This window comes from Martelella mediterranea DSM 17316, assembly GCF_002043005.1.
In the GTDB taxonomy this organism is placed as follows: Bacteria; Pseudomonadota; Alphaproteobacteria; order Rhizobiales; family Rhizobiaceae; genus Martelella; species Martelella mediterranea.
Window position 1 is genome coordinate 170,728 of sequence record NZ_CP020330.1, and the last position, 57,671, is coordinate 228,398.

General features: G+C 63.4%; 51 protein-coding genes and 1 pseudogene (2 of these 52 only partly in view). 35 read left to right on the plus strand and 17 right to left on the minus strand.

The features are described from left to right. The 10 genes from Mame_RS00840 to Mame_RS00885 form a co-directional block, all read left to right on the plus strand. On the plus strand, window positions 1-583 hold the 3' portion of the coding sequence (locus Mame_RS00840) for an ABC transporter substrate-binding protein (protein WP_033409550.1). Its footprint begins 473 nt before the window's first position; the window shows 583 of its 1,056 coding nt (coding positions 474-1,056); the start codon falls outside the window, past its left edge; its stop codon occupies window positions 581-583. 1 nt (window position 584) lies between these two features. Continuing rightward, a complete protein-coding gene (locus Mame_RS00845) occupies window positions 585-1,415 on the plus strand; it encodes an ABC transporter permease (protein WP_018063397.1) in 831 nt (276 codons plus the stop codon). A gap of 15 nt (window positions 1,416-1,430) precedes the next feature. Continuing rightward, a complete protein-coding gene (locus Mame_RS00850) occupies window positions 1,431-3,863 on the plus strand; it encodes a beta-glucosidase H (protein WP_155121996.1) in 2,433 nt (810 codons plus the stop codon). Window positions 3,864-4,251: 388 nt separating this feature from the next. Then, complete coding sequence (locus Mame_RS00855) at window positions 4,252-5,682, plus strand: M24 family metallopeptidase (protein ID WP_018063395.1); 1,431 nt, start codon at window positions 4,252-4,254, stop codon at window positions 5,680-5,682. 51 nt (window positions 5,683-5,733) lie between these two features. Next, entirely contained in the window at window positions 5,734-6,990 is a 1,257-nt protein-coding gene (locus Mame_RS00860; protein WP_018063394.1) for an ABC transporter substrate-binding protein, read from the plus strand. 19 nt (window positions 6,991-7,009) lie between these two features. Beyond that, on the plus strand, window positions 7,010-7,912 hold the full coding sequence (locus Mame_RS00865; RefSeq protein ID WP_018063393.1) for a carbohydrate ABC transporter permease: 903 nt from the start codon (window positions 7,010-7,012) through the stop codon (window positions 7,910-7,912). Further along, window positions 7,912-8,745, plus strand: coding sequence for a carbohydrate ABC transporter permease (locus tag Mame_RS00870; protein WP_026173236.1), 834 nt, complete (start codon window positions 7,912-7,914; stop codon window positions 8,743-8,745). Before Mame_RS00865 ends, Mame_RS00870 begins: the two co-directional genes overlap by 1 nt. Window positions 8,746-8,749: 4 nt before the next feature. After that, window positions 8,750-9,895 (plus strand): ABC transporter ATP-binding protein, encoded by a 1,146-nt coding sequence (locus tag Mame_RS00875; protein ID WP_018063391.1) that lies wholly within the window; start codon window positions 8,750-8,752, stop codon window positions 9,893-9,895. 23 nt (window positions 9,896-9,918) lie between these two features. Further along, window positions 9,919-10,812 (plus strand): ABC transporter substrate-binding protein, encoded by an 894-nt coding sequence (locus Mame_RS00880; RefSeq protein WP_018063390.1) that lies wholly within the window; start codon window positions 9,919-9,921, stop codon window positions 10,810-10,812. Window positions 10,813-10,836: 24 nt separating this feature from the next. Further along, on the plus strand, window positions 10,837-11,550 hold the full coding sequence (locus Mame_RS00885) for an aspartate/glutamate racemase family protein (RefSeq protein ID WP_018063389.1): 714 nt from the start codon (window positions 10,837-10,839) through the stop codon (window positions 11,548-11,550). Window positions 11,551-11,565: 15 nt separating this feature from the next. Here the strand turns inward: Mame_RS00885 and Mame_RS00890 are convergent, their stop codons facing one another. Further along, window positions 11,566-12,474, minus strand: coding sequence for a MurR/RpiR family transcriptional regulator (locus tag Mame_RS00890; protein ID WP_018063388.1), 909 nt, complete (start codon window positions 12,472-12,474; stop codon window positions 11,566-11,568). 472 nt (window positions 12,475-12,946) lie between these two features. Between Mame_RS00890 and Mame_RS00895 the strand changes: the two genes are divergently transcribed. After that, window positions 12,947-13,999 (plus strand): AI-2E family transporter, encoded by a 1,053-nt coding sequence (locus tag Mame_RS00895; protein ID WP_018063387.1) that lies wholly within the window; start codon window positions 12,947-12,949, stop codon window positions 13,997-13,999. Window positions 14,000-14,018: 19 nt separating this feature from the next. Here Mame_RS00895 and Mame_RS27190 read toward each other — a convergent pair. Further along, window positions 14,019-14,135: pseudogene (locus tag Mame_RS27190) on the minus strand (universal stress protein); the annotation flags it as partial. 256 nt (window positions 14,136-14,391) lie between these two features. On the opposite strand from Mame_RS27190, the gene Mame_RS00900 reads away from it, so the two are divergent. Both Mame_RS00900 and Mame_RS00910 read left to right on the plus strand, forming a co-directional pair. Then, entirely contained in the window at window positions 14,392-15,450 is a 1,059-nt protein-coding gene (locus tag Mame_RS00900; protein WP_018063386.1) for an enoyl-CoA hydratase/isomerase family protein, read from the plus strand. A gap of 588 nt (window positions 15,451-16,038) precedes the next feature. Then, window positions 16,039-16,470: a hypothetical protein gene (locus Mame_RS00910; RefSeq protein WP_018063384.1), complete on the plus strand. Its 432-nt coding sequence runs from the start codon at window positions 16,039-16,041 to the stop codon at window positions 16,468-16,470. Between the two features lie 125 nt (window positions 16,471-16,595). On the opposite strand, the gene Mame_RS00915 is transcribed toward Mame_RS00910, so the two are convergent. The 11 genes from Mame_RS00915 to Mame_RS00965 form a co-directional block, all read right to left on the minus strand. Continuing rightward, entirely contained in the window at window positions 16,596-18,224 is a 1,629-nt protein-coding gene (locus tag Mame_RS00915; RefSeq protein WP_018063383.1) for an AMP-binding protein, read from the minus strand. Further along, the gene (locus tag Mame_RS00920; protein ID WP_210190847.1) at window positions 18,221-18,985 is read right to left on the minus strand and encodes an enoyl-CoA hydratase/isomerase family protein; all 765 of its coding nucleotides are present in this window, start codon (window positions 18,983-18,985) and stop codon (window positions 18,221-18,223) included. The genes Mame_RS00915 and Mame_RS00920 overlap by 4 nt, the downstream gene beginning before the upstream one ends. A 14-nt stretch (window positions 18,986-18,999) precedes the next feature. Next, window positions 19,000-20,190, minus strand: a complete 1,191-nt coding sequence (locus Mame_RS00925) for a CaiB/BaiF CoA transferase family protein (RefSeq protein WP_018063381.1) — start codon at window positions 20,188-20,190, stop codon at window positions 19,000-19,002. Beyond that, window positions 20,187-20,924: an enoyl-CoA hydratase/isomerase family protein gene (locus Mame_RS00930; RefSeq protein ID WP_018063380.1), complete on the minus strand. Its 738-nt coding sequence runs from the start codon at window positions 20,922-20,924 to the stop codon at window positions 20,187-20,189. Before Mame_RS00930 ends, Mame_RS00925 begins: the two co-directional genes overlap by 4 nt. Next, entirely contained in the window at window positions 20,925-21,872 is a 948-nt protein-coding gene (locus Mame_RS00935; RefSeq protein ID WP_026173235.1) for a hydroxymethylglutaryl-CoA lyase, read from the minus strand. It lies immediately after the preceding gene. A gap of 69 nt (window positions 21,873-21,941) precedes the next feature. Then, window positions 21,942-22,547 carry a flavin reductase family protein gene (locus Mame_RS00940; RefSeq protein WP_018063378.1) on the minus strand — a complete coding sequence of 202 codons (606 nt, stop codon included), beginning with the start codon at window positions 22,545-22,547 and terminating at the stop codon, window positions 21,942-21,944. A gap of 43 nt (window positions 22,548-22,590) precedes the next feature. After that, window positions 22,591-23,712 carry an ABC transporter ATP-binding protein gene (locus Mame_RS00945; protein ID WP_018063377.1) on the minus strand — a complete coding sequence of 374 codons (1,122 nt, stop codon included), beginning with the start codon at window positions 23,710-23,712 and terminating at the stop codon, window positions 22,591-22,593. After that, window positions 23,709-25,388, minus strand: a complete 1,680-nt coding sequence (locus Mame_RS00950; RefSeq protein ID WP_018063376.1) for an ABC transporter permease — start codon at window positions 25,386-25,388, stop codon at window positions 23,709-23,711. The genes Mame_RS00945 and Mame_RS00950 overlap by 4 nt, the downstream gene beginning before the upstream one ends. Before the next feature lie 107 nt (window positions 25,389-25,495). Then, window positions 25,496-26,533: an ABC transporter substrate-binding protein gene (locus Mame_RS00955; protein ID WP_018063375.1), complete on the minus strand. Its 1,038-nt coding sequence runs from the start codon at window positions 26,531-26,533 to the stop codon at window positions 25,496-25,498. A 45-nt stretch (window positions 26,534-26,578) separates the two neighbouring features. Then, window positions 26,579-26,917 (minus strand): NIPSNAP family protein, encoded by a 339-nt coding sequence (locus tag Mame_RS00960; RefSeq protein ID WP_018063374.1) that lies wholly within the window; start codon window positions 26,915-26,917, stop codon window positions 26,579-26,581. Next, window positions 26,914-27,690: an RraA family protein gene (locus Mame_RS00965; protein WP_018063373.1), complete on the minus strand. Its 777-nt coding sequence runs from the start codon at window positions 27,688-27,690 to the stop codon at window positions 26,914-26,916. Before Mame_RS00965 ends, Mame_RS00960 begins: the two co-directional genes overlap by 4 nt. 283 nt (window positions 27,691-27,973) lie before the next feature. On the opposite strand from Mame_RS00965, the gene Mame_RS00970 reads away from it, so the two are divergent. The 12 genes from Mame_RS00970 to Mame_RS01025 all read left to right on the plus strand — a co-directional run bounded on the left by Mame_RS00970 (window position 27,974) and on the right by Mame_RS01025 (window position 41,923). After that, the gene (locus Mame_RS00970) at window positions 27,974-28,939 is read left to right on the plus strand and encodes a LysR family transcriptional regulator (protein WP_018063372.1); all 966 of its coding nucleotides are present in this window, start codon (window positions 27,974-27,976) and stop codon (window positions 28,937-28,939) included. An 87-nt stretch (window positions 28,940-29,026) separates the two neighbouring features. Next, window positions 29,027-29,839 carry an SMP-30/gluconolactonase/LRE family protein gene (locus Mame_RS00975; protein ID WP_018063371.1) on the plus strand — a complete coding sequence of 271 codons (813 nt, stop codon included), beginning with the start codon at window positions 29,027-29,029 and terminating at the stop codon, window positions 29,837-29,839. After that, window positions 29,836-30,774 carry a 2-hydroxyacid dehydrogenase gene (locus Mame_RS00980; protein WP_018063370.1) on the plus strand — a complete coding sequence of 313 codons (939 nt, stop codon included), beginning with the start codon at window positions 29,836-29,838 and terminating at the stop codon, window positions 30,772-30,774. The genes Mame_RS00975 and Mame_RS00980 overlap by 4 nt, the downstream gene beginning before the upstream one ends. Window positions 30,775-31,258: 484 nt before the next feature. Continuing rightward, window positions 31,259-32,050: a response regulator transcription factor gene (locus Mame_RS00985; RefSeq protein ID WP_018063369.1), complete on the plus strand. Its 792-nt coding sequence runs from the start codon at window positions 31,259-31,261 to the stop codon at window positions 32,048-32,050. A 140-nt stretch (window positions 32,051-32,190) separates the two neighbouring features. After that, a complete protein-coding gene (locus tag Mame_RS00990; RefSeq protein WP_162141075.1) occupies window positions 32,191-33,993 on the plus strand; it encodes a ShlB/FhaC/HecB family hemolysin secretion/activation protein in 1,803 nt (600 codons plus the stop codon). Window positions 33,994-34,070: 77 nt separating this feature from the next. Next, window positions 34,071-35,645: a serine hydrolase domain-containing protein gene (locus tag Mame_RS00995; protein WP_033409580.1), complete on the plus strand. Its 1,575-nt coding sequence runs from the start codon at window positions 34,071-34,073 to the stop codon at window positions 35,643-35,645. Between the two features lie 404 nt (window positions 35,646-36,049). Further along, window positions 36,050-37,327, plus strand: a complete 1,278-nt coding sequence (locus Mame_RS01000) for a flavin-containing monooxygenase (protein WP_018063366.1) — start codon at window positions 36,050-36,052, stop codon at window positions 37,325-37,327. Between the two features lie 57 nt (window positions 37,328-37,384). Next, window positions 37,385-37,798 carry a RidA family protein gene (locus Mame_RS01005; protein WP_018063365.1) on the plus strand — a complete coding sequence of 138 codons (414 nt, stop codon included), beginning with the start codon at window positions 37,385-37,387 and terminating at the stop codon, window positions 37,796-37,798. A gap of 33 nt (window positions 37,799-37,831) precedes the next feature. Next, complete coding sequence (locus Mame_RS01010) at window positions 37,832-38,509, plus strand: DUF1028 domain-containing protein (protein WP_018063364.1); 678 nt, start codon at window positions 37,832-37,834, stop codon at window positions 38,507-38,509. 99 nt (window positions 38,510-38,608) lie between these two features. Further along, on the plus strand, window positions 38,609-39,538 hold the full coding sequence (locus Mame_RS01015) for a LysR substrate-binding domain-containing protein (protein WP_018063363.1): 930 nt from the start codon (window positions 38,609-38,611) through the stop codon (window positions 39,536-39,538). Window positions 39,539-39,572: 34 nt separating this feature from the next. Beyond that, window positions 39,573-40,670: an acetylornithine deacetylase gene (argE, locus tag Mame_RS01020; RefSeq protein ID WP_018063362.1), complete on the plus strand. Its 1,098-nt coding sequence runs from the start codon at window positions 39,573-39,575 to the stop codon at window positions 40,668-40,670. Between the two features lie 122 nt (window positions 40,671-40,792). Then, the gene (locus Mame_RS01025; RefSeq protein WP_018063361.1) at window positions 40,793-41,923 is read left to right on the plus strand and encodes an aromatic ring-hydroxylating oxygenase subunit alpha; all 1,131 of its coding nucleotides are present in this window, start codon (window positions 40,793-40,795) and stop codon (window positions 41,921-41,923) included. 92 nt (window positions 41,924-42,015) lie between these two features. Here the strand turns inward: Mame_RS01025 and Mame_RS01030 are convergent, their stop codons facing one another. The 3 genes from Mame_RS01030 to Mame_RS01035 are packed head-to-tail and all read right to left on the minus strand — an operon-like array spanning window position 42,016 to window position 43,219. After that, entirely contained in the window at window positions 42,016-42,789 is a 774-nt protein-coding gene (locus tag Mame_RS01030; RefSeq protein WP_026173231.1) for an ABC transporter permease, read from the minus strand. A 2-nt stretch (window positions 42,790-42,791) separates the two neighbouring features. After that, on the minus strand, window positions 42,792-42,953 hold the full coding sequence (locus tag Mame_RS26480) for a hypothetical protein (RefSeq protein WP_018063359.1): 162 nt from the start codon (window positions 42,951-42,953) through the stop codon (window positions 42,792-42,794). After that, the gene (locus tag Mame_RS01035) at window positions 42,953-43,219 is read right to left on the minus strand and encodes a substrate-binding domain-containing protein (protein ID WP_018063358.1); all 267 of its coding nucleotides are present in this window, start codon (window positions 43,217-43,219) and stop codon (window positions 42,953-42,955) included. The genes Mame_RS26480 and Mame_RS01035 overlap by 1 nt, the downstream gene beginning before the upstream one ends. 137 nt (window positions 43,220-43,356) lie before the next feature. Between Mame_RS01035 and Mame_RS01040 the strand changes: the two genes are divergently transcribed. From Mame_RS01040 to Mame_RS01060, 5 genes are all read left to right on the plus strand, one after another. Continuing rightward, the gene (locus Mame_RS01040; protein ID WP_018063357.1) at window positions 43,357-44,076 is read left to right on the plus strand and encodes a GntR family transcriptional regulator; all 720 of its coding nucleotides are present in this window, start codon (window positions 43,357-43,359) and stop codon (window positions 44,074-44,076) included. 38 nt (window positions 44,077-44,114) lie between these two features. Beyond that, on the plus strand, window positions 44,115-45,047 hold the full coding sequence (locus tag Mame_RS01045; RefSeq protein ID WP_018063356.1) for a LysR family transcriptional regulator: 933 nt from the start codon (window positions 44,115-44,117) through the stop codon (window positions 45,045-45,047). Between the two features lie 139 nt (window positions 45,048-45,186). Then, window positions 45,187-46,674: an ABC transporter substrate-binding protein gene (locus tag Mame_RS01050; protein WP_018063355.1), complete on the plus strand. Its 1,488-nt coding sequence runs from the start codon at window positions 45,187-45,189 to the stop codon at window positions 46,672-46,674. A gap of 63 nt (window positions 46,675-46,737) precedes the next feature. Beyond that, entirely contained in the window at window positions 46,738-48,513 is a 1,776-nt protein-coding gene (locus Mame_RS01055; RefSeq protein WP_033409545.1) for a sulfatase, read from the plus strand. A gap of 11 nt (window positions 48,514-48,524) precedes the next feature. Beyond that, on the plus strand, window positions 48,525-49,955 hold the full coding sequence (locus Mame_RS01060) for a sulfatase family protein (RefSeq protein ID WP_018063353.1): 1,431 nt from the start codon (window positions 48,525-48,527) through the stop codon (window positions 49,953-49,955). A gap of 90 nt (window positions 49,956-50,045) precedes the next feature. Here Mame_RS01060 and Mame_RS01065 read toward each other — a convergent pair whose 3' ends face one another. Further along, window positions 50,046-51,731 (minus strand): glycoside hydrolase family 3 protein, encoded by a 1,686-nt coding sequence (locus Mame_RS01065; RefSeq protein ID WP_018063352.1) that lies wholly within the window; start codon window positions 51,729-51,731, stop codon window positions 50,046-50,048. 408 nt (window positions 51,732-52,139) lie between these two features. Between Mame_RS01065 and Mame_RS01070 the strand changes: the two genes are divergently transcribed. The 5 genes in view from Mame_RS01070 to Mame_RS01090 are tightly spaced (at most 5 nt apart) and all read left to right on the plus strand, a layout consistent with a single transcriptional unit that may run on beyond the window. Next, window positions 52,140-53,669, plus strand: a complete 1,530-nt coding sequence (locus Mame_RS01070) for an ABC transporter substrate-binding protein (protein WP_018063351.1) — start codon at window positions 52,140-52,142, stop codon at window positions 53,667-53,669. Between the two features lie 5 nt (window positions 53,670-53,674). Beyond that, on the plus strand, window positions 53,675-54,622 hold the full coding sequence (locus Mame_RS01075) for an ABC transporter permease (protein WP_018063350.1): 948 nt from the start codon (window positions 53,675-53,677) through the stop codon (window positions 54,620-54,622). Between the two features lie 4 nt (window positions 54,623-54,626). Then, complete coding sequence (locus tag Mame_RS01080; protein ID WP_018063349.1) at window positions 54,627-55,514, plus strand: ABC transporter permease; 888 nt, start codon at window positions 54,627-54,629, stop codon at window positions 55,512-55,514. A gap of 3 nt (window positions 55,515-55,517) precedes the next feature. Beyond that, complete coding sequence (locus Mame_RS01085; RefSeq protein WP_018063348.1) at window positions 55,518-57,602, plus strand: dipeptide ABC transporter ATP-binding protein; 2,085 nt, start codon at window positions 55,518-55,520, stop codon at window positions 57,600-57,602. Then, window positions 57,599-57,671, plus strand: partial view of a TetR/AcrR family transcriptional regulator gene (locus Mame_RS01090; protein ID WP_018063347.1) — the start only. 548 nt of this gene lie beyond the right edge of the window; only the first 73 of its 621 coding nucleotides appear in the window; the start codon lies at window positions 57,599-57,601; its stop codon lies off the right edge, out of view. The genes Mame_RS01085 and Mame_RS01090 overlap by 4 nt, the downstream gene beginning before the upstream one ends.

Sequence of the window (57,671 nt, forward strand, 5' to 3'; positions counted from 1 at the left end):
TGCCGATCTGTGGAAGCCGGAATACAAGGGCAAGATCGGCGTTTCCGACAAGCTGCATGTGGCGACCTCGGCCGTGGCAGCGCTGGTCGGCGGCGGCTCGATGAGCGACTTCGCCCCCGGCCAGGCCAAGCTGCTCGAGCTCAAGGACAAGCAGGACGTCCAGATCCTGCCCTCGAACGAAGCGATCGCCGGGGCCTTCGAAAGCGGCGATATCTGGATCACGCTCAACTACGTCTCGAGGGGCTATTCCTGGCGTCGGAGCGGCCTCAACATCGAACGCGCCGTACCATCGGAGGGCGCGATCCCGATCGCATTCGAGATGGCCATGCCGAAGAACGCGCCGAACAAGGACGGCGGCTTCGCCTACCTCGATGCGGCGCTCGACCCCAAAGCTCAGATTGGCTTCGCCGCCAAGATGGGCTACCTGCCGACCGTGACCGACGCCGAACTGCCGGCGGAGCTCGAGGCGGCAATCGGCCTGCCCGCGGCGGACCAGGATCGCCTGATCCGGCTCGATGACGACTATCTGATGCAGCATCAGACGGAGATCCTCGATTTCTGGAACCGCGAGTTCAAGGGCTGAAATGGCACTCCTGGTTTTTCCCGCCGCGCTGCTGGTTTTCGTTCTGCTGGTCCTGCCGATGGCGGGTCTCTTCAGAATGTCGCTCAACCTCTACAGCCCGATGGAGATGATGACCGCGGCGTTCAGCGGGAAAAACTACATCGCCGCGCTGACCGATCCCTATTACCAGGAGATCATCCTGACGACGGTCGGCGTGGCATTCCTGTGCATGGCGCTCTGCCTCCTGCTCTCGCTCGCGCCGGCCTATTGGCTGGCGCGCATGCAGAGCCGGTGGAAATCGATGCTGATCATCCTGACGCTGTTTCCGCTGCTGGTCGGCAATGTGGTCCGGGCGGCGGGATGGATGGCGCTGCTCAGCACCCATGGCGCGATCAACGCCTTCCTCGGCATGTTCGGCATCGGCCCGCTCACGCTGATGTACACCCCGCTCGCCGTGGTGGTGGGCACGACGGCGGTGGTGCTGCCCTACATGATCCTCACGCTTTCCTCCGTCGTGGAAACCGTGCCGCGCGACACCGAGGAGGCCGCCGCCAATCTCGGCGCGACACCGCTGAAGGTGTTCTTCCGGATCCTGTTGCCGCAGGCAGCCCCCGGGGTTCTCGCGGGTAGCATGCTGGTGTTCATCCTCTCGATGAACGCCTATGCGACCCCGGTCCTGCTGGGCGGTCCCGGCTTCACCATGCTGGCCCCTGCCGTCTACGACCAGTTCATGACCGCCGGAAACTGGCCCTTCGGCGCGGCGCTCGCCTTCGTCCTCCTGGCCACGACCCTCATTCTCACAATGGCTGTGAGCTACGGACTCTCCCGGTCCCTCAAGCGCCGCGCCGGCTGAAACAGATATTTGGACATGACCGACATGACCCTCGACGAAAAGCTCGACGCGATGACGCTTGCCGAGCAGGTCAGCCTGCTCTCCGGCGCGTCCTTCTGGCGCACGGCGGCGATCGATCGCCTCGGGATTCCAGCCGTGAAGATGACCGATGGCCCAAATGGCGCGCGCGGAGAGGATTTTTCCGGCGGGGTGCGATCCGCCGCCTATCCGGTCGCAATCGCGCTCGCGGCGACGTTCGATCCCGACCTCGTCCATGAGATCGGCGCGGATCTGGCCCGCGAGGCGCGCTCCAAGGGCGCGCGAATCCTGCTTGGCCCGACCGTGAACATGCATCGCAATCCGCTCAACGGGCGCAATTTCGAGTGTTTTTCCGAGGATCCCGTCCTCGCTTCGGCCATGGCGCGCGCCTATGTCAGGGGCGTCCAGTCGCAGGGCGTCGCCGCCACGATCAAGCATTTCATCGGCAATGAATGCGAGCATGAGCGCCGCACGACCAGTTCCGAGATCAACGAGAAGACGCTGCGCGAAATCTACTTCCCGCCTTTCGAGGCGGCGGTGAAAGAGGCCGGCGTTGCCTGCGTCATGACCGCTTATAACGCGCTCAACGGCATCCATACCTCCGAAAATCCCTGGCTGCTCGATACCGTCCTGCGCCGGGAATGGGGGTTTGAGGGCGTGGTGATGTCGGACTGGACGGCGACCCATTCAACCGCTGCGGCCCTTCTCGCCGGTCTCGATCTCGAAATGCCGGGACCGGGGAAATTCCGCGGCGACATGCTGGTCGAGGCCGTCGAAAACGGAGATGTGCCGCGCGAAGCCGTCCGCCGCGCCGCCCGAAGGGTGCTGAGGCTGATCGAGCGCGTTGGTGCGAAAACGACTGGCGATCTGGAGACCGAGCGCGCCGAGGACCGGCCCGAAACGCGGGCCCTGATCCGTCGCGCCGGCGCGGAGGCCGCCGTCCTGCTGAAGAACGACAACAATCTGCTGCCGCTCGCCGGCCCGACGCCCCGCCGCATCGCCGTCATCGGCCCCAATGCGGCAAGGGCGGTGATGTTCGGCGGTGGCTCGGCCCAGATCAATGCCCATTATGCGATCTCTCCGCTCGAAGGCATCCGCGCCGCCTTTCCCGACGCGACGGTCGATTATGCGCTCGGCTGTCCCGGCGACCGTTACCTGCCGCTGATCGACGCGCCCGTCGACATCGCCTTCTTCGCCGGAACCGATTTTGGCGGCCCGCCGGTGCTGACCAAGACCGGCGCCAGGAGCGAGTTCCGCTGGTTCGGGCCGGTGGCGCCCGAAGTGGATCACCGCGCGTTTTCAGCACGGCTTTCGGCACGCTACGAGGCGCAGGAAACGGGATGGCATGAGATCGGCCTGATGAGCGCGGGCACCAGCCGCCTTGCCATCGATGGTGAACCTATTCTCGAAGCATGGGAAAGCTGGACACGCGGCTTCAGCTATTTCGGACATGGCTGCGCCGAGCGGCGCGGCCGGGTCCATCTCGAAGCCGGAAAACGCTATGAAATCAGCGTCGATTACGCCTGCGGCGACGGCATCACCACCACGCTGAAGGCCGTGCGCTTCGGCCTCAGGGCGCCCTCGTCGCTCGGATCGATCGAGGACGCCGTGGCGCTCGCGCGCAAGGCCGATGCGGCCGTCGTGGTCGCCGGCCTCAACGACGACTGGGAAACCGAGGCGGAGGACCGCGAAAGCCTGAACCTGCCGCCCGCGCAGAACGCGCTGATCGAGGCGGTGGCGGCCGCAAACCGCTCGACGATTGTCGTCATGCAGTCCGGGGCGCCGGTTACAATGCCCTGGGCGGCAAAAGTGCCGGCGATCCTGCAATTATGGTATCCGGGCCAGGAATGCGGCAACGCGCTCGCCGACATTCTTACGGGCAAAGCCGAGCCGGGCGGACGCCTGCCCCAGAGTTTTCCCGCCGAGGACGAGGACTACGGCGCGCTCACCCGGCGACCCGAGGCCCACGGCAAGGTTGTCTACGCCGAAGGAACGGCCATCGGCTACCGCGGCTTTGCCGCGCGCGGCACGCGGCCGCAATTCCCGTTCGGTCACGGGCTTGGTTACGCAAGGATCGAATATGTCGATGCGCGGCTGGTTTTCGGGGAAGAGCAATTGACCGTGGAGGTCGATCTTCTCAACCGGTCGGAGCGGAAGGGCAGCGAGGTCGCCCAGATCTACCTCATCAGCGAAACCGGGGCGCCGCTACGCCTTGTCGCCTTCGCCAAGACGGTTCTCGCACCCATGGAAAAGCGGAGCATCAGACTCGCAATTCCGGAACGCAGGCTCTGCGGCTGGGACCCGGACAAGGGCCGGTGGGCCCGTGAACCAACGCCATTCACCCTCGCCATCGGCCCCTCCTCCGCTGACTTGCGGATACGGAAGACGATAACGGAAGATCGAAACAGCCGCCTGCCCGACTTTGGATGAGTGACATCCTGGCGAGATGAGACAAGCGTGACGGACTGCCTCCTTCGCAAGGCCCGCAAATGGCGAGAAGACGTCATTTCCGGTGCGTTATCGCCGGGTTGCTGACTGCGAAACAGGCAGATGCGAATGCGGAAATGATGATTTTTCGCGTTTTCATAAAATATTTTTTTCAAGCTCCACGTCACCGAATCCGGAAATAGTTCGCCTTTCCAACAGCCTGACGATAGCTTTAATTTAAGGATCTGCGTCGTTTGGAAATAAAAATCGCGAAAAAATTAGACTCTGCACACTCAACGCTCAAAGTGCCGAAACTTAGTGCAGTCGCGCTATTTGCAAAAAAAGTTTCACATGTACTCTGTTCTCATCCATAGCATTGATGAGACATATCATGACCGCCCTCAGTCCTGCCCCTTCCGCCTTCCGAGCCGATCTTCGGTTCGAGCGTCTTCTGGATGGTTTTGAGCCGTCTTTCGAGTTCGAGCCAGTCGGCCCGCTGCCGGAAAGCGAATTTGTCGACCGGCTGCGCCGCATCCGGCGGGAAGCGACGGTTGCCGGGTATGACGTGATCCTCATCCACGCGGATTCGATCGGCTCCTACAAGGTGTCGAACTCCTATCTGCGCTATGTCTGCGACTGGGCGCGGGAGGGCGTTCTGGTTGTTCCGACGGACGACGACAAACCGCTGACGATGTTCTCCATCTTCAGCAGCTCGGTCCTGCTGCCGCCGGCGGGCGAGCCGGTTCTCGTCGAGGATATCTGGCAGGTCGGCACCTGGGGCCGCGAGACCTACAACCGCCCCGGCAGAACCGTCGACAAGGTGGTGCAGGCGGTCGGCGATTTTCTTGAGCGCGAGGGGTTTTCCATTGCCCAGATCGGCCTCGTCGGTGATGCCACCTCGAAGCCCTATTGGGACGGGCTGAAGGCGCATCTGCCCAAAAGCGCCTTTGCCGACGGCTCCGCGATCATCGACCGGATGCAGAAGGTGCGCTCGCCGCGCGAACAGGCCGTGGTGCGCGCCGCCGCCCAGCTCGCCGATATCGGCATCCAGGCCGCCTATCATGTAATCCGGCCCGGCGTGACCGACCACGAGATCTATGCCGCCTTCACCTATGCCCAGATGGCGCGCGGCGGCGAGACCGGCGACGGGTACCAGATCGGCATCAACCGCTACGGCACCCATTGCGGCAAGCCCTACGGCCATGTCGTGCGCAACGGCGACCTGATCAACCTCTATATCTCCGCCGTGATCTATCAGGGATATACCGCGCAGATCGCCCGGATGATCGCCGTCGGCGATATCACCGACAAGCAGGAAGAAGTGCTTCAGATGTGCGTCGAGGGCGTGGAAAAGGCCGCCGCCGTGGTCCGTCCGGGCGCGCTCGTATCAGATGTCGCCAATGCCTCTTTCGAGCCCTATATCGAACGCGGCTATCTCGCCTCCGCCGACAGCCGGACCATGCCCTATAACTGGGTCTCCGAAGACGACGGCAAGCCCCGGCTCGTCCCCCGCAAGCACGTGCCCGATGAAGACTGGGAGCGCCAGGGCCGGAAACTGATGCATGTCTATCCGGCGACGCTCGGGCCGCATAACCCCAATGTCGGCCATTCGGTTTCGATGCAGAAATTCCAGAATTACAACATCCAGTCCAACAATCACGACCTTCTGGAACAAGGCATGACCTTCGTGCTCCATGCCCAATGGCTGGAGCCGGAAGTCGCCGGCTGCAATGTCGGCGACTGCTACCTTGTGACGGCGGACGGGGCCGAGAACCTCAGCTGCCACACACCGCTTGCGCCCCACCGCGTGAAAGCGGACTGACCCCCTTCTCAAGACCCAAAACAAAAAGCAAACTTCAGCAGGAGAACAAACATGATTGACAGAATTCGCAGACGAGGCCTGCTCGCCTCCGCCCTTTTCATTGGCCTTGCCGCCACGCTCGGCAATCCCGCAACGAGCCTTGCCCAATCGGGCGACAAGACCACGCTGGTGATCGCCAATTCGCAGTGGCTCGATGCGCTCCGCGGCCAGAATCTCTGGGCCGCGATCAAGAAATACGAAGAGGTCAACCCGGATGTGACGCTGGAGCAGGAGGCCATCCCCTCGGCCGAATTTGCCGACAAGCTGACCACGGAGATGGGTGCCGGCCAGGGCCCCGATATCGCGATCATGCAGGAAGGTCTGTTCTACACCATGGCCGATGCCGGCTTTCTCGTCGATGTCGGCAGTGCGGTCGACGGCGTCGATCTCAACAGCACCAACGAGAACGGCATGATCGATGACGTGCGCTACGGCATCGCCTGGCAGCGCGCCGTCTATGCCCTCATTTTCAACACGGAGGTCACCGAGGACGACGGCGTCGCGATCCCGGCCACCGTGCAGGAGCTGATCGCCTCCGCCAGGGAATCCATGGACAAGAACCCGGGCGTGATCGGCTTCACCGCCCGTCACCAGATCAACGATTTCACCGGCTGGTTCATGGATTTCCAGAACTGGGCCTATGGTTACGGCGTCAACTGGGTCGACGGGGACGGTAACCTCACGATCAACACGCCGGAAGCGGTGGCTGCGGTCGAGGCCTTCAAGGAGACATACGACTCCGGCATCATCCCGATCGGGGACAGCATGCCGACGCAACGCACCCGCTTCAAGGAAAAGCAGGTCGCCTTCTCGATCGACAATTCCGGCGGCACGCTCAACATTGCCTCCGGCGGCGCACTGCCAAGCGCCGATATCGGCGCCGCCGCCTTGCCATTTGCCCATCCCGGCGCCCATCAGCAGATCTTCCTGGGCGTCAGTTCGCACAGCGATCATCAGGACGAAGCCATCGCCTTCCTGACATGGCTCGTCAGCCCAGAGGGCCAGCAGTCACTGCGCGGCGCTTCCGGTCCAGATACACTGGCGACCGATGTGCCGGTGACGGAGGCGTTCGCCGCCGCCAACCCGTGGGCGCCGACCTTCGCCAAGCTTGCCGAAACCTCGCGTAGCACGCTGATCCCGGGTTATGAGGTCGAAACGCCGCAGATCATGCGCTTCGTCATGCAGGCCGTGGAAAAGGCCATTCTGACGGATACCTCCGCGGAAGATGCGCTGGCCGAGGCCCAGACGCAGATCGACCGGCAGTTCTGAGCGAAAGGGCGGAAGAGTGATGATGAAGGGTCATAAACGCAGCATAAGCCTGCCGCGGCTCGCCGCTTATGGCTTCATTCTTCCGCCCATGCTCTATCTGGTGGTGTTCATGTTCTGGCCGCTGGGGCGGCAGATGTATATGAGCCTCACCAATACGCGGATCATCAACCCCAACCACGGCCGGTTCATCGGCCTTGGCAATTACGAGCGGCTGTTTTCGGACCCGTCCTTCTTCCAGTCCGTCCGCGTCACGCTCGTTTATGCCGTGCTCGCGGTCATCTTCGGCGTATCGCTCGGCGTCATCTCGGCGCTGGCGATCGACCGCCCGTTCCGGGGTCGGGCAATCGTCCGCAGCATTCTTCTGTTCGGCTGGGCCGTCCCGAATGTCGCCGCCTCGCTGATCTGGCTGTGGATGTATAATGACCGCTCCGGGGTGCTGAACCGGATCACCGAGGCGCTCGGGCTTGGCCGCTATGCCTGGCTGACGAGCACCGACCTGGCTCTTGCGGCCGTGGTGGTGGTCACCGTCTGGCAGGTCGCGCCCTTCGTGATGCTGGTCGTGCTCGCTGCCCTCCAGTCCGTGCCGGGCGAAGTGCGCGAGGCAGCCACCATAGACGGCGCCGACGGCCTCAGCACCTTCCGCATGGTGACATTGCCGCATATCCGGCCGGCCATCCAGCTCGCCGCGCTTCTGGTCTGCGTCTGGTCGATCCGCCGCTTCGATATCATTTACCTGCTCACCGGCGGCGGGCCGGTCGGTTCCACCAGCACGCTTGTGGTGAAGATCCGACAGGTCGCCTTCGAGAACCACGAGCTCGGGCTTGCCAGCGCCTATGGCGCGGTCGGGCTGGTTCTGGCCCTCGCCATCGCCGGTCTTCATTTCCTGTTCGAACAACGCCGCATGAAGTGGATGTCGCGCTGATGACGAAGAAACGCCTCACCCTCAAACCGCTTCGCTATCTCCTGATCGGCGTGCTCCTCGTCTGCGCCGGTTTTCCGGTCTACTGGATGGCGGCCACTGCGCTTTCCGCCAATTCCGAGCTTTACGGCTCCGGACAGTCGTTCTTTCCGCAGTTGAAGCATTTTCCCGCATTGCTGCGCGACCTTGGCGAGGTGCCGATCGGGCTCTGGCTCTTCAACACGCTGCTGGTTGCCGCCGGCGGCACGGTCCTGAGCCTCGTGCTCGGATCGCTGGCGGGTTATGCCCTCAGCCGCTTCCGCTTTCACGGCAAGGGTCTGGTGGGCTTCTTCCTGTTCGTCACCCAGGTGGTGCCGGAAGCGCTGATCCTGGTGCCGCTTTATGCGATGTTCATCACCTTCGGCCTGCTCAACAGCCTCGCGGGCCTGGTGCTCGCCAATGTCGGCTTTTCGCTGCCGGTCGCCTGCTTCGTGCTGAAGGGCGCGATGGACGCGGTTCCCTACGAGATCGAGGAGTCGGCGATCATCGACAACTGCCCGCGTTTTTCAATCCTGACGATGATCATCCTGCCGCTGATCATGCCGAGCATCGCTGCCGCCGCCGTCGTCGCCTTCTTCGCCGGATGGAACGAGTTCCTGTTCGCTTCCACCTTCCTGATGGACCGCGACAAATGGACGGCGAGCGTCGGGCTTGCGTCCTTCGTCGGCCAGTATGAAACGCCGATGTCGGCGGTAATGGGATCGGCGCTCGTGTTCAGCATTCCGGCCATCGTCTTCTTCCTCCTCATCCAGCGCAAGATCGTTGCCGGCCTCACGGCCGGCGCGGTCAAAGGATAGTGCCATGCCCGCCTTGAGCTTCAGGAACATCTCCAAGTCGTTCGGCGACAACACCGTTATCAAGACCTTCGACGCCGACATCCATGATGGCGAGTTTCTCGTCCTTCTCGGCCCTTCCGGATGCGGCAAGTCCACGCTTTTGCGCATGATCGCCGGCCTCAGCGACATCACCTCCGGCGAACTGCTGTTCGATGGCGAAATCGCCAATGACTGGCAGCCGCGCCGGCGCGGCGTCGCCTTCGTGTTCCAGACCTACGCGCTCTATCCGCATGCCACGGTGCGCGAGAACATCGCCTTTCCGCTGATCATGGATGCCTTCCGCCCGTGGTATCACCTGCCGGTCGTCAACATGATCGCCCGCGCACGGCTGATGAAGCGCGCCGACATTGCCGAGCGCACGCTCCGCATCGCCCGCCAGCTCGAACTTGAGCCGCTGCTCGACCGCCGGCCGGCAAGCCTCTCCGGCGGCCAGCGGCAACGCGTGGCGCTTGCCCGCGCGCTGGTGCGCAACCCCTCGCTCTACCTGCTCGACGAGCCGCTTTCGAACCTCGACGCCAAGCTGCGCACCCAGATGCGCTCTGAAATCTCGGCGCTGCACCACAAGGTCGGCAAGACCTTCGTCTATGTGACGCATGACCAGGTCGAAGCCATGACCATGGCGACGCGGATCATCATCATGAACAAGGGCATCGCCCAGCAGGTCGGCACGCCCGACGAGATCTATGATGAGCCGGCCAATACCTTCGTCGCCCAGTTCGTCGGCTCGCCGCCGATGAACCTCATCCCCGCGACGATCAGGGACAGCGAGATGCGGCTTTCCGGCCGCCTCGCCGTCGAACATCCCGGCCCCCTGCCGAAACGGCGCGAAGTGACCTTCGGCATCCGGCCGGAGAAGCTGTCGATCCATGCCGCCGGCGAGGGACAGCTCCCCGCCCGCGTCTCGGTGGTCGAGCGCCTCGGCGCCGAGACCGTGATCGGCTGCCGGCTGATGACCGGCGAGGAAGATCACGACCGGTTGCTGGAAACCGATCTCGTTTTCGTGCGTGTTTCCGACCATCTCAAAATGGCGATCGGGGAAACCTGCTCGCTCAACTATCGCAGTGACGACGTGCTGCTCTTCGATATCGAAGACGGCCGACGCCTCGTCTGACGGCATCCGATAAAGAGAAGAACATGCAGACATTTCACATCTCCGCGACCGGCCACAGCCTCAATTACCTGCCCGAATATGTCGCGGTCGATCAGGGCTTCTTCGAGGAGGAAGGCCTCAAGGTTACCGCTGAGGTCCCCTCCCCCTGGGACCGTGTGCTTGACGATATCGGCACGGGCAAGGCGCAGGCAGCGCTCGGCGGCATCTGGGTTCCCTCCATGTTCCACGGGCGCGGCAAACGCTATGTCCCCTTCGCCCAGGTCGCGGCCCGTGCGCCGCTGGCGATCGTCGGGCGGGAGCGGCCGGAGGATTTCGAATGGGCCGCCCTTGCCGGCCGCACCGTGTCCATGAAAGGCAGCAACGGCGCCAGCGTCGGCCTGTTCGTCAAGATGCTGCTGCGTGAAAACGGCGTCGATCCGAGCGCGGTCAACTTCGTGCAGGACCTGGACGGCAGGATGCTGACCGATCTCTTCACCGGCGGCATGGGCGATTATCTGGTGATCGATTTCCCCTCCGCCGTGACGATCGAGGCGGCCGGAGGCGGCCATGTGGTCCAGCCGCTTCCCGTCACCGGCGGCAATATCCCGTGGAGCGTCTACTATAGCGAGGGCGAGCCGGACGATGAACGGCGCGAGACCCATACCCGTTTTGCCCGCGCGCTCGCTCGCGGCATGGACTGGATCCTCGCCCACGATGCGGAGGACTATCGCGCCTTCCTGGCGGCAACCTTCCCGCGTTTCGCGCCAGACCTGCTGGTGAAACTCACCAATATCTATCGCGCCAACGGCATGTGGACCACGCCCCGAATTGACAACGACGCCTATCAGCGCTGGCAGGTCGGCATATCCGACGGCCATCTCACCGACGCCCCGATCCCCTACGGGGCGCTGATCGACCAGCGGCCGACAGCGGCCTGAACAGGTTCGAGAGAGCAGAAAACAATGCGCATCGCCATCATCAATCCCAATACCACGACCGCCATGACCGTGCGCATTGCCGACGCCGCGCGCGCCGTGGCCAGCCCCGGAACGGACATCCTGGAACGCCAGTCCCTCGAAGGCCCGGATGCCATCGAGGGACCCTTCGACGGGGCGCTCGCCGTGCCGGGCCTCTTGAAGGCGATCACCGCCGCCGAGGCCGAAGGCGCCGAAGCGCATGTGATCGCCTGCTTTGACGATACCGGTCTCGACGCCGCGCGCGCCATCGCCACACGGCCGGTGATCGGCATCGGCGAAGCCTCGTTCCATGCCGTGACGCTTCTCGCTCACAGCTTCTGCGTGGTGACGACGCTCACCCGCTCCGCGCCGATCATAGAGGACAATATCCTGCGCTATGGCTTTGCCGGGCGTTGCCGTCGGGTTTTCGCATCGGATATCCCGGTTCTTGCTCTGGAAGACGCGGAAAGCGGCGCCTTCGACACCATTTCGGCCTTTGTTGAAAAAGGCATCGCCGCCGGCGCGGAAGGTGTTGCGCTCGGCTGCGCCGGCATGACGGGCTTTGCAAAAGAACTTCAGGCGCGCCATGGCATTCCCGTCGTCGACGGCGTCACCGCGGCGGTCGGCCTCGCCGAAATGCTGGTACGCTGCGGCCTCTCCACATCGCGCGGCGGTATATGGGCTTCGCCGTCCCGAACGCATCTGCTCGCGGCCGAATAAGGCGACCGGCAGCCTCTATACGGGGCCGCCCGGGGTCTGCGGGGTCGAGACATCATCCAGCCTCTTGACCAGCCAGTCGATCCGCTCATAGCGCTTCAGGCTGGCATCGCCCATCGCGGTCGCCACACTCCAGGCGAGATAGTTGATGATCGTGAGGGCGGCCGAAAAGGAATTGAACGGCGATGGCGACTGGCACCGGCAGCGCAGCACGTGTTCGGCCGCCTTGGCGCTGGCCGAAGCGCTGAGATCGGTGATCAGGACGGTGGTCGCGCCGGCCGCCCGCGCTTCCTTGAGGATTGTCGGCAGCAGCCTCGGCCGGCGCCGGAAGGCGATGACGAGCAGGACATCGCCCTTGTCGATCGAGGCGATCTCATGGGAATAGCTGCCGCCGCCGACCGGGATCACCTGAACATCATTCTTCATGAGCGTGAAATAGTGGGCGGCCTGATGGGCGAGTCCATAGCCGCTCCGAAGCCCCATGATCCAGACGCGGCGCGCCGAAACGATGGCATTGCTGACCGCCTCGAGCGTTTCCGGCGGCAACCCCTCGGCGGTGGCGCGGATATTGTCGAGATCCATCTGAACCGTTGTGGCGATGGACGGCTTTTTCGCGAATGCCTCGCTTTCGCCCTGAAGACCAGCGCGCGGCGAGCCCCAGTGCTGATCTTCCCGTATCTGACGCTTGGCCTCGGGATAGGTCTTGTAACCGAGCGTACGGATCAGGCGGGCCGCCGTCGCCTTGGAGACATGCGCCCTGTCAGCCAGTTCCCCGGCCGTGTAGCTCGGCAGATCCATCTGGTATTGCAACAGAATATCTGCAAGCCGCTTTTCGGCGGGCGTCAGCGTCGAATAGATCGCGTAGATTCGAGCCTCGAGAGACCGTTTGACCTTCTGTCCGCCTTCCGGCGAGCCTGATGAACGCACGACAATTCCTTCTCGCGAAAGCTGGTCATAAAATGAAGCGCCGAAAAGCGCGGGATTGATCCGCCCCGGGTTTACCGAAGATCGTTTTCGTTCAGGTTATGCGACAGATGCTGATGCGTCCAGCAGCGCGGCGCAGAAGCCGAGACGACCGTCGAGCAAATCGGACCTTGCGCGCGAGGTTTCCTCCACGGCTTCAAAGTTGGGTTCCCCGGCCGGAAAAGATACGGCGGTCAACAGTGACATGGCGCAATTGAACGGTAAAAGGCCTATGTTTGGGCATTCGGCCAGGCGCTCCGGAATCTTGGTCCAATTGACTTTATCGGCTTTGCTCGCGCCGACCGGCGCTATAGTGTTGCGGCGAATACAAGTCCGGGATCGTCGCCTTCATCCCCTGCTTGGCTTCCCGCTGAGTTCAGCTAAGGTTACGACTTACTGACAAGTTTCCGTGACAACCCACGACCGGGGCGGTGCGATGCAGCAAAGGCAGGTCCAGCAGGCGAGTTTCGTGATCCTGACCGTGATCGCGTCGGTCGGATTCGTCTGGCTGATCCGCCCCTTCTACGGCGCGATCCTGTGGGCCGTGGTGATTGCAATCCTGTTTCACCCTTTCCAGAAAGTGATCACGGCCCGCCTGCAGCCACGCAGGAATATCGCCGCGGGCATTGGTCTGTTTATCTGCGTCTGCGTCATCCTCATCCCGTCAGCCTTGATCTTCATTGCCGTTGTCCGGGAAGCCGCGCGGTTTTATCGCTTCATGTCCATGCATGAGATCGATCTGCCCTCGGCCTTCGAGAGCCTGCGCGCAAGGGCGCCGCCCTTCGTGCTGCAGGCATTCGACTTCATCCGCATCGGTTCACTGGAGGAGCTGCAGGGGCGCCTCGACGCTGCGCTGGTGGAGGTCACGCAATGGGCGGCGCCGCAGGCCCTCGGGCTCGGCCAGGGCGCGGTCCGGATAATCGCCAATGTCGGGGTGCTGCTCTATATCCTGTTCTTTCTTCTGCGCGACGGCACAGCCTTGTCGGCGACAGTGCGGAAGTCCAGCCCGCTGACCCCGCGTCAGACGGAACAGTTTCTCGACAAATTCTCCCGGGTGATCACAGCGACGGTCAGGGGCAGTGTCGTCATCGCCCTGGTCCAGGGCGCGATCGGCGGTATCGTTTTCTGGCTGCTGGGGATGGACGGCGCGCTTCTTTGGGGCGTCGTGATGGCGTTTCTGTCGCTGCTTCCGGTGATCGGCGCTGCCGCGGTCTGGGTGCCCGCCGCCTTCTACCTCCTGCTTTCAGGGGACGTCATCAAAGGGCTCATCCTGCTCGCGACGGGAATACTGGTCATCAGCCTCGTCGACAATCTGCTGAGGCCGCCTCTCGTCGGCAAGGGCGCCCGCATGCCGGACTATCTGATCCTGGTATCGACGCTCGGCGGTATCGCGCTCATGGGTATCAACGGTTTCGTCGTCGGTCCGCTGATCGCGGCGCTTTTCGTTACGGTCTGGTCGATGATGTCCGACAGCGATTCCTGGCAATAGGCCGACCTTCGTCGATCAAGTGTCCCATGAGAACAGGGACTTCGGATTTCCTCATGACTTCCCGTGTCGCGCCGCCAAGCACCCACGCGCGCAGACGGCTATGGCCGTAGCCACCCATGACGATCAGGGTCAAGCTCTTAATCGGGTTCTGGACGTTCCGACGCCGAAAACCTATGGCATCGACGAGGCGAAATGGACCGGCTTCTGCCGTCGATGTCTGAACGGGCTCTTGCATCCGGATCGTCCGGAAATAACCACGCGTTGCCGATGCAGAGACCATACCATTGCTGTATCGAGAGGCTTGGGACCGATCCAAGCCCTTGCTCTGGCGTACTCCCAGGTAAACAATAGCCCATGACCTATCCTTCCAGACCAAAATGAGATGCGCATCCATGAGTGAGAAGTCCAGGCCAGATGCCGTTCAAGCGGAAATCCGGGGGCATCTGGGGATCATAACCCTTGACCGACCCAAGGCGCTCAACGCGCTCAACCTCGACATGGTCGAGAAACTGGAGGAAGTTCTCGCCGGTTGGGCCACAAACCCGGCTGTGGATGCGGTACTGATCCGCAGCGCCAGCCCCCGTGCATTTTGCGCTGGCGGAGATGTGCGGTCGATCGGCATGCTGCCAGATCCCTCTGAGCGGAGGGCATTGGGCCGGAAATTCTTCGGCAGAGAGTATAAACTCAATCTGCGCATTCACACGTTCCCCAAACCCTTCATCGCACTCATCAACGGCATCGCCATGGGCGGCGGTCTCGGCCTCTCGGTGCACGGCTCGCATCGCGTGGTGAGCGAGGATTTACGCTTGGCGATGCCGGAAACGATGCTTGGCCTGTTCCCGGACGTCGGCGGAACCTGGTTCCTCAATCGCTGTCCCGGCATGCTGGGGCGCTATCTTGCCATGACCGGGCTTGAAATAGGCACAGCCGACGCCTTGACCGCCCGACTGGCCACGCATCATGTCCCCAAAGCCGGCTTTGATGGCCTCGTCTCGGCACTGGAGGCCGCCGGCCCGCTGGACCGGCATCTGATAGACGAAATCATCAAGGCGCATGCCGCAGTTCCCGCAGCCGGACAACTGGCCGAACGGCTGGCCGCCATAGACCACCTGTTTGCAGGCGAGGATCTTGACCTGGTCATGGACCGAATTGCCTCGTCAGCCGGAGACGCGGAATGGATCGCGCAGGCGCAGTCCGCTTTGCGGCGTGCTTCGCCAACCAGCTTGCGCCTGACCTGGCATCGGATGACGAACGGACGCGACCAATCCATCGAGCAGGTGCTGGCCGATGACTTCCATTCCGCGGTCAGGGTTGTCGGCGGACACGATTTTGCCGAGGGCGTTCGCGCCATCCTGATCGACAAGGACGGCGCGCCAAGGTGGAATCCACCGGAGTTGGCCAATGTCACGAAGGACGATATCGACGCTTTGCTTGCGCCGCTGGACGGCTGAAACGCCCGGCAATGCATCGCCGGTTCAGCCCTCGCCGGTCTGAAATTTGGAGAACGGCACTGCTGCCGGGCCGGAACTGGCAATGGAACTGGACATTGGGACCATAGGATCGCCTCTCCTTCAGCACGACGCTCCCAGACGCGACATCGATCGATATGCGCCCCACCGCCCTTGACCATATCGGTCTCGGCAATCAACACGTCGGGAATGTCGGCAAGCGCGATCGCCTCCCCTTCTGCGAAGCCGCTGCCGGGTGCGGGAAGCCCGATATGCGTGACGGAAGCATACCAATCCTCGAAATCACCAAGAGTCCCGAACTCCGGAAGAGGATCGCCGCCGAGCAGGAACGCAAAGGTCGTGTCTTGGACCTCGTCCGTGATCGTCATCAGATAGGAGACGTTGCCAGCGCCCCATTCGAACCGTTCGTCATAGAAGTACCGGTCATCGTGGTCGTCGCCTAGCGTCAGTGGCACTTCGTTCAACTTAACGTTAAAGGCGTCGATCTCGACATTGACGCTGTTCTCGTGCTCGGGGTCGCTGGTATCGTAGGCGTAGACCAGGCGCGCTACGACCGGGTGGCAGGATTTCGTGGAACGGCTGAACGGCACGAGATCGGGCGCATTGACCAGCATGCTCGTCCATGACCGGGCCGACGACAGCAGCGCACTCGGCTTCGTTGCCGGCACCGCCGGCCGGGAGGCCGCCCTCCAGCAATATGAAAGCTATTACTGTCGCCTCAACCCCTGGATGACGCGGGCGGAGATCATGCCTGTCGGCCATGGCATCGTCGGCGAGCAGCTCGTCAGCCGCGCCGCCTTCGAAAACAGCGAGTATTACTACGACTATCTCCACAATGAAGGGCTGGAATCCGGGTTCGGCCTCGCGCTCTTCAAGGAGAAGAGCCAGTATTTCGTGCTGAACACGCTGACCGGTGACAAGGATCTCGACCGCAACAGGGATCGCGCCGCCCAGCTGACAGCCGTATATCGATGGTCAGCATCAGGTCTTGATGGGATATGAACCTTCGACCCCCAATTATGACCGTCACGCGCGAAGCAGCGCTGAGAATGCACAAAGCCTGGGCGTGGCGCGATCGTGAACATCACTCCGTTTCCGGCCTTCAGGGAAGCGAGGGCCGCGTCGCCCTATCCGCCTGACGCTTCCGCCACAGAGCCGAGCAGTTTACGCGCATGAGCGGCAAGGTGGCTTTTTTGGACTTTCGAAGAGGCCGTCATGCCGATCATTTCGAAGTCGTCCACGATCCACACATATCGCGGCACCTTGAAGCCGGCCATGTGCTGTTGCGCCCATGCAATCAGGCTGTCGGCATCGAGCGCGCAGCCTTCATTGAGGATGACGAAGGCCGCGCAGACCTCGGTCAGCCTTTGGTCGGGCACCCCGACGACCTGCGCCTGCTTGATGGCGGGGTGCTGGTGGAGACGGTCCTCGACCTCTTCGGGGGAGACGTTTTCCCCCCCCACCCGCACGATATTCTTCAGCCGCCCGACAAATTCGAGGCGCCCCTCCTCGTTCATGCGTCCGAGATCTCCGGTGAGAAGCCAGCCATCCGGCGACATGGTCTCCGCCGTCTTCTCCGCCATGTCGAAATAGCCCTTCATCACCGTCCAGCCGCGCACCCGTATCTCGCCGATCTCACCGGGCCCGCAATCCTTACCGCTTGCCGCGTCGACGATACGGATTTCAAGGCCGGGCTGGGGCAGCATCAGGCCGCCGGTGCGCACGGTTTCCGGCTCCCACCAGCAGGATTGGGCGATATTCGGCGAGGCCTCCGAAAGGCCGTAGCCGGAGACGACCTCCCGCGCGCCGAGCTCCCGCGCGAACCGCCCGAGAACGGTTTGCGAGCCCGCCACCCAGCCACCGCGCAGGGAAAGTTCTCTCTTGCTCCGGTCGGGATGGTTGAGAAGCATCAGCGCCATCGTGTCATTGCCCGAAAAATGCGTGCAGCGTTCGGCTTCGAGCAGCCGCAGCGCCTCGCCGGCCTCGAAACGGGTCATGGTCACGAGCGTGGCCAGGTTTTGCAGGCAGGCGAGGATCGAAAGCGTCGTCCCGGCAACGTGGAAGAACGGGCGTGAGGAATGGAACCGATCGGCGGTGCGCAGCCCGATGCGCTGCCCGGAAACAAACCCGTTGCCGAGCATGTTGCGATGGGTGAGCATCACGCCTTTCGGCAAGGCCGTGGTCCCCGAGGTGAACTGGATCAACAGCGTGTCGTCGGCCTCTGCCGCCGGGCCGGGATCATCGGCGGCCGCGTTCAGGAAGTCGAACCATGACCGGCATCCGGCAGGTATGTTGCTGCCGTTGACGATGATTTCGCCCAACGCTGGAAGCGCCTGATCGGGAAGCACGCTATCGATCCCCGGCGCGATCTGACGCAGGATGGCGATGAAATCCGCATTGAGAAGCGTATCAGCGGTGAACAACGTCGTGACCCGTGACTGTCTCAGGACATAGGCGATCTCGTCGGCCTTCAGCCGCGTATTGACGGGAACGGCAACCGCTCCCAACGATCCGAGCGCGAGGAAAAGCGTCTCGAAGGCAACGCTGTTTCCAAGGCAGAGCCCGACGTGATCGCCCCTCTTGACGCCGGCCGCCGCGAGCGCGGCGCGGACCTTCCCGACCTCGGTTAGCAGCATGGCGAAGGTCAGCCGGCCGTCCGGGGCGACCAGCGCCTCGACGTCGGGGGCAAGCGCTGCAGCGCGCCAGAGAGACGCCTGCACCGTCACCGGGCACAGGCCTTCAACATCGAACGTCATGATTTTTTCCCGCCATCCGGGCGGCCTCCCACCTGGTTGCCGAAGCGCTCGATGCCGGCGCGCCAGTCGCTTTGTGAAAGCAGGCGATCGATAGCCGCCAGTTCGATGGCGATGCCCGCCGCAAGATCCGTGCGCGCGCCGGCATCGACACAATGCTTGGTCAGCTTCATCGCCAGCGACGGCGCGGCAACGATCTGCTCGGCGATCCCGTCGACCTGGCCAGAAAGCTCCTCTGGATCTGTCAGTTGCGTCACGAGGCCGATGCGATGCGCCTCTTGCGCATCCATCACCCGGCCCGTGTAGAGCAGTTCCTTCGCGCGCGCGAGGCCGATAACCCGTTGCAGGCGCTGCGTCGCGCCGACCGTTCCCCACTGGGGCTCGGGAAAGCGGAAAGTCGCGGCGGTGGAGGCGACGATAAAATCGCAGCTCATCGCAATCTCGCCGCCGGAGCCGACGAGCGGACCCTGCACCTGCGCGATCACAGGCAAGGCGCATTGGCCGATCGTCTCGTAGGCGCGGAAGGAGGCGCGGCGACGCATCTTGACCCAGGCCTCGTCCCGCCCCTTACGCTCCTTCATGTCCGCGCCCGCGCAGAACGAGGGTCCTTCGGCGCTGAGGACGACGACGCGCAGGTCGTCATTCGCCGCAATCGCTTCGAAAACCGCGATGAGATCCTCGCACATGGGCAGATTGAGCGCGTTGCGCGCCTCCGGCCGCGCCAACACGACATCGGCGCGCGCCCCATCGATCTCGAGACGCACCAGTCCGTTCTTGGTCATGCGACTATTCCCTTTTCGAAGAGTTTTTCGATCTGCTCACCGCTCAGGCCGATGTCCTCCGCCAGAACGCGGCGCGTATCGGCGCCGAGCCCCGGAGGCGCCTCGAAGCGATGCGGCTCGTAGCCGGAGAACCGGGCCGGCGTCTTCACGCCGCGCATCGAGCGATAACCATCGGCATCGAAGCCGCCGACCATGCCGCGCGCATTGGTGTGCGGGTCGTCAAGAATTTCGGGCACGGTACTGACCTCACCGGCCGGCACGCCGGCAGCGCGCAGCGCATCAGCAAGCTCGGCGCGCTCCCGTCCGGCAATGGCCGTCTTCAGCGCAGCGTTGACCTCGTCGCGGCGATTGACGCGATCGAGGTTTCGCGCAAGGCTTTCGTCGGCGGCCATGGCGTCAAGTCCGAGGGTCGCGCACAACATCGGCCAGTGCTGGTCCGACGCCGACACGAACAGCCATTCGCCCCCGCGGCACTGAAAGGCCGCAGACGGCACGCGGCCGAGATGTTCCGTTCCCGTGCGCCGCGCCGTTTCGCCCAGCGCGAAATAGCGGGCGGCGGGCAATGACAGCAGGCTGACCTGCACATCCATCATCGCAAGATCGACATGGCAGCCCTTGCCGGTGGTGGTGCGGCCGAGCAATCCCGTCAAGGCGGAAATGGCGATCCACAGTCCCGAGGTCAGGTCGGCGAACGGCACCCCGACCTTTGCGGGCGGCCCATCCGGAAAGCCCGTCAGGTCGATCACGCCGGAGAGCGCCTGAAAGATCGTGTCGTAGCCCTTGCGATCGCGATAGGGACCCGTTTGCCCGAAGCCGGTATTGGAAACATAGACGAGGTTCGGATTGGCGCCGGAAAGCGCCTCGTAGCCGAGCCCCATCCGGTCCATCGCGCCGGGCAGGAAATTTTCGACCAGCACATCGGCCTTGGCGGCGAGATCGAAGGCCAGTTGACGCCCCGCCGCGCTCTTCAGGTCGACGGCGATCGAGCGTTTGGAGCGGTTGAAGGCGGCGTAATAGGCGCTCATCCCGTTGTCGAAGACCGGCTCGAAGGTCCGGCTCTCGTCGCCATCGCCCGGACGCTCCACCTTGGTGACGCTCGCCCCCATTTCCGCAAGAATCTGCGTGGCGAACGGCCCCGCCAGCACGCGCGAGAAGTCGACGACCCTGATCCCCTCAAGCGGCCTCATGCCTTCGGTTCCCGGAATGAACGCATCAACTGGTTGACGTCGCGGCCCGCGAGCATCGCGGCATCGCCCGGCAGTTCGGCGACGCGGTAGAGCAGGCTCTTGGAGGCGCGCATCGCCCGCGGCTCGACCGCAGCCCAACGCTCGGCAATCTCGATTGCGGCCGGCAGCGGGTCGCCGTCGACCACGCGATTGACAAGGCCCATGCTGAACGCCTCCTCGCCATTAAGAAGGCGACCGAGCGAGACGAGCTCGAAAGCCTGCTTGCGGCCGAGCGCGCGAACCAGGCCGGTCATGACCAATGCGGGAACGATCGAGTGCTTGAGCTCGGGATAGCCGAATTTCATCGAAGCGGCGGCGACAACCATGTCGCAGCCGAGCGCGAGCCCCGCGCCGCCGCCGACGGCCGGCCCCTTGACGGCGGCCACGACGGGCTTACCGATCTTCTGCGCCGCCATCTGCAGTCGGCAGGTCAGATCGGCGCGGATTTCCACGGCGTCCGCCTGGGCGGGCGTCAGATCCTTGAACTCGGACAGGTCAGCGCCGGCGCAGAAACCGCGGCCGGCGCCGGTAAGCACGATCGCACGAATATGCCCGGCGGCATCGGCTTCCTCCAATGCGTCCAGAACGCCTTGCGTGAGCGCGGTGTTCAGCGCGTTGAGCTTGTCCGGGCGGTTCATCGTGATGATCCGCACGGCGTCCCGGTCTTCGATCAGCACCACGTTGTCTTCAGTCATTCACGCCTCCCCGTGTTCTCTTGATTGTTCCTGTCGCCACAATCCGGTGCGGGCGACGCGTGACAGTAGGTTTCGGCCGAGCGCTTCCTCGCAGGCGCGCGAGGCGCGCATCATCGCGTCGAGATCGATGCCATGCGACAGGCCTTCGGCTTCGAAGAGGGTGACGATATCCTCTGTCGCGACGTTTCCCGTGTCTCCGCTGCCATAGCTGATGCGCGTCGGATGCCCGCCGACGCCGCCCATGGCGCTGTCGAAATGCGTCGCCCCGGCTTCCAGCGCGGCTATGCAATTGGCAATCCCGGTTCCTCTCGTGTCGTGAAAATGCGCGACCGGAATGACGACCGGCACCTCGTCGAGCAGGCGGCGAAAGAGGCCGCGAACGGTCCGCGGCGTGCCGCTGCCTATGGTGTCGCCTATGGTTGCCAGCCCGATCCCGAGGTCCGCAAAACGGGCGACATCCTCAACCACGCTGCCCGGGTCGACCTCGCCCTCGAACGGGCAGCCGAGCGCCATCGAAACAACCCCGACCATCCTGAATTTCCCGGCGGCGAGCCGCGCCATCTCGCCGATCCGTTCCCATTGCTCGGCCCTGCTTGAGCGCAGGTTGCGCTGGTTGTGGGATTCGGTGGCCGAGATCAGGAAACTGAGTTCGTCCGCGCCGTGGCCCGCTTCGAGATCGGCAATGGCTCTTTCGACGGCCCTGGGGTTCGGGCAGGTCGCCTTGTAGGCAGCGCCCGGCGCCTTGCCGAGCCCGGCCAGCAGCTCGGATGCATCCGAAAACGCGGGCACGTGGCGCGGATGGGAATAGCTCGTCGCCTCGATCCGGCGAAACCCCGCCTCGCCGAAAAGCGCCAGAAGACGCAGCTTGCCGGCCGTATCGGGAACGCGCTTCTCGTGCTGCAATCCGTCGCGGGCAAAACACTCGCATATGACAATGGCTTCAGACATCGCCCGGCGGCTCCCCGAAACTGCGGACGGCCAGCGAGCGGCCGCCGGCGCGCGACAACAACAAGTTCATCATTTCTCCTGCGGACGCTTGAGTTGCCATACGCTTTCCACGGTGGCGTAGTCGCGATAGCCCAGCCGCGCGATCGGCCTGGCGCGGGCGCTGTCGAAGCGGCCGTTGCTGATGTAGTCGTCGGCGATATGGGTGCGCACCACCTCGCCGAAGGTGAGGTAACGATCTGTAAGGTTGCCGAAACGGTCCTTCATCTGCATCGTGTCGATGACGACGCATTCGAATGCCGCGGGGCTCGCCGCGACAAAGGGCGTTGCGATTTCAACGGGTTTTCCCAGTTCCAGACCGGCCAGCTCGAATTCGCTGACGCCATCCTCGACATGGGCGGAGCTGATGTTCATCTCATCCTTCAAGGCCTCGGTCGCCAGCGAAACGGTGAATTCGCCGCGCGCCTTGGCGTTGAGGTAGGAATGTTTCTCGCCCTCGCTGGAGAAGAACAATTGGTTGGGCCTCGACCCTATTCCGTTGAAAAAGGAATAGGGGCCCAGATTGGGCACGCCATCGGCGTTCAGCGTTCCGATCCAGCCGATCGGCCGCGGCGCAATGATCGCCTTGAAGGGATCATATTTGAGGAGTTCCGGCCGTTCGTCGCCGTAGTTCATCATTTTTCCTTTCCATGGAGGGGCATGGGCCCGCCCGGGCAACCCGCTAATTGTCCGCAAGAACGATCGCATCATCCGGCGAGAAGCCGAGCACGACATTGTCGCCGGGTCTGAGCTGCACCTTGGGATTGGTGTTGACCGAGAATTTCATGTCGTCGGCCGTCAGTTCGTAGCGGGCAAGGTTGCCGACGAAACCGCGCAGTTTTACCTGGGCATTGATCCTGTTGCCCGGATCACCGCCGCTTCCGTCGACAACCACGATCGACTCCGGCCGCACCGATATCGTTGCCGCATCGCCCTCGGCCACATCGCGCAGCGACGTGCAATCGATGATCTGTCCGTTCGCGAGCCGGACCTTCGCCGAACCGCCCTTGGGGCAGGCTTTCGCGACCTTGCCCGACAGCAGGTTCGTGGTGCCGACGAAGTCGGCAACGAAGGCATTCTCCGGCCTGAAGTAGATCGCCTCCGGCGTATCGAGCTGAACAACGCGGCCCTGATTGATGACAGCGATCTTGTCCGACATGTCGAGCGCCTCCGCCTGGTCATGCGTCACGTAGATCGTCGTGATGCCGAGCTGGCGCTGCAGCCGCTTGAGCTCGGTGCGCATATTGTCGCGCAGCGCCGCATCGAGGTTTGAAAGGGGCTCGTCCAGCAAAAGCAGGCTGGGCTCACGCACGATCGCCCTGGCAAGCGCGACGCGCTGCTGCTGGCCGCCTGAAAGCTGGGTGGCGGAGCGTTCGGCGAAACTTTCCAGAGCGACCGTGGAAAGCGCCTTCATGGTCATGCTGGAAATCTCTTCGCGGCTGTAGGACCGATCCTTGGCGACTCTGAGCGGAAACGAGACATTTTCGAAAACACTCATATGCGGCCAGATCGCATAGGACTGGAACACCATGCCGATATTGCGCCGGTTGAGCGGCACCCAGATGCCTTTCCGCTGGTCGAAGAAAACCCGGTCATCGACCTGAACCCTTCCACTGTCGGGATGTTCGAGCCCGGCAATGCAGCGCAAGGTCGTGGTCTTGCCGCAACCGGAAGGGCCAAGCAGCGTGAAGAAGGTGCCGGGCGGCAGATGGAAATCAGCCTCATGGATGCCACCGGCAACGCCGGCGGATGAAGGGTAGATCTTGCGAAGCCCCTCGACGGTCACCCCAGTCTGGTTGTTCATGGTTTTCCTCCAAAGGCACTCGCCGACTGGCGTTTTTCAACAAAGCGGAATGCACTTGCGACCAGCACCATCAGCAGTGTCCACAGAAGGCCGAGTGCGCTCAATTCGCCGGCCTGGCCGTTCTGCCAGAGATCGAGCATGGATACCGCGATCACCTGAGAGCGCGGCCCGGCGAGCAAAACCGCGATCGACAGTTCCCGCGATGCAATGAGAAAGATGAAAAGCCATCCGGCCATCAGCGCGGGGGAGAGCAGAGGAGCGACGATCATCCGTAGCGACTGGAAAATCGACGCGCCGGCGACATTGCTGGCTTCCTCGAGCTCGCGGTGGATCTGCAACACGCCCGAATACGAATAGCGCATCCCGTAGGGCAGGTAGCGGATGAGATAGGCAAGCGCGATCAGCCAGATCGTCCCGTAAAGCGGAAACGGCGATTCAAGCGAGAGTTCCAGGAGCGCCACACCGAGCACGATGCCGGGAAAGATCAGCGGCATGGTCGTGAGCTGGTCGACAAGCCCGCCCATCGGCTTGCGCCGGGCCGCCAGCCAGCCCGATACCATGGTGATCACGATCGCGCCGGTGGCCGCGGCGACCGACACCACCAGAGTGTTGAACGCCAGGTCGAGGTAATGCGGCGAACGCAGCACGGCACTGAAATTCTCCAGCGTCAGATTGGGCACCATGCTCAGGCGCATCTGCGTGACGAACGGGGTCAGCGCCATCCACAACAGCGCCAGAACCGGCAGGGCGAGCACGAGAACGAAGTCGACGATGATGATCGCGCCGGCAATCCACCTTCCCGGCCCCAGATCGAACGGACGGGGCCTGAAGCCCTTGCCGGTGATCGAGGCGTAGCGGTCGGCATGGCGCGAGATGCGGCCATAGAAGTAAAGGAGCACCGCCACCAGAATGAGCATGATCACCGAAAAGGACGCGGCATGCCCGAGGTCGGGCGGAAAGTCCTTCACCGAGAGATAGATATCGGTGGTCAGAACCTTGACCTCGCCTGGAATGCCAACCAGGGCGGGCACTTCGAAGCTTTCGATATTGCGGATGAAGACGAACAGGCCGAGGGCCAGGATCGCCGGCCAGGCGAGCTTGAGCGTGACGTGCCAGATCGTATCGACGACAGAGGCGCCGTTCATCCTGGCCGCTTCCTCCATTTCCGCGTTTGCCATGCGGAAAGTGGCGGACATCAGCAGGAAGACGAGCGGCGACCACAGGAATCCTTCGATCAGGATCATGCCGGAAAGCGAATAGACGTTGAAAAGCACGCCGGTTTCGCCGGTCACGGCACGATAGAGCGAATTGAGTGGCCCGGCCCGGCCCAGGATATAGAGCCAGGACATGACATAAAGCACGTAGGGCGTGCCAAGCGAGACCACCGCGGTCAGATAGGCAAGTCCCTTGAATGGCGAGTTCGTCCGCTCCACCAGCCAGGCCAGAACGCCACCGATCAGCAGCGAGAGAAGCGTGGCCAGCGCCGAAAAGATCACGGAATTCAAAAGCGCCGTGAAGAAGCCCTTGTCGGCGAGCGCGATGTAATGGCTGAGCGTGAAGCCTTCCCGAGCGCCGTTCGGGGCGAAATCGGAAAAGCTCATCTGAATGAGAATGACGATCGGCGGAATGACGAGAACTGCCAGAAGGACAATCCAGACGAGCGATAGGAAGCTCACCGGTTCTCGACGCCACAGGGCCGTCAGTTTGGCAGTCCTCCCCCGCGCGCCGGCCGGGGAGGAAGTGGTTTCATGAACTGTCATATCGCCGATCCTGCTATCTTTTCTCAGTCGAACAGTTCTTTGTAGACGGCGCTCCACTTCGGAAGGTCTTCCAGGGCGAGCTGGTTGGTGATGACGGTCGCCGTGTAGCCGCCATCGGCCGGCTTCAGGTCCGGGACCTTGGCCTGGACGTTGGGGCTTGCAGGCAGATAATTGGCGTCCCGGAACACGTTCTGGCCCTCGTCCGAAAGCAGGAAATCGAGGAACAGCTTGGCCGCGTTCGGATGCGGCGCGCCCTTGATGATGCCCGCATAGTTGGACGTGGAAACGACCGGCTCGATCTTCAGCCAGGTGACCGGCGCGCCCTTGTCGGCGGAGATGACGGCGTGGTGATTGAAGATCATCAACCCGATCGCGTATTCGCCGGAGATGACCTGGTCGAGCACGACCCGCTGGCTTGCGGGAATCTTGGCGATATCCTGCTTGGCAAGCGCGCGCAGATACTCCATTCCCTTCTCTTCGCCCATCGTCATGAGAATATTGCCGATGAAGCCGGGCGGGCCGTTGGGCGTCAGGTCCGTCGTCCAGGCCATCCTGCCCTTCCATTTCGGATCCAGCAGGTCCTCATAGGTCTTTGGGTACTCGTCCTCAGCCACCAGCTCGGTATTGATGCCGGTGGTCATGGTGAATACGTTGACGCTGTAATACCGCCCGTCGGGATCCTTCAGATCGGCAGGATAGGCAGCGGCTGCCTCCGGCACGTAGCTTTCCAGGTCATCCAGCGGAAGCACCTGGAAGAATGCCGCGTTCGCGTCGAAGACGTCGACCTGAACGCTGTTGGCGCGGATTTCGTTTTGAACCTTCAGCGCCAGTTCACCGGCGGGCGTGCGCGAAAACTGCACGGGAATGCCGTATTTTTCCTCGAAGGCCGCCGCGACGGGGCGTACCAGCTGGTCGACGATCAGCGTCGAATACCAGACGACCTCCCCTTCCTTCTTGGCGGCGTCGATCAACGCCTGTTCGGCGGCCTTGACCGAAGCCGAACCCAAGAGCCCGGCGACACAGGCTGCAAGGGCCAGCTTTCCGAATTTTCCAATCTGCATGTCTTTCCTCCTCCAGTTGATTTTGATTTAGTTCAGTCTAGGCAATTATTCTCCTCCAAGACCCTTGATGAGCGTCGCCGGCGTAAAGGGCGCCGCCTTCAGGATGCGCGTTTCCTGCGCGGCGAAAGTGCCGATATTCCCGCGTTTGAAATCGATCCACTGCGGATCATTCTCGACAGCGTTGCGCCGTTGCTCGCGGTCGGCCATGCTCTCGTAGGCCCACAGGTGCAAAACCTGGTTCAGCGGACCGATTTCACTGACATAGCAACCGAGCCAGCCATCCAGATACTTCTGCTGAACCGGCAATCCGTCGCGACCATAGCGCTGGAGATATTCCTCGGTTTTTCCATGCGGGAGCGTGTAGATGCGGTGATCGATGATCATGGTGCCCTCTGTTGCGTCGCCGCCGGCGCGGCAGGTTTGTGGATATGGTTCGCCTTGGGCAGGTCCTTGATCGGCACGCCATCATAAATTGCCTTGAGCCGATGCGCTTCGTCAGCCTCGATCGCCTTGGCGACGGCGAGCACCTGCCCCGCTGCCGCCAGCGGAATGAAGCATAGGCCCGTGTCATCCGCGGCGACGATGTCGCCGGGAGCAACCCGGCGGCCGCAGATTTCGATTTCTGTGTTGATGGAGACCGTCTCAAGCCGCCACTTGCCGGTAAGCGGCGTGGTGCCCCGCGCCCAGACGGGCAGCGCGTTGTCGATAATGGCTCCGGTATCGCGGACATACCCGTCGACAACGATGCCGGCTTCCCCTTGGCGAGCGGCAATGCTGGTTGCGATGCCGCCGAGGCTGGAAATGCCTTCGACGGCCTGAACAACGACGACATCGCCCGGACGGGCAAGGTTGTGCGCCTCGATATCGGCGAGCATAGAACGGCCCCCCGCCACGGCCTGCGCCACGCTATCGCTGCGCCGAACATTCTTCACAGTAATGGCCGGACCAACCACGCGGGCGCCTGAAAGAACTGGCCTGAGCTCGGCGCTGCTGACGGCGCCCTCAAGGCCCAGAAGGTCCATGGCATCGGAAATCATGCCGGTCAGATCAGGCAGTGACCTGAGACCTTCGACAATGTCGTTGTCGCAATCCGGCAACGCGGAACAGCCAAACGCGGATAGGGGAATCTTGCCCAGTGTGGGTCCCTGATCGCTCATCCGTTTCTCCTCCCAATCGTCCGTCCCGGCTGCTCGCAAGCCTTACGGCCTGTCTGTTACCGAGGCGGACAACGGGAATGGTAGGGCTGGATCCTGGTAAATTTCCAATGCAAAGTTTCAATCGCATCCATGCTTTTTCGGCATTTCGATGCTTCAGCATGGGCCGTTCGCGGCTGCAATATGCTGGGAGAGCATCGTTCCGATCGAATAATTCGGTTGGATTTCCGAGGTGACCTGGCGCTAAGCTGTCTCTCAAGCCTCAATACCGTGGGAGGAGTTTCGGTTGAAGGGTTACTCGCAGTTCGATACGACCGGGTTGTATTACTTCTCGGTCGTAGCGGAGGAGATGAGCGTTTCGCGTGCGGCCGAGAGGCTGCTCATCGCGCAGTCCGCGATCAGCCGGCGCATCATGGCGCTGGAAGACCATCTCGGGGTGAAACTGTTCGTGCGGCACCCGCGCGGCGTGGATCTGACGGAAGCCGGGGAGACCCTGCTCCAGAACGCATATGCGCTTTTCCGCCATATCGAGAATCTGCGCGAGAATACCTCCGCGGTCGGCAATGCGCTGCGCGGCGTCGTCACCATCGGGACAGTGCCGACACCGGGCGAGTACATCATTCCGAAATTCATGGCCAAGGTGCGTGCTGAGTATCCGGACATCAAATGCCGGATCGTCGAGGGCTATTCCGCGGATCTGCTGCGCATGCTGAACGATCAGGAAATCAACATCGCGCTGATGCACGCGCCGGTCGCCCAGCCCGATATCGAGACGCAGGAACTGCTTCTCAATTACATGTGCCTGGTGGGGCCGCCCGGATCGCTGAAGAAAAAGTCATACGCCTTCAAGGAAGCCGCGGCGTTTCCGCTGATCCTGCCTTCCAGCCCCAATCTGGTCCGCATGCGCCTCGACCAGATCGCGCAGGAACGCGGAATCACCTTCAACGAGGCCATACGCTGCCAGGGCTTCTGGCTGATCAAGGCGATGGTCCGCGAGGGGCTTGGCTACACGATCGTGACGTTCGGTTCGGTGGTGACTGACCTCGAACAGGGCCTGCTGGACGTGGCCGTGCTCAAGGAGCCGGCAGTGCCATGGGGCCTGGTTCTCGCCAACCGGGCCGAACAGGCGAACAAGCTCTCGCTGATCGCCGTCAAGCAATTGCTCGGTGATGTGGTGAGCGAACTTCAATCGCGCGACATCTGGCATCAATTGCCAGCCAAGCCCAGCGCCGAAACCCCACCCGAGGAGTGAATATTGAAACCGGAACGAATAACCGAATCACTGTGCCGCCTTGGGGAGTGCCCGATCTGGTGCGAGCGCACGAGACGTCTTTATTGGGTGGATTCCCGCGGTCCCGCGCTTCATGTCCTCGATCACGCGAGCGGAAAACATGCCTCATATCCCCTGCCCGAAGTTGTCGGAAGCATCTGCCTGCGCGAGGATGGCGGGCTGCTGGCGGCCATGGTCACCGGCATCTACGCGCTCTCGCCGGAGGGCGCGATCGGCCCCCGTATTGCCGAGGCTGTCCCCAATCATCCCGACAACCGGTTCAACGACGGCCGATGCGACCGGGCGGGCCGTTTCATCGTGGGCACGATGAACGACAAGGCGCGCGACCCGACCGGGGTGCTCTGGTCGCTTGGAACGGACGGCCGACTGACGGCCATGGAAGGCGACGTCATCGTTCCCAACTCACTCGCTTTCTCGCCGGATGACACGGTGATGTATTTCGCCGACACCTACCGGCACGCCATTCATCGCTTCGACTATGACATCGAGACCGGGCGGATATCGAACAAGCAGCTTTTCTCGGACCGGACCTCGGCGCCGGGGCGACCGGACGGCTCGGCCATGGATGCCGATGGCTGCCTTTGGAACGCCGAATATGCCGGCGGGCGCGTGGTTCGCTACACGCCGGACGGCAAGATCGACCGCGTCGTCGAGCTGCCGGTCAGCCAGCCGAGTTGCTGCGCCTTCGGCGGCGCGCAACTCGACGAGCTTTATATCACCACCGCACGGCAGCGCCTGAGCGATGATGAACTGAAGGCCCAGCCTCTCGCCGGATCGCTGTTTGTGGTGCGTCCCGGCGTGAAAGGCCTGCCGGAAGGCCGGTATCGGGGCGATGTCAATCAACTGGGAGCAGCCGCATGAGCGTCGAAATCATTGTCACCGATCCGGTCGAGCCCGCCCTGATGCGGCAGCTTGAGGACACGTTCGCCATCCGCAGGCTGTGGGAGGCGGAGGATCGCGATGCATTTCTGCGCGAACACGCCAGCCACGCCCGCGGCCTCGTCACACGGTCGATGGTGGGGGCGGATGCCGCGATGATGGATGCACTGCCGAAACTTGAGATCATATCGGTTTTCGGCGTCGGCACGGATGCCGTCGATCTGGAAGCGGCCCGAAAGCGCGGCATCACCGTGACCAACACCCCCGGCGTGCTCACAGAGGACACCGCCGATTACGGCATGGCGCTACTGCTCGCCCTCGCCCGCAAGATTGCCGAGGGAGACCGGTTCGTGCGCGCCGGGCGCTGGCCGGGGGAAGCCTTTCCCAATTCCGTCCGGGTCAACGGCAAGAAGCTTGGCATCGTCGGCCTTGGCCGTATCGGCTCGGGGGTGGCGCGCCGCGCCGAGGCGTTCGGGATGGAAATATTCTATTCCGGGCCCACCGAGAAGCCTGACCGGCCCTACGGCTATATTCCCGATGTCACGGCGTTGGCGGAAATGGTCGATTTCCTGATTCTGACCTGCCCCGGCGGCCCAGACACAAAAGGACTTGTCGATCAGGCGGTGCTGAAATCGCTGGGAGCGCAAGGCATGCTCGTCAACATCGCGCGCGCTTCCGTCGTCGATGAAGCGGCGCTGCTTGACGCGCTGCGCGACAATACGATCAAGGCGGCCGCGCTCGATGTGTTCGCTGACGAACCTCATGTCCCGGAGGCCTTCCTCAAGCTGGACAATGTTCTGCTGACGCCGCATATCGCCAGCAAGACGGCTGAAACCAGAGGCGATATCGGCGACCTCGTCTACCGCAATATCAAAGCCCATTTTGCCGGAAGCGAGGTTTTGAGCCGGGTCGTTTGAAGCGGCGCAGGCGCGGTCGCATCAGGCCGCCGTTATCACGGCGCCTCTCCGCAACCGCAGGCCGGGATTGAGAAAGAGCCGTTTCGATCCGGGTTTCGGGGCGCGCCCGCCCGTGTGTTACAGAGCTTTCCTATTACGGCGGCTCGGACACGGCCGAAGTGCTGGAGATCGAACTATTCGTCCAGAACCGCCCTGCCCGGTTTAAGCAGATATAGAACGGATCGCGGTCAATCACTCTCAAGAGCGGTCCAGCGCAAAGGATGTTCGGCTTCGTGTTCCATCACCATCAAAACAGCACGGCTTCGGACTTCCGGCGAATATTTATTGGTCGTCTTGCTTGTCATGGATCCTACTTCTCACGCGTTGGGGTCTCCGGCAAACCCGCACCAGTTCACACGATTTCTTGGCCGTTCTTGCCCATAATATTGATAGTTGCTTATATAAAACGTGAGGGATTCGCCGTCCTCAATGGTCAGATGGGCTCATGCTGGACGAAACGATCGATACCGAACGGATTTATGCGCTGTGGGACGAGCTTTCGGACTTCGAGGCATCACGCATGCCGGAGGCGCGCGTGCACCTGCTCTCGGTCGTCAGTGGAATGATCGACGCACGCCAGGCGGACTGGATCGGCGCCGTGCGACTTGCCGACAACATGCATCGCGACCCGCTTTTCGGCTGGCGGCCGCGCAGCCTGTCGGCACTTTATCCAGACGCAGAAACCGCAAGGACCATCCAGGAAGCCTTTGCCCTGATGGAGAAGGGCGAACCCGATATTACCACGATCCGCAATGCCGCGCTTGCCGGACAGTTCCGGGTGTTCATGCTGGATGAGCTTGCGACGCCCGAGTGGTTTGAAAGCTATTCCTACAAGACCTTCTATCGCGGTCTGGACCGGCTGGATTCGATCTGGGTAGGCATTCCCATCAATGCCGACGCCGAAATCCAGATCGGCTTTCACCGCGCGCTCTCGCAGTCGCGATTTTCGGAGCGCGATCGCAAAATTGTGGCGCACGCCTTGCGCGGCATCCGCTGGTTCTATCGTCTGCAGATGCTGTCGGAAGGGATCGGGGTCGCATCCGAAGCCTTGACGCCGATGGAGAGCAAGGTGCTTCACGACCTGCTGCAAGGGCTGTCGGAGCGACAGATTGCCGATCACAACGGCCAAAGCCCGCACACCGTCCACGATCACGTCAAGCGGATCTACCGCAAATACGGCGTTTCCAGTCGCGCGTCATTGATGGCGCTGTGGCTGGGCCAGCCCATACCCCCCTGAACAGGGGATTCCAAACGCCGGACGCCTGATCGATAAGCATTGGCAAAACAGGGTCTCGTCAGTTCCGGTGCACCTCGCCGCCGTCATCAGGCTGAATGCAAGAGTGGGTCCCTTGTGCAAATATTCACGTGGGGGGAACCATGCATCGAACGGCCCTATCAGAGAAACCCGGTTTCCTGGCGATAACGCGCCTGCAATTGCTCGCACGGCTCGATAATCAAAAGGCTGTAGCGAGCTCTGCGGAGACATCGCGCAGAACCGGACCTCCCGCGCGCCCTGCTTCCTCCTGGTGGGGATTTCTCGCCTGTGGACCGCTCGCCCTCGGATGCCTTTTCGCGCAGACCGACACGGCGCTGGCGCAAACCGCGGAGCGGATCGAACAGACGGTTGCCGGCCAGACAACCATTCTCGAACGGTTCACGCCGCCGCAGCGCATCGGCACGGTCGATATCAAGGTTCAGGATCAGCGGCGGCGCACCCCCGAAAAGGATGCAGAGGCGATCCGCTTCACGCTGAAATCCCTGTCGATCGAGGGCGCTGCGACGTTGCCCGGCACGGCGTTTTCCGACCTCTGGCAGGGGATGACGGGCAAGGTCATCACGCTTGCCGATCTCTATCGGATCGCCGCGGAGATCGACGCCCGGTATCTGAGGGCGGGCTATCTCGCCATGACCGTCGTGCCGGTTCAGGATTTTTCCTCCGGAAAGATCACGCTCCGCGTCTATGAAAGCTATGTCGAGACGCTGGAAGTGAACAGTTCCATTCCCGGCATCCGCGAACGGCTTGCGCCCTATATCGACCGGATCATCGCCATGCGGCCGATCCGGATCAAGGAGGCCGAGCGCATCCTGCTGCTGATGAGCGATCTCGGCGGGCTCGATATCGAGGGCACGCTGATACGACCGGAGACCCCGAAGGGCGGCGGAACATTGCGCCTCGACATCGGCTTCGACCGCGCCTCGGGTGCCGTCGGGCTCGACAATCTCGGGACCGATGAAGTCGGGCCGCTGGAGCTTTCCGGCAATGTCACCGTCAACGATATGCTCGGGCTTTTCGACAGCGCAAGCCTTGTCGGCGTGACCGTTCCCAACATGCCGCAGGAGATGATCTTCCTGCAGGCCTCTCAGGATATCCCGATCGGCTACAACGGCCTGTCCGCCGGATATGACCTTTCCTACATCACCCAGAAGCCCGGCGGCGACCTGAAGGCCGACGACATTGATATCGAGTCCGTGATCGGCACGGCGCGGCTCGACTATCCCTTTGTCCGCACCATTGACCAGAGCCTTTTCGGCAGGCTGGAGGTCAATCTGCGCAATGATCGCGTCGATGTGATGGGCGCGCGGGCGGCCCGCGAACAGACGCGTTGGGCGGCCATGTCGCTGACCTATGACCGGCAGAAGGGAGACACCGCCTTCCTCACAACGGCCGAATTCGGCCAGGGTCTGGGACAGGAAACCGCCCTGCCCGAGGTGCCGGAGGATTACCGGTTCGCGCGGGTGAATTTCGACCTCGCGCATGATCTTGGCGCCGACACCGCAATCCGGTTGCGCAGTGCCGGACAGTATTCCGCGACGCCGCTGCCTGCGGCCGCGCAATTCTCGCTCGGCGGCGATCCCTATGGCTGGGCGTTTGATGGCGGCACGCTTTCCGGCGCCAGCGGCGCGGCGGCCGCCCTTGAACTCAGCCATGATTTCGAGACCGGCTGGTCGGCGCTTCCGGGGCTGACCTGGACGACGTTCGCGGATTATGGCGTCGTCTGGAATGAAGAGGCGAGCGCCGACTATGCGCGCGATGCGCTCGGCTCCGTCGGCGTCGGCGTCAGCGGCATGCTCGCGGAAAAGATGAGCTTTCAGCTGATCGCGGCCGTGCCGTGGTACAGCCCCGACAATGGCGAGGATGAAGGGCTGAGGCTTTTCTTCAGGCTGGGGCTGCCGCTCTGATGCGGGTTTGGTCGCGTCAGCATTCGACAACGAGATATTCCGGCCGCACCGGCTATTGCAACGAAAAGAGGTTTTCCATGTCACGGTTCAAAGCTTCGCGCCGCCATTTCCTGACCACGGTTTCGCTGGCGTCTGCCTCGATCGCCTTGCTCTCGTTTCCCGCCTTTGCCGAGATGTTGCCGCCATCGCGCACATCGGGCGTCCCGGTTCCGCCCGGTCAGATCGACAAGGCCGTGGCCGCCCTTGATGGCATCGTCGAAGACATCAAGGCCCTGAGCGGCGTGCCGGGCATTGCCGTCGCCGTGGTTCGCGGCGGAAAGACCGTTTATGCCAAGGGGTTCGGCATGCGCGACGCCAAGGGCGACCTGCCCGTAACGCCCGATACGGTGTTCCAGCTCGCCTCGCTCTCCAAGTCCGTTGGCGCGACGGCCGTCGCCCGTCAGGTCAGCCGCGGCGTGGTCTCCTGGGACAGCCGCATGCAGGACCTGCTGCCATGGTTCTCGCTCTCCGATCCAGCAGTGAGCGAACGGCTGACGATCGGCGACCTCTACAGCCATCGCTCCGGCCTGCCGGATCATGCCGGCGACGATCTTGAGGACCTCGGCTTCGACCGCCGAACCATTCTCGAACGGCTGCGGCTTCAGCCGCTCTCCCCCTTCCGCACCAGTTACGCCTATACGAATTTCGGCCTGACAGCGGCGGCTGAAGCGGTTGCCGAGGCCTCCGGCATGGCGTGGAGCGATCTTGTGCAGGAGGCTGTGTTCGAGCCGCTTGGCATGAACGACACCAGCGCGCGCTTTGACGATTTCATGGCGCGGGAGAACCGGGCGACGCCCCATGCCAGAACCGCAGACGGGTTTGCCGCGCTCTACCAGCGTGAGCCGGATGCCCAGTCGCCGGCGGGCGGCATCAGTTCGACGATCGAAGACATGGCCAAATGGATGACGATGGTGCTCGCCGATGGCGGCGACCTCATCCGGCCGGAAGCCCTGCAGCCGGCGATCAGCCCGCAGAGCTTTTCCAGCAGGCCGCACAGCCCGGATGAACGCGCTGGCTTTTATGGCTATGGCTTCGGCGTCGGCACAGATCCGAGCGGCCGGGTGGTGCTCAGCCATTCCGGCGCGTTCATTCTGGGATCTGCGACCTATTTCGCGCTGATCCCCTCGCTCGATGTGGGGATCATCGTCCTCTCCAACGCCGCCCCGGTGGGCGCGGTCGAAGCGATCGGCGCGAGCTTTACCGACATGGTTCAGACCGGCAGCGTGACCCGCGACTGGTTCTCGGGCTATGAGGCGCTGTTTGCCGGTCTATACACGCCGCTCGGCGAGACCGCCGGAATGCCGTTTCCGCAAGCGGCCGCTGCGCCGCCACTCGCAAGCTATTGCATCGGCCGCTACAGCCATCCCTATTTCGGGACCGTGGAGGTGCGCGAGGACGAGACCGGCAGCCTCGTCTTGCTTGCCGGGCCCAAACCGGAAGCGTTTGCGCTGTTGCCGTGGGACGGCGCGATGATGGTGTTCGATATCGAGACCGAAAACGCGCCCGCAGGCTCCCGCTCCGCTGCCACGTTTTCCGGCGGTTCGGACGAGGCCGAAGCGCTGGAGATCGAACTCTTCATCATGAACGGACCGGCGCAGTTCAAGCGAATATAGAGCGGCTCGCGGCCGACCACTCTCAGGTGCAGCGTCGGTAAGCGCTATCGCATGACTACCCGTTCCCAATGCCATGTGTCGCCATGGGCAGCAGTGAAACGTCCCGTGAGTGGCGGGGTTCCGTGAGGCTGGTCGTAAGCCAGTATCAAGGTCTTGAGGGGATACGAACCGGCGCGCCCTTATGCGCCGAGCCTTGCGCATCGGAGATGCCAAGTCCCTATCGCCATTAAAAAGGAATGCGCAGGATCACCGAAAGACCGCCATCTGCGTCCGGTTAGGTCTCTCCTAATCAGCGCTATCGGATTTGCTATTTTTGTTTACCAGGCAATGCCCCTAGGCTTTTGCTGCGCACAAAGAGGACTGGTGACGGTTCGCGCGCGCTGTGAAAATGGGGTGAAGTGCGTATGGCTTTGGAAAGATTCGACACGGTCGTGGTCGGCGCCGGTCAGGCCGGGATCGCGGCGAGCGAGCATCTGAGCAACAACGGAACGGGGCATGTCGTGCTTGAGCGGAGCCGGGTTGCCGAACGCTGGCGAACGGCGCGCTGGGATTCGCTCGTTGCAAATGGTCCGGCTTGGCACGACCGTTTCCCGAACCTCGAATTCGAGAGCGCCGACCCCGACAGCTTCATCCACAAGGATGCCGTTGCCGACTATTTCGTCGCCTATGCCGAGAAGATCAATGCGCCTGTGCGGTGCGGCGTCGAGGTTCTTTCCGTCGAACGCAAGGACCACGAACGCGGCTTTCTGGTGAAGACCGACAAGGGCGACTTCGAAGCTTTGAACGTCGTCGTGGCGACAGGCCCGTTTCAGCAACCCGCCATTCCGTCGATCATCCCGGGCACGGCGGCGGTGAACCAGCTGCACTCGTCCGACTACCGCAATCCCGCGCAATTGCCGGCCGGCAACGTCCTGGTTGTCGGCGCCGGATCGTCCGGCGTCCAGATCGCCGATGAACTCGCCCGCAGCGGCCGCAAGGTCTACCTGTCCGTCGGCCCGCATGACCGGCCGCCGCGCGCCTATCGCGGCCGGGATTTCGTCTGGTGGCTCGGGGTTCTCGGCAAATGGAACCTGCAGGCGCAGGCGCCCGGCACGGAACATGTGACCATCGCGGTCAGCGGCGCGCGCGGCGGCGAGACCATCGATTTCCGCAGGCTGGCGGAAAACGGCATGACGCTGGTCGGACGCACCGAAAGTTTCGAGAACGGCGTCCTCAGCTTCGCCCATGACCTTGCCGATAACATCGCCGGCGGCGATGCCTACTACCTGTCGCTGCTCGACGAGGCCGACGCCTATGTGGCGCGCAATGGCCTGGATCTTCCGGCAGAACCGGAGGCGCGCGTCTTCGGCCCGACGCCCGACTGCATCGCCAATCCCGTTTCCAACCTCGACCTCGAAGAAGCCGGAATCACCACGGTCATCTGGGCCACCGGATTCCGCTCCGACTACAGCTGGCTGAAACTCGACATATGCGACGAGCACGGCCGACCCGTGCACCAGCGCGGCGTCTCCGACGAACCCGGCCTCTATTTCCTCGGCCTGCCCTGGCTGTCCGGGCGCGGATCGAGTTTCATCTGGGGCGTCTGGCACGATGCGAAATATGTTGCCGATCACATCCTGATCCAGCAGAAATACCGCGATTATCAAGCGCCGTCGGACGGCTTGCGGTCAGCGGCGGAATAGGCCGCATCGCAGCATACCGCATCGGTCACGATATCGGCCCAAGCAAAAGGGAGCCCCATGGCACATACGCGTATCCGCAAGTTCAACACCAAGGACACCTATCCAGAGCAGAAGCTCGACAACGACCTGTGCCAGGCCGTGGTTGCGCGCGGAAGGACCGTGTTTCTGCGCGGCCAGTGCCCCCAGGACCTCGACACCGCCGAAAACATCGCAAGCCATGATCCGGTCGAGCAGACCCACAAGGTCATGCAGAATATAAGGCAGCTGATCGAGGAGGCCGGCGGCTCGATGGAGCATCTGTGCAAGGTCGTCGTCTATCTGACCGATGTGCGCCACCGTGAGGCCGTCTACCGCACGATGGGCGAATATATCAAGGACGTTCATCCGGTCTCGACCGGCGTGGTCGTGACCTGCCTCGCGCGGCCGGAATGGCTCGTCGAAATCGACGGCACCGCCGTCATTCCCGACTGAACTAGCACCGACTGAACCAGCAAAGGCCCGGACATGACCTTTTCAATCATCGCCCGTTGTCGCAACACCGGACAGTTCGGCGTTGCCATCGCCTCGTCCTCTCCGGCGGTTGCCGCGCGCTGCATGTTCGCCGAGGCCGGCGTCGGCGCCGTCTCGACGCAGAATGTCACCAACCCGGCGCTCGGCCCGCTCATGCTTGGCGAAATGAGGAAAGGCGCCAGCGCGGAAGAGGCCGTTGCCGCCGCCCGTGATGCCGATGGCTTTCCGGCCTACCGGCAGCTTCTGGCGATCGACGGAAAGGGTCAAAGCGCGATCCATTCGGGCCCCAAGGCGCTCGGGATCTGGACCAGCGCATCCGGAACCGATTGCGCGGCCGGCGGCAATCTTCTGGCCAATGACCAGGTGCCAGCTTCCATGGTTTCCGCCTTTGAAACGGCCGCCGGCACGCTCGCCGACCGGCTGGTCGTCGCGATGCAGGCGGGTCTTGCCGTGGGTGGCGAGGCCGGGCCCGTCCATTCCGCCGGCCTCCTGGTCGTCGACCGGCAGAGCTGGCCCTATATCGAGCTGCGCATCGACTGGCTGGACGCGGACTGCCCGATCGCGGCCCTGGCCCGCGCCTTCGAGATCTACAAGCCCCAGGCGGACGACTATATCACGCGCGCCCTGAACCCCGAGGCCGCGCCCTCCTACGGCGTGCCGGGCGACGAATGACGGAACCCGGCCGCCCGTCCCGTGCTCGATTGCTCCCCCGCAAAAGCCCCGTATACTAGCACTGACAAGCGTACGGCTTTTGAAGGACAGAGAAACAGGGTGCCACTTCGTATCACCTTCAGACAGCTGGAATATTTCGTCGCCGTTTGCGATTGCGGCTCGATTGCGCATGCCGCGCAGAAGATCAATGTTTCCTCGCCCTCCATCTCCGCGGCCATCGCCCAGCTTGAAGCGGAATTCGGCCTCAAACTGTTCGTCCGCCGCCATGCCCACGGCCTGTCGCTGTCGCAGACCGGCGAACTGTTCCTCAACGCCGCGCGCGAGACGCTGGAAAAGGCCAATGCGCTCAACCAGCTGGCGGCCGATGTGGCGGGAACGGTGCGCGGCAACCTCAGGGTTGGCTGCCTCCTGACCTTTGCCCAGATCGTGCTGCCGCGCCTGCGCCGCAGCTTTGTCGATCTGTTCCCAGAGGTCGTCTTCAGCCAGTTCGAGCGGGACCAGTCCGAGCTTTTCAACGAATTGCGCGCCGCAAGGCTGGATATCGCGCTCACCTACGATCTCAACATTCCGGCGGATCTCAACTTCGTGCCTCTCGTCGAACTCTCGCCTTTCGCGCTGTTCAGCGAGGGCCACCCCCTGGCCGATCGCCCCTATGTCTCGCCAGTGGACCTTGCGCGCTATCCGATGGTCCTGCTCGATCTGCCGATGAGCACTGATTATTTCCTATCGATCTTCTCGTCGCTGGGCATCCGTCCGGAGATCGCGGAGCGGACCCGGGATATGGCGGTGATGCGCTCGCTGGTGGCCAACAATTTCGGATATTCGGTCGCCAATATCCGCCCCTTGTCCAATCTCGCCCCCGACGGCCAGAAGCTTCGTTTCGTGCCGCTGTCGGGATCGGTGCGGCCGCTCAATATGGGCCTGCTGATGTCCGAGGGGGCGGCGAACGCCCGCACCGTCTCGACCTTCATCGAACACGCGAAGAATTTCATCCAGAACGACGACACTTTCCATTTCGCCGCCAGCTAGGACGCGTGCGCAACACTCAGAGAAACTTCCCCCCATGCCGGACAGAATAAAGCCGCTGCTCGAAACGCTCGTCGCCTTCCCGACGATTGCCGGCACGCCCAATATCGACCTCATCGCCTGGGTGAAAGACCTGCTCGACGCTGCGGGGTTTGCCGTGACCATCATTCCCTCGCGGGACGGCACGAAAGCCGGCCTGCTCGCCCGGTTCGGCGATGGCGATGGCGGAACGCTGTTTTCCGCCCATACCGATGTGGTTCCGGTTGACGGGCAGAACTGGAGGGAAGCGCCGTTCCGGCTTGCGGAGCGGGAGGGGCGCTATGTCGGTCGCGGGACGACCGACATGAAGGGCTTCATCGCCTGCGTGCTGGCGCTGGCCGAAACATTGCGGGAAACGCCGCCGCCAAGACCCGTTCTGATCTGCCTCAGTTGGGATGAGGAGCTGGGTTGTCGCGGCATTCCGGAAATGATCGACAGTGTTGTGCCGGTGCTGGGCCGGCCGGATCTCTGCATTGTCGGCGAGCCGACGCTGATGCGCCCCGTGCTGGGACACAAGGGCAAGGCCAGCTACCGCGCCGAATTCGCCGGCACGCCGGGCCATTCCGCGATGGCGCCCTATTTCACCAATGCGCTCCATGGGGCAGCCGAATTCATTCTCGCGCTGAGAAGCCTTCAGGACGCGCTGGCCAAGGAGGGCGCGCGCGACGACGCCTTCGACCCGCCTTTTTCCACCGTCCATGCCGGTATCGCGCGCGGCGGCGTGGCGCTCAACATCGTGCCGGACCATGCCGAGGTTCTGTTCGAAATCCGCCATCTGGCGAGCGAAACCCCGGATGCCATCCTGTCCCGCCTCGTTGTTCCCGAAGGCGCGCGGATCACCCGCACGGGCCAGTATCCCGGTCTCTCGGCCCTGGCGGACGATCCCATAGTGGCGCGGTTTTCCAGCGCCCTGCCCGATCCGACGCCGGCGACCGTCGCGTTCGGGACCGAGGCCGGATACTTTGCCGAACGCGGCATCCCGACCGTCGTCTGCGGGCCGGGCACGATGAAGGACGGGCACCAGCCGGATGAATCAATCGCCATCGATCAGCTCGCGCGCTACCATGCCCTGATCCGCGACTGGGTGTTCCGCTGACGGCTTCGCCTTTCCTTAATTGCAACTAAGCGATTTCCTTCTTTCTCGATTCCGGTCCGCGCGCCATCCTGCGTTTTGATGTGCCTTGGTACAAGACCGCGCGTCGCGAAAAGGAGGTTCGAATGACAAAGCATGTAGACGCGGTAAGCGAGCTTGCCGAGAATGTGGCGACCCCGTTCGAGCGCGCCCAGGCCATGCCGGTTTCGGCCTATACCAGCGAGGATTTTCTAGCACTCGAACAGTCCGAGATCTTCTCCAGGAGCTGGCTTTGCGCCGGACGGGCCGATGCCTTGAAGAAGCCCGGCGACTACATGACGATCGAGATCGCGGGCGAGCCGATCATCGTCCTGCGCGACCGGGAAGGCGAATTGCGGGCGCTCTCGAATGTCTGCCGCCACCGCATGTCCGTGCTACTGGAAGGCCGCGGCAATGTCCGCACGATCACCTGTCCCTATCACGCCTGGACCTACTCGCTGGACGGCAGCCTGCGCGGCGCGCCGGCGATGGAGAAGAACGATAGCTTCTGCAAGAACGACGTCAGCCTGCCGGCGATCCGCAGCGAGGAGTGGCTGGGCTGGATCATGGTCACGCTCGATCCCGACCTGCCTTCCGTCACTGAAACCCTTGCCGACGTCGACACGCTGGTCGGCTATCTGAACATGGGCGATTATGTCCAGACGTTCAGCGAGGAGCATCGCTGGAACACCAATTGGAAAATCCTTGCCGAGAATTTCATGGAGAGCTATCACCTGCCGATGTGTCACGCCGGCACAATCGGCGGTGCGTCGAAGCTGCAGGACATGGTCTGTCCGGAAGGGTTCCCGGGCTTCAATTACCATCACATCCTCAAGGACGACTCCGTGCCGCTGGCGCTGGCGCATCCGTCCAACACGGCGCTTCAGGGCGACCAGCGCCGCCGCACCTGGCTGCTTGCGATCTACCCGTCGCTGATGATCACGCTGACGCCCGGCTACTTCTGGTATCTGTCGCTCTTGCCCGATGGTCCGGGCGGCGTGAAGATCCTCTATGGCGGCGGCCTGTCTCCGGAATACATGAACGACCCGAAGGCGGAGGAGCATTTCGCGGCGCTGAAGGGCCTGCTCGATCACGTCAACGAGGAAGATCGCGGCTGCACTGAGCGTGTCTGGAAAGGCCTTCAGAGCAAGTTCGCCAAACCGGGGGCGCTTTCCCACCTCGAGCGCCCCAACTACGAATTCGCCACCTGGATTTCGAACAAGGTGTCGGCGAAGTAGAACATGGTTATCCGGTCTCGGATCGGCAGAAGGCGCCAGCAGGTTGCGGGCCACGTCGGGCATTCGATCTGGAAGCGCTCGGTCTAAGAACGCTAGTTCATGGCGAGGTCCTGCTTGCGGGTGGCCCAGCCGCATATGCGCTTCTCGATCACGGCGAAGACCGCGTAGAGAAGGATTCCGAGGATGGCCAGGGCGAACAGGCCGGCGAAGGCGAGCGGCACGTCGAAGCTTGCCGTCGCCATCATCATCACCGTGCCGATGCCGCGGTTGGCGGCGACCGTTTCCGACAGCACGGTCCCGACGAAGGCGAGCGTCACCGCCACTTTCAGCGAGGCGAAGAAATAGGGCATGGTGCGGGGCAGGCTGACATTGCGCAGCACCTGGTAACGCGATGCGCCGAGCGCCTTCAGCACGTCCTCCATTTCCGGCTCGGTGGTGGCGAGCCCGGTCGCGACATTGACGACGATCGGGAAGATGCAGGTGGTGAGCGCGGTCAGCACCGCCGGCAGCGTGCCGGAGCCGAACCAGAGCACGAAGATCGGCACCACGGCGACCTTGGGGATCGAGGAAAAGCCGACCAGCAGCGGATAGGCAACATTATAGGCCGTGCGCGATATGCCGACGATCGCGCCGAGGGCAACGCCGATCACCATGCCGAAGAAGAAGCCGACCAGGGTCGTCAGCAGGGTCTGCAGGATATGCGGCCACAGTGCCGGCATGTTGACGATCAGCGTCGAGAGGATCGCGGACGGCTTCGGCAGCACGATCGGACTGACTTCGAAGACCACGCAGGCGACCTGCCAGAAGACGAAGAGCAGCAGGATGAAGCTCGCCGATTTCAGATGCTCGATGGTGGTTCGCGACAGTTTCACGGCGTGACCTCCTTTTGTTTCAGACGAGCCTCGAAGATCAGCCGGCGCAATTCGTTGGTGAGATCCGAGAAGGCGGGCTCGAAGGTGGTTTCAAGCGTGCGCGGACGGGAAAAGCCGACTGCCCTGTCCTCGGTCACCCGGCCGGGACGGGCGCTCATCACCAGGATGCGGCATAGACGCCCGAGCCGACGCGCGAGACGGCCTCGCCGGAACCGCCGCCTGCATCGAACTGGCAGGAAAGGCCCGCCTCCTTGTACCAACCGTTCTGTTCGGCCAGAAAGAAGGCCGCGTTGGAGCCATCGAACGGCGCCGCGAACGAGAATTTGACCGTGGTCTCCGCTGCCGCGCCGCCGGCTTTCAGGACGAAGGGCGCCGCGAGACTGGCTCCGACAAAGGCCCTGCGTGAAAGTTTCAGTCCTGCCATTTGCTTCCCCTTTTTGATGGACTTGACAGAAATGGTCTTGCAAGGGGTGTGCCAGACTGTAAACATGAATAAAAACAATCAAGCGTTCAGAATTGTGCACAATTTCGTGCACCAGAGAATGCAGAGGACGTCCACAAATGAAGCAGCCAGGCAAGCTCGTCGGCGTTATGAATGACCGGAACCGGCCAAGAGTGGAGACAGCCGAGGATGCCTATGAGCACCTTTTCTCGGCCATTGTCGATCAGCGGCTTCTGCCCGGGACGAAGCTGACCGAACTGGCGCTTGTCGAGGCGCTGGGGATCGGCAGGCGCGCCATCGCCACGGCGCTCCAGCGACTGACGTGGGAGAAGCTCGTCATTTTCCTGCCGAAGCGCGGCGCCTTCGTCGCCGCCCCCGATGCCGATGAGGCGCGTGCCGTTTTCGCCGCGCGCATCGCCATCGAGGCGGGCACCACGGAGGCGGTGGCACGGGCGGCCGATCAGAAAGCGATCGCGCGACTGCAGGAAAACATCGAGCAGGAACACAAGCTGCGCGAACAGGGCCACATGCGCGAGGCCATCCACCTTTCAGGCGGCTTCCACGTCCTGATGGCCGAACTTTCGGGCAATCCGATCCTGGCCGAACAGGTTCGCCTTCTCGTTGCCCGCACCAGCCTGATCGTCAATCTGTTCGACAACCAGATCGGCCTTGCCGGCTGGCACGACCACCATGACGAACTGATCAATCATTGCGCCAGGGGCGAGGTCGACGAGGCCGTCACGCTGATGCGCGCGCATATCGCCGAACTCCAGGAAGCCCTCATCCTCGACCGCCGCCGGCCGGTCGCCTTCGACATGGTGGGTGTTTTTGGACGTTAGGCGATTTCGTACAACCATAGCGGACCGGGACAAAGGCCATGCTTGATTATGTAACCCATCTGTTCCGGCTGAAGGCCATCATCGAGGAAGGCAGCCTCGGACGGGCGGCCCAGCGGCTCAACGTCACCCAACCGGCGCTGTCGCGCTCGGTCTCCCAGCTTGAGAAGCATTTCGGCCAGCCGATCCTGATCCGCCATTCCCGCGGCGTCGCGCCGACGCCATTCGGAGAACGGGTGCTCTCCTCGGCGCTCGGCATCGAACGTCATTGGCAACTGGCCGAAAAACTGCTGCAGACCGATCCGGCCGAGGGCAAGACCTCGATCAGGATCGGCGCCGGGCCGATCTGGCGCGGCGCGATCCTGCCGGAGTTCATCAACCAGCTCCAGAAGGATTTTCCGAAGGTCGTCTTCGAACTGCTCAGCATCGAACCGCGCGGCAGCCTGCGGGACCTCAAGGAGGGTCGGCTCGATTTCGTCTTCACCGGCGTCGACCTCACGCCCGAAGGTGAACCCGGCATATCGGTGATGCCGTTTGCCCGCATCCTCGCCAATGTCGTCGCCCGCAAGAACCATCCGATCTTCCGGCATCGCGGCCCGGACGGAACGATCGCGCCGATCCGGCTGCTCGATTTTCCCTGGGTCGTCTACAGCGCGATGCCGAACTATCGCGACATGATGCGCCACGCGATCTATGAACATCTCGGCGTCGAACCCGAGGTCCGCGTGATCTGCGACGGATTGCTGCCGACGCTGAGGCTGCTGGAGCTCGGCGATTTCCTCGCCGTGATGCCGCACGCGGCGATCAATCGCGACCTCACCCCAAACCTGAGGGCCGTGCCCGCTGGGCTCACGCCGCGCCGCAACCAGGCTGCCTTCTTCTACCGTTCGGAAATGGATGACTGGGAGATCGTGCAGGCCATCCGGCGGCTCTGCCTGCAACGGTTCGGGCCGTTGGAGAGCCAAAAGCCATAAACATCATTAATGGCTGACGCTGGTTATTATGCTTGTGTCACATGGGTGAGCGAACCATTCTCCGCCGCACGAGGAGATTTCGCTGCCAACGGCCTTCTTTCGAGCGCCGCACGGCAGAGCCAATGACCAGGAGGAGCCTATGACCTTTCAATTCAACGGATGGCGGAAATGCGTTTCCGCCGTTGCACTTGCCGCAGCGCTCGCCGTGCCCGGCGCGGCGTTTGCCGAAACGCTGACAATCGCGAGCCCGGGCGATGCCCAGCCCAAGAACATCCTGCCGATCCGCGCCGGCAATACGTCCTGGGTGCAAGCTGTATTCGAGCCTCTGGTGCGAATCATGCCGGGCGATGACACCCCGCAGCCGGTGCTCGCCAAGAGCTGGACCGTCTCCGAGGACGGCAAGACCGTGACCTTCGAACTTGAGGACGGCGTCACCTTCCATTCGGGCCGTCCGTTCACGTCCGCCGACGTAAAATTCACGCTGGAAACGGCCGCCGACAAGGCCTCCGCGTCCCAGTTCTCCTTCATCGCCAGCGCGATTTCCGAGATCGCGACGCCGAGCGACACCGAGGTCGTGCTGACGCTCGAAAGGCCGATGCCGAACCTGTTCGAGTTCCTGTCCCAGACGGTCATCGTCGACAAGGATACTTACGACCAGCGTGCTGACGGCAAGGTGCTTGTCGGCACGGGACCCTACAAATTCGCCGACTGGGTGCCCGGCGCCTCCATCCGGATGGTGTCCTATGACGGTTATCGCGACCCCTCCGCCCATGCCTTCGACGAAATCGACATCGCCGTCATCACCGACCCGACCGCGATGATTTCGGCGCTCCGCTCGAACCGCGCCCAGCTCGCCATGCAGATGCAGCCGCGCGACGCGATCGAGCTTTCGGGCAATCCGATGTACCAGACCGTGCCCACCGCCGGCTCGATTTATCCGCTCGGCGTCAACGTCACCGACGCGCCGTTCGATGACAAGCGCGTGCGCCAGGCGGTCGGCTATGCGATCGACCGGGACCGTATCAACCAGCAGATTTTCGACGGCCTCGGCACGCCGACAGACCTGTTCTGGCCGACCTCTGACGAACAGGCGCAGCACTATGCCTACAACCCGGACAAGGCCCGCGAACTGCTGAAGGAGGCCGGCGCCGAGGGCGCGACCGCCACCGTCGCCCTCCACGCCCTGCCCTCGCAGCGGGCGATCTTCGAGATCGTGCAGAACAACCTCACCGATGCCGGTTTCAAGGTCGAGGCCAATATCCTCGACCCGTCCACCTATGGCCAGCAGCAGATCGCCGGCGAACTCGGACCGGTGTTCATCCAGCTCCACGGCATGGATGGCCTCAGCCCGGCGACGCTGCTCAGCGCCGCACCGGCCTTGCGCGACGGCAATCCCTCTCACTTCTGGACCGACGAGTATCTGAAGCTGCGCGACGCCGTCCAGAGCGCTGCGAACAAGCAGGCCTCCGACGACGCGGTCAAGGCGCTCGGGGACTATCTCCTCGACCAGGCCTTCAACCTCAACATCCTGTCGGCGCCGACGCTCTCGGTCTCGACCACCAATCTTGAGGGCGTCGAATACACCACGACCGGCTATATCGTGTTCAATCACGCTTCCGGCGGCTGACATTCGGCGGGCCGCACGACAGGCGGCCCGCCCCCAATCCATCCATGACAAGAGCCTGCGACCGTGCGTACCATTGTCCTGATGTTCGACAGCCTCAACCGGCTCTATCTTCCGGCCTATGGCGGAACCCGGTTCGATCTTCCCAATTTCAGACGGCTTGAAAGCCGGACCGTGACCTTCGACCGGTGCTATGCGGGCTCCATGCCCTGCATGCCCGCGCGCCGGGAGATGCACACGGGCCGCCCCAATTTCCTGCATCGCGGCTGGGGTCCGCTCGAGCCGTTCGATGACAGCAGCTACGAGATTCTCGGCAAGCACGGCGTCTATACCCATCTCGTGACAGATCATGTCCACTACTGGGAGGATGGCGGCGCGACCTATCATCCGCGCTTCTCCTCCTACGAGTTCATTCGCGGACAGGAAGGCGATCCCTGGAAGGGGCATGTCGCCGATCCGGTGATCCCGCCCGCGCTCAACTGGCGCGGCGGCAAGGGCTGGCGGCAGGACTGGATCAACCGGGCCTATACCGCCACCCGCGAAAGCCATTTCCAGACGAAAACCCTTGATGCCGGACTGGAATTCATCGACACCAATGCCGCCGCCGATAACTGGCTGCTGCAGATCGAGTGTTTCGATCCGCACGAGCCCTTCTTCACGCCGGAGGAATATCACGGCCTGACGGGCGTGCGCGACGACATGCCCCATTACGACTGGCCGGATTATCGGCCGGTTCTGGAGGACGGGGAAACGGTCGATCAGGTCAAGGCGCGCTACGGTGCGCTCCTGAAGATGTGCGATGACAGCCTCGGCCGGCTGCTCGACCGGATGGATGCGGGCGACATGTGGAAGGACACGATCCTGATCGTTTGCACCGACCACGGCCTGCTGATCGGCGAGCGCGACTGGTACGGCAAGAATGTCCAGCCATGGTATGAGGAAACCATCCATACGCCACTGTTCGTCTGGGACCCGGTCTCGGGCAACCAGGGGACCCGCGACGGCAGCCTTGTCCAGACCGTCGATTTCGCTGCGACCTTTCTCGATGCGTTCGGGCTTGAACCGACGCCCGACATGCAATCGTGCTCAATCCTGCAGCACCTGCGCACCGGCGCACCGGTGCGCGAGACCGCGCTTTTCGGCATTTTCGGCGGTCATGTCAGCATCACCGACGGGCGCTACGTCTATATGCGCGCCTGCGCCACGCCGCAGAACCGGCCGCTCGAGGAATTCACCCTGATGCCGACGCGGATGAAGGCGCGGTTTTCGGCGGGCGAACTGAGAGACTTCCGGGTCGCCCCCCCCTTCGCCTTCACCAAGGGCGTGCAGACCATCGTCACGCGCGGCGGCGCCTTCGGCAATCCCTATCATTTCGGAACGCTGCTGTTCGACCTTGAAACCGATCCGGACGAAACGACGCCGTTGAACGATCCCGCGCTCGAAACCCGAATGGCGACCATGCTGGTCGAGGCGATGCGGAAAAACGACGCGCCGGCCTCGCAGTATGAGCGCCTCGGCCTGCCGGAAACCGGCCCTGTCGAAGAACGGCATCTGCTGATCGAAAGGCAATGGCCGCAGATCGAGCGCAGCCGCCAGCGCAACTGGAAGCAGGCGCCGGCGGATAGCTACGGCCCCGCCGCCCGTCTCACCATTGCCGAAGTCTTTGCCGATCCGGCCCTGAAGGCGCTCGTCGACGAGGCGTTCGGCTTCGCCCTCGGCCCGGCGATGGTCGAGCGCTTCGGCCGCAACAGCCTCTGGGCGCTCGCGGTCATGTCGCCCGGCGTCACGCCCGGGGATCTGCACGCCCTCGACGACCGGCTCGTCCGGCATCAGCCCGCATAGGAAGTCCCATCATGCAACCGAATATTCTTCTGGTTTTCCCGGATCAACTGCGCTCCGACTGGGTGGAGCCACGGGCGACGGTTCCTGTCAGGACGCCGAACGCGAAGGCGCTCGCCGAAAGCGGCGTCAACTTCGAGCATGCCTGGACGCCATCGCCGATCTGCGCGCCGGCACGCGCCTGCATCGCCACCGGCCGCCGTTACGATCGCAGCCCGGTGCAGCATAACAACCAGAATGTGCCGGCGGGCGCCGACACGATCTACCGGCGCATGGCCGACAAGGGTTATGCGGTTTCCACGGTCGGCAAGCTCGACCTGTTGAAGGGTTTCATGGACTGGGGTGCCGACGGCAAGCACATGACGGAGGCCGGCGAAAGCCGCCTCGCCGATCTCGGCTTTACCCGCGGCATCGACAATGCCGGCAAGCATGACGCGATCTATGGCCGCGAGCGCGGCGCCCGCGAGCCCTACATGACCTATCTCGCCGAGATCGGGCTTGCCGACGTTCATGACGCCGATTTCCGCCGCCGCGACCGCGCCAATATTCCGGCGACCGTCAACGAGATCGCCGCAGGCGACCTTCCGTTGCCCGACGCCTATACCAATCCCGATCTCTCGCCACTTCCGGACGAGGCCTATTGCGACAACTGGATCGGCCGCCAGGCGATGAACGAACTCGAGGGCCTGAAGGACACCGGCAAGCCGTGGTTCCTTACCGTCAACTTCGCCGGCCCCCACGAACCGCTCGACGTGACGGAGCGCATGCGCGACCGCTGGAAGGACGTGGCCTTCCGGGAACCGGCCGACGGCTCCCCCGATCCGCGACACCAGATGATCCGGCAGAACTATGCCGCGATGATCGAGGTCATCGATGACTGGCTCGGGCGCTTCCTCGCCTTTCTCGACGAGACCGGACAGCGCGACAACACGCTGGTGGTGTTTGCCTCCGACCACGGCGAAATGCTCGGCGACCACAGGCTCTGGGCGAAGTCGATCCCCGACGAGAATTCCGTGCGCGTGCCGATGATCGTTGCTGGCGCGGGTGTTTCGGTCAGGGACCGCTCCGTCCGGACGCCGGTGTCCCTTCTCGACATGGCGAAGACCTTCCTCGATTTCTCCGGCGCGCCCGGCGAAGGCATGGAAGGCGACAGCCTGCGCGGCCTGCTCGAGGGCGAGGCCGAACCCGAGACGCGGCTCGTATTTTCCGGCCTCGGCCCGTGGCGGGCGGTGACCGATGGCCGCTTCAAGCTCGTCGCCGGCGACTGGCGCGCGATCCGGCCGGGCAAGATGCAGTTCACCGAATTCGATCCCGCCGGCCTCGATACGGTCGCGCTGTTCGATCTCGATGAGGATCCGGAGGAGCGCCGTGACATCGCCGCCGCGCATCCCGAGATCCGCGACCGTCTGCTGGAAGCGATCCGGGACGATATGGCGCGCCGCTAACGGAATTTGCTGCGGGTGCGGCGAATAACTGTACCCGCCGGCAACCCCGGGAAGGTATGCCGCGGCTAGGCGACAACGCAGGCTCGCCCCTCAGAACCGGGCCTGCTCCTGCCCGCAGAAGGGATCGACCGGGCTTTTGCCGGTGAACGGCTTTTCGCCGGTCATACAATCGAGCACCGCCTCCTGCATCTCGTCGGAGGTCGCATAGGCATTGATGACGGCGGGCATGCGCGGTGCGTCGTAGAGGTAATAGGGATAGCCGAAGGAGACGAGCGCGGTCGCCGCCTCGTGCCACGGCCGCTTCATCGCCATCCGGAAATCGCCCATCAGCCGGGCCCAGTCGAGGAAGATGTGGCTGCGCGTCAGCAGCGTCTCCTCGGCCAGGAGATAGAGCGCGAGGTCGTATTCCGCGGGCTGCCACGGATCGCCGTGGGCGAAGACCGTCACCTCGAAACCGCGTGCGCGCATCATCTCCGGCAGGGCAAGCGGCATCGGGGCGCCGTGGATCGGCGAGACGATGCCACCGGAGATGACAAGCACCCGGCGGTGGGTTTCCGGTGACAGCGGAAACAGGTTCCGCACATCCTTCACCAGCGTCGGTGCGCGGGCAAACGCCTCTGCGGCGGTCGCCTTCGCCTCCGGCGTCGCCAGCCGGGCAAGGGGTTCGGCTGCCGCCTCACGGCAATGAAGTCCGAGCGCGGCTTTCATTCCCAGAACCCGCGTCAGGGCTTCGGCGAGGCGCGCCTCCGGCAGGCTGCCATCCTCCAGCGCGGCGCGGACAAGGGCGATATCGCCCGGCAGGTCGCCGGTGAACAACACCATGTCACACCCGGCGCGGAGCATTTCGACCTTGGCCGGGCCGGCCGCCATATAGGACGTCGCGCCCACCATCTCTGAGGCATCCGAGACGATCAGGCCGTTGAACCCCAGCCGGTTGCGAAGCAGTTCCTGATTGAGAAGCCGCGAAAGCGACGCCGGCCGATAGAGTTCCTCCGGCCCGGCCTCGGGATCCAGCATGCGCACGAAGGCTGGCAGCGCGATATGGGCGGACATCACCGACAGCACATTGTTTTCGATCCCGGCCCGATAAAGCCTGCCGAAGGTTTCCTCCCACGCATCCATCGACAGCGGATTGACGGTGGTCACCAGATGCTGGTCGCGGTCGTCATAGCCCTCGCCCGGCCAGTGTTTCAGGCAGGCGGCAATGCCATGGCGCTGCAGCGTCTCGATCTGGACCATCGCGTGACGTTCGATCAGCGCCGGATCGGAACCAAACCCTCGGGTCGCCACGATCGCCGAGCGGAACGCGGCATTGATGTCGATAACCGGCGTGAACGACCAGTTGGTGCCGACCGCCCGCGCCTCCTCGGCCATCAGCGTGTAGATGTCGCGGGTGAGCGCCGTGTCATCGGCCGCCGCCAGCGCCAGCGGGTTCGGAACCTGAGTTCCGAAGGGAAAGGACATGCGCGAGCCTTCGAGATCCGCCGAGACCAGCAGCGGAACCTTCGACCGTTGCTGCAGGGTTTGCAGGAGCGTCACCTCGGCGGCCCCATCCTGCGAGAAGAAGCGCGTGACCCCGCCCGGCCGCAGCCTTTCGATTTCCGCCGCCCATGGCCCGGCCGGCCCGTGCAGGCCGATGACGAAAAGCTGCGCGATCATGCTTTCGACGTCGCCCGCGAGTGCCGCCGCGGACTGCGCCACCCAGGCGATATCCTCCTCCGAGAGGTTGAAGGGTTGCTCCCTCAGAAGATTGAGCGGCAGATCGTCCGGTGTCATGCATGTTCCTCCCCGCAAGACGCTTCAATGTGTTTCTGGATAGCCCTCGTGGGCAATGGTCGACAATGTTTTTGTTGGGACCGGCCATAAACGACAGTTATGCCCGCCACGGTTCGAAAGCCGCAGGCAGGCCGGTTTCGCGCACCTGAAGCGTCGCCGTTTTGCTGGCCGCTTCAAGGTCTCAAGCGCCTGCGGCTCAACGTCCGGAGTTTGATCGAAGCCTCGCTTTCTGCCGAGCGCGAAACCATTGTCGGCCGCAGACGACGGCACGACGCCCTGGCTCCATGCCCTGCACCGAGGCCACCGCCCCGCCCGGTGGAGCGTCAAAATTGACTTGTGTTAAACCTAGCAAGTGCTAGGTTGTTTTAAGAGGGCGTCAGGGGAGTGACGCCACGAAGGAGGATTTCCATGCCCAACCCGAAACTGTTTTCGGTCACCCGTCGTCGTCTGCTGACCGGTTCCGCGCAGGCCGCAGTGATGATCGGCGCCATGCATTATGTCCCGGCTCTTGCCCAGGACACGTCGCGCGCGGTCATTGCCCAGGCCTATGACGCCCAGCCGCGCAACCTGCTCGCCTTTCGCGGCGGCAATTTTCCCTGGATCAAGAATGTCTTCGAGACGCTGACCTATACCGATCCCGAAACGTTCGAACCGCAGCCCGAGCTTGCCACCGACTGGACGCTGTCTGATGACGGCATGACACTGACGCTCAACCTGCGCGACGACGTCACCTTCCACACCGGCCGCAAGATGACCGCGGCGGATGTGAAATACAGTCTCGAGACCGCAGCGCTTCCCGAAACCGCTTCGCAGATCGGCTTCATCGCCCGCAGCTTCAAGGCGATCGACACGCCCAGCGATACGCAGGTGGTGATCACCTTCTCGCAGCCGACATCGAATGTCTGGGACCTGTTCGAGGAAACCCCGATCATCGACAAGGAAACCTATGCCGAGCGCGAGGACGGTTCGAAGGTGATCGGCACCGGCCCGTACAAATTCGTGAGCTGGACGCCGGGCGCCGAGCTGCAGCTCAGCCGGTATGACGGCTATCGCGACAAGGATGCCGCGAAAATCCACGATCTCGACTACGCCATCATCGCCGATCCGACGGCGACGATCGCCGCCGTCCGCTCGGGCCGTGCCCAGATCGGCTACGGCATGACCCCGCGGGACGTCATCGAGTTCGACCGCAACCCGATGTACACGATCGTCAGCACCGCCGGCACGATCTATCCGTTCGGCGTCAATGTGGAAGAAGGTCCGTTCGACCAGAAGACCGTCCGTCAGGCCGTCGGCTATGCCATCGACCGCCAGCGCATCATCGACCAGGTCTTCGACGGCGCCGGCACCCCGACGGACCTTTTCTGGTCCCCCTCCTCCCCCGGCTATACCGAGGAGCAGGCGAACCGCTATTCCTACGATCCCGAAAAGGCCAGCAAGATGCTGGAGGACGCGGGCGCCAAGGGTGCCAAGGTCACGATCGTCATTCCCGCCATTCCGGCGAACCGCTCGATCTTCGAGATCGTGCAGAACAATCTGCGCGAAGTCGGGCTCGAGCCGGAGGCCAGGGTTCTCGACGTCGCCGAATACGACCAGCGGCAGGTGGCCGGCGACCTCGGCCAGTCCTTCATCCTGATCCATGGCCAGGTCGGCTTCCAGACCGCGACGCTTCTCTCCTCGCTGCCGTCACTGCGCAAGGGCAACCCGTCGCATTTCTGGAGCGACGAATACGAGACGCTCCGCAACGCGGTCTCGGCCGCCTCGACGGCTGACGACCAGGCCAAGGCCGTCACGGCGCTGTCGGAATATATGCTGGACGAGGCCTTCACGCTGGCGCTCCTCCAGGCGCCGTCCCCCAGCGTCGTTTCCGCCGATCTCGAAGGTGTCTCGTTCTCGCGGCGGGGCTACATCCTGTTCAAGAACGCCACCTACAGGTAAATCCAATGTTCGGCTTTCTCCTCCGCAAGCTCCCTGCGGTGATCCTCGTCGCCTTCGTGTCGTCAATCATCGCCTTCACCCTGCCGCGCCTTGCGCCCGGCGATCCCGCGATTACGGTCGCCGGCTCCGATGCGACGCAGGAGCAGCTCGAGGCCGTGCGCGAGGAGCTCGGCCTCAACCAGCCCATGCCGGTGCAGTACATCCACTGGCTGACGGGCGCGCTGCAGAGCGATTTCGGTCAGTCCTACGTCATGCGCCGGCCGGTATCGACGGTCATCGCCGACCGGCTGGAAAGCACGCTTGAGCTTGCGGGACTGGCCACGATCATCATGATCGTCGTCGGGCTGGGGCTTGGCGTGCTCGCGGGAACGGAGCGAACGCCCTGGGGGCGCGCGGTGCTCGACGTCGCCACCACGATCCTGCTGGCGACGCCGCCATTCCTGACCGGGCTGATCCTCATCCTCATCTTCGGGATTGCCTTCCAGCTGCTGCCTGTCTCCGGCGAGGTCAACCTGTCGAAGGATCCGGTGATGGGCTTCAAGTTCCTCATCCTTCCCGCGATCGCGCTGGCGCTGCCGCAATCGGCCATGATCGCACGCCTGCTGCAGACCACGATGAACTCGACCCGCGGCGAGGATTTCGTCGATCTGGCCAAGGCCAAGGGCGTGCCGCGCGGCCGGATCGTGCGCAAACACGTGCTGCGCAACAGCCTCGGCCCGGCAATCGTCGCCATCGGCCTCAGGATTGGCGACCTGCTTGCCGGCGCCATCATCATCGAGGCGATCTTCGCCCGAAACGGTCTCGGCGCGCTCGCCATCTACGCTGTGCAGAGCCGCGACTATTATGTGCTGCAGGCGCTCATCCTCGGCGCCGTCATCGTCGCGGTGCTGATCCAGCTCCTCTCCGAAATTCTCATCGCCGCGCTTGATCCGCGCATCCGGCTGGAGGGTTGAAACCATGTCCGAAACATCCCTGAACGACACCGCGGAAGACCGTCACGGCGATCAGAAATGGACGGTTCATCCCGCCCTTCGCGGCTATGGCGAGGCGCTGACGACGCCCAAGGGCATCATCGCCGTCGCCATCATCATTCTCCTGACAGGCGGCGCGCTGCTGGCGCCGGTACTGTTTCCGGGCGGTTACGATCAGCAGTCGCGCGATGCGCTGCTCGGCGTCAGCCTCGCGCACCCGTTCGGCACGGACGAGCTCGGGCGCGACATCATGGTACGCAGCATCTATGGCCTCAGAACCGACCTCAGCCTGGTCTACACCGCCGTACCGCTGTCGATGGTGATCGGCACGCTGCTCGGCCTGCTCGGCGTCATCTCCGCCCGGCTCGGCACTTTTGTCCAGCGCGGTCTGGATGTGATCGCCGGTTTCCCAGGACTCATCCTCGGCATCAGCGTGGTGATCATCTTCAGCGCCGGCTGGCAGGCGCTGGTCATCGCCATCACCATCCTCGGGCTTCCGGCCTTCGGCCGGTTGGCGCGCGCGACGATGCTGTCGCAGATGCAGCGCGAATACGTCACCGCGGCCCGCACGCTCGGCGCCACGAAATGGCAGATCATGGTCCGCCACGTCCTGCCCAACGCGGTCGAGCCAATCATCGTCCAGGGCGCGATGTTCGTCGTCGCCGCCGTGTTCATCGAGGCGGCGCTTTCGATCGTCGGCCTCGGCCTACAGCCTCCCGAACCCTCCCTCGGCACGCTTCTCAATGTCGGCATGCGCTACATCTCCCGCGCGCCGACCTATGTGATCGGGCCAACCGCCATCCTGATCCTGCTCGCGCTCGGATTCAGCCTTCTCGCCGATGCGCTGAATGCCGCCGTCAACCGCTCGGAATAGATCATGACCGCCATTGCAACCGATCCGCTGCTCCGGGTCGATAACCTCACCACCGCCTTCGGCAACCGCGATGCCGGCATCACCGCCGTGCGCAACGTCTCCTTCGAGGTCGGCCGCGGCCGCGTGCTCGGCATCGTCGGCGAAAGCGGCTCCGGCAAGTCGGTCACAGCGCGGTCCATCCTGCGGCTCTTGCGCAAGCCGGGCCATGTCCGCGAAGGCTCGGTGAAGCTCGCCGGCCGCGAACTGCTGACGCTTCCCGAAGAGGAAATGCGCAAGATCCGCGGCAAGGACATCGCCATGGTGTTCCAGGATCCCCAGTCCGCGCTCAACCCGGTGATGCGGGTCGGCGACCAGATCGTCGAGGCACTGGAAGTCCATGGCGTCAAGGGTCCGGCCGCCCGCGAGCGGGCCAGGGAACTGCTGCGCCAGGTCGGCATTCCCGACGTCGAGCGCAACATTGACAACTATCCGCACGAATTCTCCGGCGGCATGCGCCAGCGCGTGGTGATCTCGATCGCGCTCGCCAACCATCCGAGCCTGCTTCTCGCCGACGAGCCGACAACGGCGCTCGACGTCACGATCCAGGCACAGATCCTCCGGCTGCTCGTCAAACTTCGCGACGAGCTCGGCGTCTCCATCGTCATGATCACCCACGACATGGGCGTCGTCGCCGAACTCTGCGACGATCTCGTGGTGATGTATGGCGGCCGGGTGGTCGAAACCGGGCTCGTCAGCGATGTGCTGACGGCGCCACGCCACCCCTATACCGCGGCGCTGCTGCGCTCCGTGCCGCGCCTTGACGCCGACGACGCCCACGAGCTGCCGGCGATTCCCGGCCAGCCGCCGATCCCGGCCTTCCTGCCGTCCGGCTGCGCCTTCCATCCGCGCTGCGCGCATGCAATCGAAGCCTGTCGGGAGAAGGTTCCGCCACTTGCGCAATTGCAGCCCGGCCACCGTTCAGCCTGTCACGTGGCGCAGGCGGGTAAAACCGACCTCGCCCCACCGCCGTCCGCAGCCCTCCCCGCGCGGGCGGCGGTGCCCGACAACGCGAAACCCTTCCTGAAGGTCACAAACCTGAAAACCGATGTCGCCGCCGGTTCCGGCGGCATGTTCCGCAAGCATACCCCGGTCTATGCCGTCGACGGCATCTCCTTCGATGTCTATCTCGGCCAGACCTTCGGTCTCGTAGGGGAATCGGGCTGCGGCAAGTCGAGCCTGTCGCGCTCGCTGGTCGGCATCAACCATCCGACCTCCGGCACGATCGAACTTGACGGCCGTGACGTCACCGCGATGACGACCGAGGACCGGCACTTCATCAACCGCCGCGTCCAGTATGTCTATCAGGACCCCTCGGCCTCGCTCAATCCGCGACGCACGATCGCGCAATCGCTGGAAGAGGCGCTCGCCGTGGTCGGGCTCACGGGCCGGGCGGCGCGGGCGCGGGCCGCCGACCTGATGAACACGGTCGGGCTGGCGCCGCATTTCCTCAGCCGCTATCCGTTCGAGATCTCGGGCGGCCAGCGCCAGCGCGTCGGCATCGCCCGCGCGCTCGCCGTCGAGCCGAAGCTCCTGATCTGCGACGAGCCGGTCTCCGCCCTCGATGTCTCGATCCAGGCCCAGATCATCAACCTTCTCGACGATCTCAAGACCGAACTGGGGCTCGGTTACCTGTTCATCGCCCATGACCTGGCGGTGGTGAAGCATATCTCGGACATGGTCGCGGTGATGTATCTCGGCCGGCTGGTGGAAACCGGCACCACAGACGATGTCTACAACCGTCCCCGCCACCCCTATACCCAGGCGCTGCTTTCGGCGACGCCCGAGGCCGACGTGACCCGCCGGGACCGCGAACGCATCTACCTTGGCGGCGAACTGCCCTCCCCCGCCAACCCGCCCTCCGGCTGTCGTTTCCGCACCCGCTGTCCGATCGGACCGCTCCATCGTCCCGATCGACAAATCTGCAAGGACAGCGATCCCGCGCTTGCCGAACGGGACGGGCGCTCGAAGGTCGCCTGCCATTTTGCCGCCGAGCGCGATGCACTGCTCCTCTCCGAGGCCCAAAATCCGGAAGGTGCACAGCAACGATGAAGGCAAAAGCAGAACCACGCCGCCGGCGCAGTCCAAAGGGCGAGAGCCGGCGCCAGGAAATCCTCGATG

Excerpts from the sequence above, each read along its gene's own strand:
- Mame_RS26480 (WP_018063359.1), bottom strand. The coding sequence starts at position 42,953 with ATGAGCGCCCGTCCCGGCCGGGTGACCGAGGACAGGGCAGTCGGCTTT.
- Mame_RS00980 (WP_018063370.1), top strand. The coding sequence starts at position 29,836 with ATGAGCGTCGAAATCATTGTCACCGATCCGGTCGAGCCCGCCCTGATG.
- Mame_RS00960 (WP_018063374.1), bottom strand. The coding sequence starts at position 26,917 with ATGATCATCGATCACCGCATCTACACGCTCCCGCATGGAAAAACCGAG.
- Mame_RS00935 (WP_026173235.1), bottom strand. The coding sequence starts at position 21,872 with ATGTCTGAAGCCATTGTCATATGCGAGTGTTTTGCCCGCGACGGATTG.
- Mame_RS00870 (WP_026173236.1), top strand. The coding sequence starts at position 7,912 with ATGACGAAGAAACGCCTCACCCTCAAACCGCTTCGCTATCTCCTGATC.
- Mame_RS00930 (WP_018063380.1), bottom strand. The coding sequence starts at position 20,924 with ATGACTGAAGACAACGTGGTGCTGATCGAAGACCGGGACGCCGTGCGG.
- argE (WP_018063362.1), top strand. The coding sequence starts at position 39,573 with ATGCCGGACAGAATAAAGCCGCTGCTCGAAACGCTCGTCGCCTTCCCG.
- Mame_RS01045 (WP_018063356.1), top strand. The coding sequence starts at position 44,115 with ATGCTTGATTATGTAACCCATCTGTTCCGGCTGAAGGCCATCATCGAG.
- Mame_RS00855 (WP_018063395.1), top strand. The coding sequence starts at position 4,252 with ATGACCGCCCTCAGTCCTGCCCCTTCCGCCTTCCGAGCCGATCTTCGG.
- Mame_RS00880 (WP_018063390.1), top strand. The coding sequence starts at position 9,919 with ATGCAGACATTTCACATCTCCGCGACCGGCCACAGCCTCAATTACCTG.
- Mame_RS00850 (WP_155121996.1), top strand. The coding sequence starts at position 1,431 with ATGACCGACATGACCCTCGACGAAAAGCTCGACGCGATGACGCTTGCC.
- Mame_RS01000 (WP_018063366.1), top strand. The coding sequence starts at position 36,050 with ATGGCTTTGGAAAGATTCGACACGGTCGTGGTCGGCGCCGGTCAGGCC.
- Mame_RS01005 (WP_018063365.1), top strand. The coding sequence starts at position 37,385 with ATGGCACATACGCGTATCCGCAAGTTCAACACCAAGGACACCTATCCA.
- Mame_RS00990 (WP_162141075.1), top strand. The coding sequence starts at position 32,191 with ATGCATCGAACGGCCCTATCAGAGAAACCCGGTTTCCTGGCGATAACG.
- Mame_RS01035 (WP_018063358.1), bottom strand. The coding sequence starts at position 43,219 with ATGGCAGGACTGAAACTTTCACGCAGGGCCTTTGTCGGAGCCAGTCTC.
- Mame_RS00900 (WP_018063386.1), top strand. The coding sequence starts at position 14,392 with ATGAGTGAGAAGTCCAGGCCAGATGCCGTTCAAGCGGAAATCCGGGGG.
- Mame_RS01010 (WP_018063364.1), top strand. The coding sequence starts at position 37,832 with ATGACCTTTTCAATCATCGCCCGTTGTCGCAACACCGGACAGTTCGGC.
- Mame_RS00885 (WP_018063389.1), top strand. The coding sequence starts at position 10,837 with ATGCGCATCGCCATCATCAATCCCAATACCACGACCGCCATGACCGTG.
- Mame_RS00995 (WP_033409580.1), top strand. The coding sequence starts at position 34,071 with ATGTCACGGTTCAAAGCTTCGCGCCGCCATTTCCTGACCACGGTTTCG.
- Mame_RS01080 (WP_018063349.1), top strand. The coding sequence starts at position 54,627 with ATGTCCGAAACATCCCTGAACGACACCGCGGAAGACCGTCACGGCGAT.
- Mame_RS00845 (WP_018063397.1), top strand. The coding sequence starts at position 585 with ATGGCACTCCTGGTTTTTCCCGCCGCGCTGCTGGTTTTCGTTCTGCTG.
- Mame_RS00875 (WP_018063391.1), top strand. The coding sequence starts at position 8,750 with ATGCCCGCCTTGAGCTTCAGGAACATCTCCAAGTCGTTCGGCGACAAC.
- Mame_RS01025 (WP_018063361.1), top strand. The coding sequence starts at position 40,793 with ATGACAAAGCATGTAGACGCGGTAAGCGAGCTTGCCGAGAATGTGGCG.
- Mame_RS00940 (WP_018063378.1), bottom strand. The coding sequence starts at position 22,547 with ATGATGAACTACGGCGACGAACGGCCGGAACTCCTCAAATATGATCCC.
- Mame_RS01065 (WP_018063352.1), bottom strand. The coding sequence starts at position 51,731 with ATGACACCGGACGATCTGCCGCTCAATCTTCTGAGGGAGCAACCCTTC.
- Mame_RS00865 (WP_018063393.1), top strand. The coding sequence starts at position 7,010 with ATGATGAAGGGTCATAAACGCAGCATAAGCCTGCCGCGGCTCGCCGCT.
- Mame_RS00915 (WP_018063383.1), bottom strand. The coding sequence starts at position 18,224 with ATGACGTTCGATGTTGAAGGCCTGTGCCCGGTGACGGTGCAGGCGTCT.
- Mame_RS00955 (WP_018063375.1), bottom strand. The coding sequence starts at position 26,533 with ATGCAGATTGGAAAATTCGGAAAGCTGGCCCTTGCAGCCTGTGTCGCC.
- Mame_RS00965 (WP_018063373.1), bottom strand. The coding sequence starts at position 27,690 with ATGAGCGATCAGGGACCCACACTGGGCAAGATTCCCCTATCCGCGTTT.
- Mame_RS00985 (WP_018063369.1), top strand. The coding sequence starts at position 31,259 with ATGCTGGACGAAACGATCGATACCGAACGGATTTATGCGCTGTGGGAC.
- Mame_RS01040 (WP_018063357.1), top strand. The coding sequence starts at position 43,357 with ATGAAGCAGCCAGGCAAGCTCGTCGGCGTTATGAATGACCGGAACCGG.
- Mame_RS00925 (WP_018063381.1), bottom strand. The coding sequence starts at position 20,190 with ATGAGGCCGCTTGAGGGGATCAGGGTCGTCGACTTCTCGCGCGTGCTG.
- Mame_RS01050 (WP_018063355.1), top strand. The coding sequence starts at position 45,187 with ATGACCTTTCAATTCAACGGATGGCGGAAATGCGTTTCCGCCGTTGCA.
- Mame_RS01070 (WP_018063351.1), top strand. The coding sequence starts at position 52,140 with ATGCCCAACCCGAAACTGTTTTCGGTCACCCGTCGTCGTCTGCTGACC.
- Mame_RS00860 (WP_018063394.1), top strand. The coding sequence starts at position 5,734 with ATGATTGACAGAATTCGCAGACGAGGCCTGCTCGCCTCCGCCCTTTTC.
- Mame_RS00895 (WP_018063387.1), top strand. The coding sequence starts at position 12,947 with ATGCAGCAAAGGCAGGTCCAGCAGGCGAGTTTCGTGATCCTGACCGTG.
- Mame_RS01085 (WP_018063348.1), top strand. The coding sequence starts at position 55,518 with ATGACCGCCATTGCAACCGATCCGCTGCTCCGGGTCGATAACCTCACC.
- Mame_RS01075 (WP_018063350.1), top strand. The coding sequence starts at position 53,675 with ATGTTCGGCTTTCTCCTCCGCAAGCTCCCTGCGGTGATCCTCGTCGCC.
- Mame_RS00945 (WP_018063377.1), bottom strand. The coding sequence starts at position 23,712 with ATGAACAACCAGACTGGGGTGACCGTCGAGGGGCTTCGCAAGATCTAC.
- Mame_RS01060 (WP_018063353.1), top strand. The coding sequence starts at position 48,525 with ATGCAACCGAATATTCTTCTGGTTTTCCCGGATCAACTGCGCTCCGAC.